This is a genomic window from Pseudomonas sp. GW821-FHT01C01, assembly GCF_059422645.1.
The window spans coordinates 227,683-270,214 of sequence record NZ_JBWKXF010000002.1 but is presented as its reverse complement, the minus strand read 5'-3'; the positions used below and the strand labels follow the sequence as shown (position 1 = coordinate 270,214).

At 59.5% G+C, this 42,532-nt stretch carries 39 protein-coding genes (1 of these 39 cut by a window edge); 24 read left to right on the top strand and 15 right to left on the bottom strand.

From position 1 onward, the window contains the following. Positions 1-169: 169 nt before the first annotated feature. The 3 genes from AC07XF_RS02655 to AC07XF_RS02645 all read right to left on the bottom strand — a co-directional run bounded on the left by AC07XF_RS02655 (position 170) and on the right by AC07XF_RS02645 (position 3,573). Entirely contained in the window at positions 170-2,089 is a 1,920-nt protein-coding gene (locus AC07XF_RS02655; protein WP_495025278.1) for a tyrosine-protein phosphatase, read from the bottom strand. A 450-nt stretch (positions 2,090-2,539) separates the two neighbouring features. Beyond that, entirely contained in the window at positions 2,540-3,028 is a 489-nt protein-coding gene (locus AC07XF_RS02650; RefSeq protein ID WP_495025277.1) for a hypothetical protein, read from the bottom strand. A 98-nt stretch (positions 3,029-3,126) separates the two neighbouring features. Further along, positions 3,127-3,573, bottom strand: coding sequence for an anti-virulence regulator CigR family protein (locus tag AC07XF_RS02645; protein ID WP_495025276.1), 447 nt, complete (start codon positions 3,571-3,573; stop codon positions 3,127-3,129). A gap of 310 nt (positions 3,574-3,883) precedes the next feature. Between AC07XF_RS02645 and AC07XF_RS02640 the strand changes: the two genes are divergently transcribed. Together AC07XF_RS02640 and AC07XF_RS02635 are read left to right on the top strand one after the other, a co-directional pair. Then, a complete protein-coding gene (locus tag AC07XF_RS02640; protein ID WP_007998498.1) occupies positions 3,884-4,120 on the top strand; it encodes a hypothetical protein in 237 nt (78 codons plus the stop codon). A gap of 190 nt (positions 4,121-4,310) precedes the next feature. Then, positions 4,311-5,054, top strand: a complete 744-nt coding sequence (locus tag AC07XF_RS02635; protein WP_495025275.1) for a hypothetical protein — start codon at positions 4,311-4,313, stop codon at positions 5,052-5,054. A 33-nt stretch (positions 5,055-5,087) separates the two neighbouring features. Here the strand turns inward: AC07XF_RS02635 and AC07XF_RS02630 are convergent, their stop codons facing one another. The 5 genes from AC07XF_RS02630 to AC07XF_RS02610 all read right to left on the bottom strand — a co-directional run bounded on the left by AC07XF_RS02630 (position 5,088) and on the right by AC07XF_RS02610 (position 11,818). Then, positions 5,088-5,891, bottom strand: a complete 804-nt coding sequence (locus tag AC07XF_RS02630) for a hypothetical protein (RefSeq protein ID WP_495025274.1) — start codon at positions 5,889-5,891, stop codon at positions 5,088-5,090. A 552-nt stretch (positions 5,892-6,443) separates the two neighbouring features. Then, positions 6,444-6,992, bottom strand: coding sequence for a cupin domain-containing protein (locus AC07XF_RS02625; protein ID WP_007982140.1), 549 nt, complete (start codon positions 6,990-6,992; stop codon positions 6,444-6,446). A 413-nt stretch (positions 6,993-7,405) separates the two neighbouring features. After that, positions 7,406-8,704, bottom strand: a complete 1,299-nt coding sequence (locus AC07XF_RS02620; protein WP_495025273.1) for an NAD(P)/FAD-dependent oxidoreductase — start codon at positions 8,702-8,704, stop codon at positions 7,406-7,408. 52 nt (positions 8,705-8,756) lie between these two features. Then, positions 8,757-10,247 (bottom strand): aldehyde dehydrogenase, encoded by a 1,491-nt coding sequence (locus AC07XF_RS02615; RefSeq protein ID WP_495025272.1) that lies wholly within the window; start codon positions 10,245-10,247, stop codon positions 8,757-8,759. Positions 10,248-10,441: 194 nt separating this feature from the next. Next, positions 10,442-11,818 (bottom strand): glutamine synthetase family protein, encoded by a 1,377-nt coding sequence (locus AC07XF_RS02610; protein WP_495025271.1) that lies wholly within the window; start codon positions 11,816-11,818, stop codon positions 10,442-10,444. 283 nt (positions 11,819-12,101) lie between these two features. Here AC07XF_RS02610 and AC07XF_RS02605 point away from each other — a divergent pair, with 283 nt between their 5' ends. The 5 genes from AC07XF_RS02605 (at position 12,102) to AC07XF_RS02585 (ending at position 17,469) form a co-directional block, all read left to right on the top strand. After that, positions 12,102-12,863 (top strand): gamma-glutamyl-gamma-aminobutyrate hydrolase family protein, encoded by a 762-nt coding sequence (locus tag AC07XF_RS02605; protein ID WP_495025270.1) that lies wholly within the window; start codon positions 12,102-12,104, stop codon positions 12,861-12,863. Positions 12,864-13,230: 367 nt separating this feature from the next. Beyond that, positions 13,231-14,373, top strand: a complete 1,143-nt coding sequence (potA, locus tag AC07XF_RS02600; protein WP_007982155.1) for a polyamine ABC transporter ATP-binding protein — start codon at positions 13,231-13,233, stop codon at positions 14,371-14,373. Further along, positions 14,370-15,284 (top strand): ABC transporter permease subunit, encoded by a 915-nt coding sequence (locus tag AC07XF_RS02595; RefSeq protein WP_495025269.1) that lies wholly within the window; start codon positions 14,370-14,372, stop codon positions 15,282-15,284. Before potA ends, AC07XF_RS02595 begins: the two co-directional genes overlap by 4 nt. Continuing rightward, positions 15,281-16,165: an ABC transporter permease subunit gene (locus AC07XF_RS02590; protein WP_495025268.1), complete on the top strand. Its 885-nt coding sequence runs from the start codon at positions 15,281-15,283 to the stop codon at positions 16,163-16,165. Before AC07XF_RS02595 ends, AC07XF_RS02590 begins: the two co-directional genes overlap by 4 nt. Before the next feature lie 206 nt (positions 16,166-16,371). Further along, complete coding sequence (locus tag AC07XF_RS02585) at positions 16,372-17,469, top strand: polyamine ABC transporter substrate-binding protein (protein ID WP_218504220.1); 1,098 nt, start codon at positions 16,372-16,374, stop codon at positions 17,467-17,469. A 233-nt stretch (positions 17,470-17,702) separates the two neighbouring features. On the opposite strand, the gene thpR is transcribed toward AC07XF_RS02585, so the two are convergent. Beyond that, complete coding sequence (thpR, locus tag AC07XF_RS02580) at positions 17,703-18,245, bottom strand: RNA 2',3'-cyclic phosphodiesterase (protein WP_495025267.1); 543 nt, start codon at positions 18,243-18,245, stop codon at positions 17,703-17,705. 122 nt (positions 18,246-18,367) lie between these two features. Here thpR and AC07XF_RS02575 point away from each other — a divergent pair, with 122 nt between their 5' ends. Then, positions 18,368-18,562 carry a hypothetical protein gene (locus AC07XF_RS02575; protein WP_007986425.1) on the top strand — a complete coding sequence of 65 codons (195 nt, stop codon included), beginning with the start codon at positions 18,368-18,370 and terminating at the stop codon, positions 18,560-18,562. A gap of 14 nt (positions 18,563-18,576) precedes the next feature. On the opposite strand, the gene AC07XF_RS02570 is transcribed toward AC07XF_RS02575, so the two are convergent. Both AC07XF_RS02570 and AC07XF_RS02565 read right to left on the bottom strand, forming a co-directional pair. Then, positions 18,577-18,930 (bottom strand): DUF1428 domain-containing protein, encoded by a 354-nt coding sequence (locus AC07XF_RS02570; protein ID WP_495025266.1) that lies wholly within the window; start codon positions 18,928-18,930, stop codon positions 18,577-18,579. A gap of 18 nt (positions 18,931-18,948) precedes the next feature. After that, entirely contained in the window at positions 18,949-20,013 is a 1,065-nt protein-coding gene (locus AC07XF_RS02565) for a hypothetical protein (RefSeq protein ID WP_495025265.1), read from the bottom strand. 388 nt (positions 20,014-20,401) lie between these two features. Here AC07XF_RS02565 and AC07XF_RS02560 point away from each other — a divergent pair, with 388 nt between their 5' ends. The 4 genes from AC07XF_RS02560 to AC07XF_RS02545 all read left to right on the top strand — a co-directional run bounded on the left by AC07XF_RS02560 (position 20,402) and on the right by AC07XF_RS02545 (position 25,719). Next, positions 20,402-20,662, top strand: a complete 261-nt coding sequence (locus AC07XF_RS02560) for a hypothetical protein (protein WP_204934924.1) — start codon at positions 20,402-20,404, stop codon at positions 20,660-20,662. A 194-nt stretch (positions 20,663-20,856) separates the two neighbouring features. Then, positions 20,857-24,297, top strand: a complete 3,441-nt coding sequence (gene tssI, locus AC07XF_RS02555) for a type VI secretion system tip protein TssI/VgrG (protein WP_495025264.1) — start codon at positions 20,857-20,859, stop codon at positions 24,295-24,297. Further along, complete coding sequence (locus tag AC07XF_RS02550) at positions 24,290-24,979, top strand: DUF2931 family protein (RefSeq protein ID WP_495025263.1); 690 nt, start codon at positions 24,290-24,292, stop codon at positions 24,977-24,979. Before tssI ends, AC07XF_RS02550 begins: the two co-directional genes overlap by 8 nt. Before the next feature lie 50 nt (positions 24,980-25,029). After that, the gene (locus AC07XF_RS02545) at positions 25,030-25,719 is read left to right on the top strand and encodes a DUF2931 family protein (protein WP_495025262.1); all 690 of its coding nucleotides are present in this window, start codon (positions 25,030-25,032) and stop codon (positions 25,717-25,719) included. A 34-nt stretch (positions 25,720-25,753) separates the two neighbouring features. Here the strand turns inward: AC07XF_RS02545 and AC07XF_RS02540 are convergent, their stop codons facing one another. Then, entirely contained in the window at positions 25,754-25,990 is a 237-nt protein-coding gene (locus AC07XF_RS02540; protein WP_007986442.1) for a hypothetical protein, read from the bottom strand. 180 nt (positions 25,991-26,170) lie between these two features. Between AC07XF_RS02540 and AC07XF_RS02535 the strand changes: the two genes are divergently transcribed. The 6 genes from AC07XF_RS02535 (at position 26,171) to yghX (ending at position 33,390) form a co-directional block, all read left to right on the top strand. Next, positions 26,171-27,934: an L-lactate permease gene (locus AC07XF_RS02535; protein WP_495025261.1), complete on the top strand. Its 1,764-nt coding sequence runs from the start codon at positions 26,171-26,173 to the stop codon at positions 27,932-27,934. A 214-nt stretch (positions 27,935-28,148) separates the two neighbouring features. Beyond that, positions 28,149-29,648 (top strand): glycolate oxidase subunit GlcD, encoded by a 1,500-nt coding sequence (gene glcD, locus AC07XF_RS02530; RefSeq protein ID WP_495025260.1) that lies wholly within the window; start codon positions 28,149-28,151, stop codon positions 29,646-29,648. Then, positions 29,648-30,712 (top strand): glycolate oxidase subunit GlcE, encoded by a 1,065-nt coding sequence (gene glcE / locus AC07XF_RS02525; RefSeq protein WP_495025259.1) that lies wholly within the window; start codon positions 29,648-29,650, stop codon positions 30,710-30,712. Before glcD ends, glcE begins: the two co-directional genes overlap by 1 nt. 3 nt (positions 30,713-30,715) lie before the next feature. Next, a complete protein-coding gene (gene glcF, locus AC07XF_RS02520; RefSeq protein WP_495025258.1) occupies positions 30,716-31,933 on the top strand; it encodes a glycolate oxidase subunit GlcF in 1,218 nt (405 codons plus the stop codon). A 19-nt stretch (positions 31,934-31,952) separates the two neighbouring features. After that, on the top strand, positions 31,953-32,354 hold the full coding sequence (locus AC07XF_RS02515) for a heme-binding protein (RefSeq protein WP_495025257.1): 402 nt from the start codon (positions 31,953-31,955) through the stop codon (positions 32,352-32,354). Between the two features lie 148 nt (positions 32,355-32,502). Next, complete coding sequence (gene yghX, locus AC07XF_RS02510) at positions 32,503-33,390, top strand: YghX family hydrolase (RefSeq protein ID WP_495025256.1); 888 nt, start codon at positions 32,503-32,505, stop codon at positions 33,388-33,390. 143 nt (positions 33,391-33,533) lie between these two features. Here the strand turns inward: yghX and AC07XF_RS02505 are convergent, their stop codons facing one another. Next, entirely contained in the window at positions 33,534-34,187 is a 654-nt protein-coding gene (locus AC07XF_RS02505) for a peroxiredoxin (RefSeq protein WP_495025255.1), read from the bottom strand. 123 nt (positions 34,188-34,310) lie between these two features. Then, a complete protein-coding gene (locus AC07XF_RS02500) occupies positions 34,311-35,255 on the bottom strand; it encodes an aldo/keto reductase (protein ID WP_495025254.1) in 945 nt (314 codons plus the stop codon). A 129-nt stretch (positions 35,256-35,384) separates the two neighbouring features. Between AC07XF_RS02500 and AC07XF_RS02495 the strand changes: the two genes are divergently transcribed. The 4 genes from AC07XF_RS02495 (at position 35,385) to AC07XF_RS02480 (ending at position 38,177) form a co-directional block, all read left to right on the top strand. After that, on the top strand, positions 35,385-36,173 hold the full coding sequence (locus AC07XF_RS02495; RefSeq protein ID WP_495025253.1) for an alpha/beta hydrolase: 789 nt from the start codon (positions 35,385-35,387) through the stop codon (positions 36,171-36,173). Positions 36,174-36,630: 457 nt separating this feature from the next. Continuing rightward, positions 36,631-37,257: a hypothetical protein gene (locus AC07XF_RS02490; protein WP_495025284.1), complete on the top strand. Its 627-nt coding sequence runs from the start codon at positions 36,631-36,633 to the stop codon at positions 37,255-37,257. Between the two features lie 19 nt (positions 37,258-37,276). Next, a complete protein-coding gene (locus AC07XF_RS02485) occupies positions 37,277-37,888 on the top strand; it encodes a helix-turn-helix transcriptional regulator (protein WP_495025252.1) in 612 nt (203 codons plus the stop codon). A 148-nt stretch (positions 37,889-38,036) separates the two neighbouring features. Then, complete coding sequence (locus AC07XF_RS02480; protein WP_495025251.1) at positions 38,037-38,177, top strand: transposase; 141 nt, start codon at positions 38,037-38,039, stop codon at positions 38,175-38,177. Positions 38,178-39,791: 1,614 nt separating this feature from the next. Here the strand turns inward: AC07XF_RS02480 and AC07XF_RS02475 are convergent. Beyond that, positions 39,792-40,712: a LysR family transcriptional regulator gene (locus AC07XF_RS02475; RefSeq protein ID WP_492583370.1), complete on the bottom strand. Its 921-nt coding sequence runs from the start codon at positions 40,710-40,712 to the stop codon at positions 39,792-39,794. 127 nt (positions 40,713-40,839) lie between these two features. Between AC07XF_RS02475 and AC07XF_RS02470 the strand changes: the two genes are divergently transcribed. Continuing rightward, the gene (locus AC07XF_RS02470) at positions 40,840-41,667 is read left to right on the top strand and encodes an HTD2 family dehydratase (protein WP_495025250.1); all 828 of its coding nucleotides are present in this window, start codon (positions 40,840-40,842) and stop codon (positions 41,665-41,667) included. A 55-nt stretch (positions 41,668-41,722) separates the two neighbouring features. Next, a protein-coding gene (locus AC07XF_RS02465) for an acyl-CoA dehydrogenase family protein (RefSeq protein WP_495025249.1) crosses the window boundary here: on the top strand, positions 41,723-42,532 show its 5' portion. The gene runs 354 nt beyond the window's last position; only the first 810 of its 1,164 coding nucleotides appear in the window; its start codon is at positions 41,723-41,725; its stop codon lies off the right edge, out of view.

The following is a 42,532-nucleotide window of genomic DNA, read 5'->3' as shown; positions in this document are numbered from 1 at the left end:
GATGAAAGCAAGCCAAACACGCATCGAAAACAGTATTGCAGAAATGGGGGTATCCATAGATGTGGGAGCGGGCTTGCTCGCGAAAGCGGAAGGTCAGCCACTCTCATCGTCGGCTGTGAGTCCGTCTTCGCGAGCAGGCTCGCTCCTACAGATTGTTTTAATCTGATGGTCAGAACAGATAACTGGCCTTCAGCCCGCCATTGAAGCCATGGCTGTCGCCGCCACCGCTGGCGCCGATTTGCGCACCCACGCTCCACGGTCCAAGGTTGGCCATGACGTTGACGCCACCGGTGAACTGGTCCCGGTTGTCGAAGGCGGCTTGCTGTTCAATGTCCAGGCCCAGTAAGTGCCCTTCGCTGTCGACTTCATGGTCGCCCAACACATGCTCGTAACCCACTTGCACGCCCGGCACCAATTGCCAGGCACCAACGCCGACAGGTGCAAATGATGCGTTGAGGTTGGCCACCGCGCTCTTGCGGGTCTGGTGGATGCCGTCGACGTCCAGGGCCAGTTCGCTGCCTTTTTCCTGGAAGCCCGACAGATTGACGTGGCTGACCCGTACCCCGAGGCTCGGTTCAAGGGTCACGCCACTCAGCGGCACACGGTAACCCAGTGCCAGGGTCGCGCCGGTGAGGTTGCCATGGCTGTCGCCCCTGGCCGTGCCCAAGCCACCACCGAGTTCACGCTTGCTCTCGTAATCGAGATAGCCGGCGCTGGCATCGGCATCCACAAACAGGCCACGCTCCAGACCGTTCGGTGCGAAGCGTGCGCCAACACTGAAGAAGGTCAGGTCGGTATCGGCCTCGCCACCCGCCCCACCGACGTTGCCACTGCTGTAGCCGAAACCGGCATGGGCACTGAGCTGTTCGGAAAAGCGCTGGGTCAGGCCAATCATCATGCCCTGGCTATGCTCGTTGCTGCTGGAGGCCTGAGACGAGCCGTCGGTGCCCAGATAACCCGCCAGGGCGGTACTCCACAGGCGATATTGCCCGGCCTTGAGGTCCGTTCCGCTGGTGAAAGGCGCGGCCGCCTGTTCGATCATCGCGCCCTGGCGCAGCAGGTAGCTGGCAGCGTCGGCGTGCACCTGACCGCCGACGGTGGACTCGACGCCGCCGAGGCTGCGCGCATCAATGGCCGATTGCAGGTAATAGTTGTAGGCGCTGTAGGTGCCCGACAGGTTGCTGTTCTGCAGTTGTTGCAACAACCGCGCGCCGGCCGCGGCGTTGCCGGCCAGGTCCGCCGCGCCAGGCAGGCTGTTGTAGAACACCATCTTGCCGCGCAGCACGTAGATGGTTTCCTGGGACAGGCCGAGGCCTTGCTTGAGGTAGTTATCCATCGTGCCGTACTGCGCGGTCACCTGGTCCAGGCCAGCTTGCAGGTAACTGGCCTCCACACCGATCAACGGCCCGTAGATGGTTGCCATGCCCGGTGGCATCACTGCCAGGGTCGCCTTGATACGCGCGGCGGTGTAGTCATTGGTCGCCAGGTAGTTGCTCATGATGGTGGCATCGTCGACCCCGGCGATGCTTTGCAGCACCGCGGCGGTCCAGCCCGTACGGTCCTTGCCGGCGGTGCAATGGAACAGCGCGGCACCGTCGACCGCGGCCAGCTCATCGAACAGTTGCTTGAACTCGCTACGCATCCCCGCGTTCCTGACGAAATCACGGTTGGTGTCCTGCATCATGGCAGTGGCTTCGGCAGCGCTGTGGAACGCGATGTTGGTGACGTTCGCGCCGGACGTGGAGCCGCCGATGATGTCGATGTTGGTGTACGTCGCGCCAGTGAGCATTTTGTCAGGCGTGGCGGCGATCTCGCTGGGCGTGCGCAGGTCGTAGACGGCCTTGATGCCCAGGCCGTTCAGGGTCGCCAGATCCGCCGCCGACGGGGTCAGCGCATTGGATCGGTAAAACACCCCGCCACGCATCGTGCCGTCATTGGTGGTGGAATACGCGGTGGTGAGACCTGCAACATCGCGGAAGTTGTCGATGCTTTTCAGGCGCGGGGTATTGAGGGGAACAGTCTCGGCAGCCTGGGCGGCAGCGATGGACAGGCTCAAAACGGACAGCGAACACACAAGTCGTTGGAACACAGTGCAGCCTCATTGAAATCGCGTTGGGCTGACTAATATCTACATTGAAATGACGCTGAACATGACAAATCGCCCGCGAAGGCAAATCACTGCGCGATGTGTCCGGGTGGCTCGTTTTCTGTCCGTGCAGTGCCCGTTGTGCGGCCAACTTTGCTGCCGCAAATGAATGATATGCCGGGTGGGAAGCGAGCTGCGCCATGTCCGGCGATCAAATTCCAGTTGCAAAAAACCCGCCTTTCAGCGTGATGCTGTTCAGTTAAGCGAGAATGATCCACTGTAGGAGCGAGCTTGCTCGCGATAGTCGTTAACGATGCCGCGTGTTTACTGACTAAACGCAGCGCTCTTGAGTCCATCGCGAGCAAGCTCGCTCCTACAGAATCCTTAACTGAACAGCATTACGCGTCTCAGCGGTTTTTTGGCTTTTCCGAACTGATTTCTACAACCGCGAACTCAATGGGTTTTTTTCGAGGTCGACAGTCCGGTTTTACTCAAGCCTTTGGTGTTGTGATCACCTGGCGTCGAGGCCGAAATAGCCCTGGCCTTGGAGATACCGCGAGTATCCTTGGAATGAGCGAGGCCTGAGGTCGTGGTGCCATGACCGTTATCATCATTGCGCTCACTACCGAAATGGTTCCCGCTGACGCCATGGTCGCGCACGGATTTGCCAGCATGGTCGCTGTCCAGCCCGTTACCGCGGCCGTTACTGCCGGAGTGGCCTGTACCGGTGTGTCCGCCACCCATACCGCCGCCGTGGCCAGCGCCGTTTCCGCCACCGTTTCCACCGCCATTGCCACCACCATTTCCACCACCGCCGTGACCACCACCGTCCTTCGCATACGCGGACCCCATGATCGACAGGCCATCAGGGAGTAACGGGGCGGCTGCAAGCATCATGGCGCATGACATTACAGCAACGAGACTCTTGTTTTTAAAAAGCATGATTGCTTCCGTAGGTGGTTGATATCGCGTGACGTATGACGCGATATCAACCCGTCAGTTCACGCTCGACGACAGACGGCCAGGCTGCCATCCACACGTTAATCAAACGCACCGTCGAGAATTTCATAGACAAGCCCGGTCGCCAGCGCAACCAGGATCAGATCCGTGCCGACTTGCTGCCATTCGTAGCCATCATAGTGGGGCAGTCTGCCGACCAGTCGGCCATCCAGTTTTTTGGCGATGCCGGGTGGAAGCGGCTTGCCTCGGGCAAGGTTCTTTTGAATACCCGGTGGCAAAGCAGGCCCTGGGCTCCAGTAGCCCGTATTCACGCCAATGATCTCGAGCACGCTGCCCCGGTTGATGCTCGGGCCATTGCTCCAGTCCCCGCCGCCGGAATTCTTGTTCTTGTTGCCATGACCGCCCTGGTTGCCATGGTTGGCCTTCCCGTTGCCCTGGCCGTTACCGGGGTCGGCCAGCGCCGTTACCGAGCCGCTGATCAGGGTCAAACAGGTGATTGCTGCAATCAACGATCGAGACTTGTACATGAGTCGTTCCTTCGTGGTGGGGAAGATTCTCTGAAATTTAGACGCTATTGACGCGCCAACGCAGACCATTGCGGCGATTCGCGGGTTTATCGAGAAGTGACGTCGCAACCTTCTTCGATGTGAATCCACGCTTGATACGTCGCAGATACTTCAATGCGTGGCGCTGTTTCCCGATTGTTACCTCAGCGCCGCACTTGTCACTTCTGCGTCGCCGAACTGGCCAATAGAGTATGGCCGTCGGTGTGGAACAGGGTCGTCGACTTGTCGGCCCGCGCTGGCACCGATCCCCCCATCACGGAAGAGGTGAATCATGAGTTTCGTCAAAGTTGAAAAAAACCAGAGCAGCGCCCCGTCGGAAGCCGACATGAAAAAAGCCATGGTCGAGTCCGGCGGCAAGCCGGGCGAGGTCACCGGGACCAATGCCGCCCGCACCCTGACCTACACCGGTGTGGTCAATCACACGGTGTACGAGAACAAGCTGATCGAGATCGCCAAGGGCAAGCGTACCAGCTGGAGCTTCGTCTGGGCCGATGCCCGGGCCGCCTGATGTCAAGGCGGGGTGGCCGATCGGCTGCCCCGCTGACTCAGCCCCTGATACAACCCCGATACCCGCTTGTAACACCAAGACACTTAGCCGCCCTGCCCCTCGACCCTAGAGTGAAGCCGTCAATGGACTACAGCGCCAGGCGCCAGCAGCCCATTGATTGTCCAACACACCACCAAGGAAGAGGGAAACCATGAGCAAATCAATCGCTGTCAGCCAACACAGCCAGCAGCTTCACGATGAAGTGCAAAAAGCCGTCAAGTCGATCATGGGTGCAACGCCAACGCAACTGAAAGCGGCAGATTACGGCCGGGTACTGAGGTCGGCCCTGGCGGCTTCGCAAAAAACCGTCACCATCGAAATCGCCGCCGGCGACCTGACGCTGCTGAAGAAGTCCGGCTACAAGCTGTGCTTTGCCAAGAAGGTGGGTGACGCCGACTACAACGTGGTCTGGCAGTCCTATGACGCTTACCTGAGCAACAACGAGTTCAGCTGGACGCCGCAGTATCAGCTGTTCGCCTCCAACGTGTTCAAGGAAAACGTACAAGTCAAAGTCTCGACCAACATCGTCAACATCGGTCTGGGGCAAACCTCGACACTCGATGAAAGCGGCCTGCTGAGCCCGGCGGTAACCGGTGGCCCGGACATTTCCCTGACTTTCGTGAACGACTACGCGCCGATTCATCCGGGGGTCAACCAGTTGTCCACCGGCATTGATGGCAATCAGGTCAGTACGCCAATCTACGTGGCCGTAAACCAGGTGGTCACCGGCAACACCGTGCTGACCCCGGTGGAAACCATCCTCGTGTGGTTCGAACAGAACGTACAGACCAGCACCATGTTCAGTACCTCACGCTCCAAGGCGATCGAAATCGACCTGACGTTCGATAACACCGCAGGTCGCCTTTACGAAGGCGGTCAGTGGAAAACCGTGTAACCGTCATGCCGGGGCAACCTTGCGGTTGCCCTTTCACTCCTCTTTGCCCGCCGTGGCGAAGTAGCCCGTCAGCGAGCGACAGATCGATTGCGCGAGGTCCTCCTGGGTGGCGATGCCATAGGGTCGATCACGATCGAACTGCGCCGACCAGCGAATCCGCCCCTGCGCCACATCCACCAGGCGCAATGACGCTCGCACCCGCGAAGGCTCGACCCGCACGCTGCCCTCCAGGCAATAGCTGTAACGCCCGCCACGCTTGAAGTCCGGTACCGGCTCGCTTTTGCGTGCCACCCGCATCAACACATGATTGGTCCCGGTCTGCGCCTGCTCGAACGACTCGAACAGTCGGCAACTCAACTCCTCGCACAAGCCCCGGGTAAAGTCATCGCCATCGCGGGTGAGGCAGGTAAACGGCTGGATCTGGACCACAGGATGGCGTGTACCGACGCCCTTGGGCCACAGCCGCTGATAGGTCAAGCGATAACACCCGGGTGGAATACTGAAGCGCACCGGATCCTGCTGGCCGTTGCCGGCGTAATGCGCTGCGAGCTTGCGCCGCAAGCGTCCCACCTGCACTCGCACCACCGGATCGTCGCCCGTGCAATACACTGCCGGGTCACGACGAAACACCGCGATGCCGATAGCGTGTTCGGTCAGCGGCGTTTTGCAAGCCTGAAGGTCGTGCTCGACCAGAAAGCGCAACAGACTGCCCATGCGCCTGGACTTGGCAAACAACGGGCTGACCAGCAACAGCGCCAGCACCCGCTCGATTTCTTCCCGATCGAGCGGCTCGGGAACCCCCGCCGCAGTCGAATCGGCCATGCTTTTGATCACCATCGCCTGCCTCCGTGCAGGTTGCCGACAGGAATGGATGTCGCACTCCGTGATTACCCTTGCAGCGTGAGCAGGAATGGGGCTCGGGCACTGCAACGACCAAGCGTAGCAGCCGTGTTGATATCGGCAGGCAATTGCGATGGTAGCAACCCGCCATCCGACGAACGTTCAATCTTGACGTCTGAAAAAAGTTTGTAGGACTTGTCCCTTTGTGGCGAGGGAGCTTGCTCCCGCCGGGCTGCGAAGCGGCCCTCATCCCTTGCAACTCATTTCCTCAGACACACCGTAGCGCCCGGTTTACGGCGGCAGAGCCGCCGAACGGGAGCAAGCTCCCTCGCCACAGAGACCATTTGAAGACAAATAACGGCTCGCCTGCGAAAAACCCGCATTTCTGCGGGTTCTTATTGACGCTTGTTCATTCTCCGGCGGCGAGCGGTCAGCCGTCGCCGAGGAATCGACGCCCCGCAGGAGCTGGCTTGCCAGCGAAGGCGTCCGAAAGTCTTATGAAAATCCACCGACGCCATCGCCAGCAAGCTGGCTCCTACAGAGTCCTGATCAGAAGTTCGCCGGCGTGTTGGCGCTGATAATCTCCGCCTCATCCGCCCCGATATTGCGAAACCGGTGCGGCAACGTCGTCGGGAAGTAATAGCCATCCCCGGCATTCAGCACACTCACCTGCCCATCCACGGTCAACTCAACCGTGCCACGGGTCACCAACCCGCACTCCTCGCCTTCGGAATGCACAATCGGCTCTTCGCCGGAACTGGCGCCCGGCGCGTATTGTTCGCGCAACAGACGCATCTGCCGACTCGGCACCGACGCGCCAATCAGCAGCAGGCGCAGGCCATGGCGGCCGAGGTCGGGCTGTTCGCTGGCGCGGAAGACGTATTGGTGTTCGCGCGGTGGCTGATCGAAGGTGAAGAAGTCGGCTAGGGACATGGGGATGCCCTCCAGCAATTTCTTCAGCGAACTGACGGAAGGACTGACTCGATTCTGTTCGATCAGGGAGATGGTGGCATTGGTGACGCCGCTACGCCGGGCCAGCTCGCGCTGGGACAGTTTGTAGCTTTCGCGTACTAATTTGAGTCGTGAGCCCGTGTCCATGACAGCCTTATGTGCCAACCTGTAGGAGCGAGCTTGCTCGCGATTCCGATCTGAACTTCAACATTGATGTTGACTGAACCAACGCTTTCGCTCCTACAAGGATAATGGAGGGGTGGAGAGCAGGCGCGGATCACGCCGTTTTCCGGTCCCGGAAACGTGAAAGGCGGCTATTAAATCACGTTTGTTGGTAATGCTCAGCAGGTTCGATAAACGGCAGAAAAAATAGCCGTTTGCCATGAAGTTGCACACCCTGTGGGAGCGGGCTTGCTCGCGAAAGCGGTGTGTCAGGCGACATCCATTTTGGCTGATATGGCCTCTTCGCGAGCAAGCCCGCTCCCACAGAGGGGCGGCGGTGTTTCAGGTATTAAAAATCCGGCGGCATCCTTTTGGGGACGCCGCCGGCGAGGTAAAGCTTAGATGCCGAAACGGTCGCGCAGCGAGTAGTACACGGCGCCGAGGGCGGTCAACGGCGCCGAGAAGGTGCGCCCGCCGATCATCGGCATGTGTGGCAGCGAGGCGAAAGCATCGAAACGCTCGGCGTCGCCACGGATCATTTCCGAGATCAGTTTGCCGGCCAGGTGCGAGCAAGTGACGCCGTGTCCGCTGTAGCCCTGCATGTAATAGGCATTTTTCTCGATACGACCGAATTGCGGCATGCGCGACATGGTCAACAGGAAGTTGCCGGTCCAGCGGTAGTCGATCTTCACGTCCTTCAGTTGCGGGAAGGTCTTGAGGATTTTCGGGCGGATCAGTTGTTCGATGTCGTCAGGTTCACGCGCGCCGTAGACCACGCCGCCGCCGTACAGCAGGCGGTTGTCAACGGTGAGGCGGTAGTAGTCGAGCAGGTAGTTGCAGTCTTCGACGCAGTAGTTGTTGGTGATCAGGTTGCGGGCCTGTTTTTCCGACAACGGTTCGGTAACGACGATCTGCGAACCGCACGGCATGCTCTTGCTGGTCACGCGGTTGTCGAGCCCCTGCGGCAGGTAGGCGTTGCCGGCGATAAGCAGGTACTTGGCCTTCACCACGCCTTTGGCAGTGCGCACGGTGATCGGCTCGCCGTAGCTGATTTCCACTGCCGCCGATTGCTCGTAGATCTTGCCGCCCAGGCCGATGATCGCCGAAGCCTCACCGAGGGCCAGGTTCAGCGGGTGAATGTGGCCGCCCTGCATGTCCAGCAAGCCGCCGACGTAGGCATCGGAACCGACTTCACGCTTGATGTCGGCCGCATCGAGCATTTTCAGGTTCTTGTTGCCGTAGCGCTCCCAGCTCTTTTTCTGCTCGGCCAGGCCTTTGAGTTGTTTCTTGTTCATCGCCGCGAAGATGCCGCCGGGACGGTAATCGCACTGGATGTCGTAGTGCTGTATGCGCTGACGGATGATGTCGGCGCCTTCGAAAATCATGCTGCCGAGGACTTCGGCGGTCTTGTCGCCATAGCGCTCTTCGATGACATCGACGTCACGGCTGTAGGAGTTGACCAGTTGGCCGCCGTTGCGACCGCTGGCGCCGAAGCCGACTTTGGCCGCTTCGAGCACGGTCACGCTGTAGCCCGCCTCGGCGAGGAACAGCGCCGAGGACAGGCCGGTGTAGCCGGCGCCGATCACGCAGACGTCGCAGTCCACCGCGCCTTCCAGCACCGGAAAATCGCCGGTGAAGTTGCGGGTGGCAGCGTAGTAGCTGTTTACATGCTGTTGATTACTAGAGCTGTGTTTCATAAATTTCTCCGATGGCCGCCGCAGGTTGCCGGCGACCGCCGCTTTATTGTTGTTAGAGCTTGATCCAGGTCGCTTTGAGCTCGGTGTACTTGTCGAACGCGTGCAGCGATTTGTCCCGACCGTTACCCGACTGCTTGAACCCGCCGAACGGTGCGGTCATGTCGCCACCGTCGTACTGGTTGACCCAGACGCTGCCGGCACGCAAGCCACGGGCGAAGGTGTGGGCCTTGCTCAGGTTGCTGGTCCACACGCCTGCGGCCAGGCCGAAGATGCTGTCGTTGGCAATCGCCAGGGCTTCTTCAGCCGTGTCGAAGGTGATGACCGACAGCACCGGACCGAAGATTTCTTCCCGGGCGATGGTCATGGCGTTGGTCACGCCGTCGAAAATAGCCGGTTCCACGTACAGGCCACCGGTGTCTTCGAGGGTGCGAGTGCCGCCTGCGATCAGTTCAGCGCCCTGCTCTTTGCCGATACCGATGTAGCGCAACACATTGTCCAGTTGACGCTGGTCGACAACCGCGCCGACTGTCGTCGCAGGATCGAGCGCATGGCCCGACTTCCAGGCCTGCAGGGCTTCCACCAACAATGGAATGAACTGCTCGCGGATCGAACGCTCCACCAGCAGACGCGAACCGGCGGTGCAGACTTCGCCCTGGTTGAAGGCGATGCCACTGGCCGCAGCCTGTGCTGCCGCGCGCAAATCCGGCGCGTCGGCGAACACCACGTTCGGGCTCTTGCCCCCCGCTTCAGCCCAGACGCGTTTCATGTTGCTTTGCCCGGCGTAAATCATCAGCTGCTTGGCAATCACCGTGGAGCCGGTAAAGGCCAGCACGTCGACGTCCATGTGCAGCGCCAGCGCCTTGCCGACGGTGTGACCGTAGCCCGGCAGGACGTTGAACACGCCTTTCGGGATGCCGGCGTCCAGTGCCAGCTGCGCGATGCGGATCGCGGTCAGCGGGGACTTTTCCGAAGGCTTGAGGATGAACGAGTTGCCCATCGCCAGGGCCGGGGCGAATTTCCAGCTGGCCATGATCAGCGGGAAATTCCACGGCACGATGGCCCCGACCACGCCGGCCGCTTCGCGCGTCACCAGGCCCAGTTGATCGTGGGGCGTGGCGGCGACTTCGTCGTAGATCTTGTCGATGGCTTCGGCGGTCCAGCGGATCGCGTTGGCGGTCGCTGGAATGTCGATGCTCATGGAGTCGCTGATCGGCTTGCCCATGTCGAGGGTTTCGAGCAGAGCCAGCTCTTCCTGGTTCGCCAGAATCAAGTCGGCGAAACGGATCAGGACGCGCTTGCGCTCGGCCGGGGCCAGGTTGGCCCAGACGCCGGATTCGAAGGTGCGGCGCGCGACGGCGACCGCCGCATTGGCGTCGGCTTCATCGGTACTGGCGACGTTGGCCAGGAAACGACCATCCACCGGGCTGATGCATTCGAACGTGGCGCCACTGGCGGCCGCGCAGTATTGGCCGTCAATGAATGCGCGACCTTCGATTGTTAGGGACTGGAAGCGTTGCTCCCAGTCGCTGCGAGAAATTGTCATGGTTGTGACTCGACGCAGGGGAATGAGTAGTCGTCGGACTGAATTGAAATGCAATCTCATGTGGGAGCGGGCTTGCTCGCGAAGGCGGAGTGTCAGGCGACATCAGTGTTGACTGATCCACCGCTTTCGCGAGCAAGCCCGCTCCCACATTTAATTGGCGGTGTACTCAAGGAGTGCGCACACCGCTTTGGCCATCAGACGGTGTGCAGGTACCAGTTGTACTCAAGGTCGGAGATGGAGTTCTCGAACTCGGCCAGCTCGCTTTCCTTGCACGCCACGAACACGTCGATGTACATCGGGTCGATGTATTTGGCCATGACTTCGCTGTCGTCCAGCTCGCGCAGTGCATCGCGCAGGTTGTTCGGCAGGCTCTGCTCGTTTTGCTCGTAGCTGTTGCCTTCCACCGGGGCGCCCGGCTCGATCTGGTTGGTCAGGCCGTGGTGAATACCGGCCAGTACCGAAGCCATCAACAGGTACGGGTTGGCGTCGGCGCCAGCCACGCGGTGTTCGATGCGCACGGCGTCCGGCGAACCGGTCGGTACACGTACGGCCACGGTGCGGTTGTCGATGCCCCAGCTCGGCGAGTTCGGCACATAGAACTGTGCACCGAAACGACGGTACGAGTTGACGTTCGGGCAGAGGAACGCCATCTGCGCCGGCAGGGTCTCGAGCACACCGCCGATCGCGTGTCGCAGCGCGGCGTTCTGCTCGGGATCCTCGCTGGCAAAGATGTTGTTGCCTTCCTTGTCGAGAATCGAAATGTGCACGTGCAGACCGTTACCCGCCTGGCCCGGATACGGCTTGGCCATGAAGGTGGTGTCCATCTCGTGGTCGTAGGCGATGTTCTTCACCAGACGCTTGAGCAGAACGGCGTAGTCGCACGCCTTGATCGGGTCAGCCACGTGATGCAGGTTGACTTCGAATTGCGCCGGGGCGCTTTCCTTGACGATGGCGTCAGCCGGGATGCCCTGCTCTTTAGCGCCTTCGAGGATGTCTTGCAGGCAGTCGACGTATTCGTCGAGGTCGTCGATCAGGTACACCTGGGTCGACATCGGGCGCTTGCCGGATACCGGCGAACGTGGCGATTGCGGACGACCGTTCACGTTGTCCTGGTCGATCAGGTAGAACTCCAGTTCGAACGCGGCGCAGATAGTCAGGCCCATGTCGTCGAACTTGCGCACAACATTAGCCAGCACTTCACGCGGGTCGGCGAAAAATGGCTCGCCTTCCAGTTCGTGCATGGTCATCAGCAGTTGCGCAGTCGGGCGCTTCTGCCAGGGTTCGATGCTCAGGGTGCCCGGGATTGGGTAGCAGATCCGGTCGGAGTCGCCAATGTCCAGACCCAGGCCGGTGCTTTCCACCGTAGAACCATTGATGTCCAGAGCAAACAGAGACGCCGGCAGGTTGATGCCTTTCTCGTAAACCTTATGAAGACTGGTGCGCTCGATGCGCTTGCCGCGCACCACACCGTTCATATCCGCAATCAGAAGGTCGACGTACAAAACCTCAGGATATTTCTTAAGGAATGCGTTTGCTTCGTTGAGTTGAACGGTACGCAGAGGGACCGACATGATGCACCTATTTTTTACTGTTAATTATTATGTTCACCGCCCTTTCACGAGCCCAGTCAATCCGAAAGGCAAAGTGAAGTCAATAGCGAACACCTGGCCTTTCAACGTTTATTTTCGGGCCTCTCAGAAGGACGAGAGTGCCATATACGCCCTCAAACACGCGTAAATCCTGAAGATCGGACGTGTGGCGTTTAGAATTTTTTACATGAGAGTTGTTAATTAAAATCAACAAGGCTAAGCTCCAGAAAAGCTCGTTCAAGTGTGAAACTTCGAGGTGATAAAAATGGCACTCAAGCCATTGATCGGCGTTACTGCGTGCGTCAAACAGATTGGCCTGCACCCCTACCACATCAGCGGCGACAAGTACTTGCGTGCTGTCAGCGTTGCGGCGCTGGGGCTGCCTGTCGTTATTCCTTCCCTGGCTGAACTGACCGAAATCGATGACCTGCTGCCGCAGCTCGACGGTCTGTTGCTGACCGGCTCGCCTTCGAACGTGGAACCCTTCCACTATCAAGGCCCCGACAGCGCTCCCGGCACGGAACACGATCCCCAGCGGGATCGCACCACCCTTCCCCTGATCCGTGCCGCCATCGCAGCTGGCGTTCCGGTGCTCGGCATCTGCCGCGGTTTTCAGGAGATGAACGTGGCGTTCGGTGGCAGCCTGCATCAGAAAGTCCATGAACTGCCTGGCTTCCTTGATCATCGTGAAGCCAACCACCCGGACCTGGCCGTGCAATATGCGCCGGCCCATGCGGTGAATGCGCAGCCTGGCGGTGTGTTCGAAGCGCTGGACCTGCCTGCGGTGTTCCAGGTCAATTCGATTCACAGCCAGGGCATCGACCGCCTCGCACCCGGCCTGCGCGCCGAAGCCGTCGCGCCCGATGGCCTGATCGAGGCGATCTCCGTCGAGCACAGCCCGGCATTTGCCCTCGGCGTGCAATGGCACCCGGAATGGCAGGTCCTGAACAACCCTCCTTATTTGAGTATTTTCCAGGCGTTCGGCGAAGCCTGCCGACAACGGGCGGCGCTGCGTCACTCGAGCTGACGACCTGAATCCGGATTCGATCAATTAACGGCCCACCGCGAGCGGGCAGGCGCTTTTGCGTGCGCCGCTCGCGAAAACAACACACTGCGATAACAACAAGTACTACCAGGCAGCCAGGATGGCGGCGCCGAATTAACCCGAGCGGAGTGTCCGTCAGGCATGCGCAATACCCTGTAGGAGCTGGCTTGCCAGCGAAAAGGCCGGATCAGTCGACATCATTGTTGCCTGTCAGGCCGCCTTCGCTGGCAAGCCAGCTCCTACAGGACGACCGCATTCCGATTGACCAGCACCGCACTGCTCGGGTTTGCAATCCACTATTAAGCCGGGCCGTGTTGGCCTGGCGACTGAAACCTGTTGGGAGTTTCACATGGCAAACGCCTCCAGCATTTACAGGAAGGCTATTGAAGGTCACCAGGCACCGAAGAAGGTCTTGGTGAAAGTCGATCGCGTCACCAAGAAATTCGACGAAACCACCGCAGTGGACGATGTGTCCCTGGAAATCCACCAGGGTGAAATCTTCGCCCTGCTCGGTGGTTCCGGCTCCGGCAAATCGACCCTGCTGCGCATGCTCGCCGGTTTCGAGCGCCCGACCGAAGGCCGGATTCTGCTCGACGGTGTCGACATCACCGACATGCCGCCGTACGAACGACCGATCAACATGATGTTCCAGTCCTACGCGCTGTTCCCGCACATGACCGTGGCGCAGAACATCGCCTTCGGCCTCAAGCAGGACCGTTTGCCAGCGGCCGAAATCGAAGCCCGCGTGCAGGAAATGCTGCGCCTGGTGCACATGACCCAATACGCCAAGCGCAAACCGCATCAACTGTCCGGCGGCCAGCGTCAGCGTGTGGCCCTGGCCCGCTCCCTGGCCAAGCGTCCGAAGCTGCTGCTGCTCGATGAACCGATGGGCGCACTGGATAAAAAGCTGCGCTCGCAAATGCAGCTGGAGCTGGTGGAAATCATCGAGCGCGTTGGCGTGACTTGCGTGATGGTGACCCACGATCAGGAAGAGGCCATGACCATGGCCCAGCGCATCGCGATCATGCACCTGGGCTGGATCGCCCAGATCGGCAGCCCGGTCGACATCTATGAAGCCCCGGTCAGTCGCATGGTCTGCGAATTCATCGGCAACGTGAACGCCTTCGACGGCACCGTGGTTGAAGACCTGGAAGGTCACGCGATCATCCACAGCCCGGACCTGGAGCAGAAAATCTACGTCGGTCACGGCGTCAGCACCTCGGTTCAGGACAAGTCGATCACTTACGCGATCCGCCCGGAAAAACTGCTGGTCAGCACCGTCAAGCCGGACAACCGCTACAACTGGTCCAGCGGCAAGGTGCATGACATCGCCTACCTCGGCGGCCACTCGGTGTTCTACGTCGAGCTGCCTGGCGGCAAGATCGTCCAGTCGTTCATGGCCAACGCCGAACGCCGTGGTGCGCGTCCGACCTGGGACGATCAGGTCTACGTGTGGTGGGAAGACGACAGCGGCGTGGTACTGCGCGCATGAAAACCTTCAATCAGCAATTCCTGAGGTTGGTCCCCAGCGGGCGCAAGTTCGTCATCGGGATTCCATTCATCTGGCTGTTCCTGTTCTTCATGTTGCCGTTCTTCCTGGTGATGAAGATCAGCTTCTCGGAATCAGCCCTGGCCATTCCGCCCTACTCGGAGATCTACACCTACGCCGAGCAGAAATTCCAGCTGTTGCTCAACATCGGCAACTACACATTGCTGGGCCAGGACGAGCTGTACCTCTCGGCTTATCTCGGTTCGTTGAAGGTCGCGCTGTTCAGCACCCTGATGTGCCTGGTGATCGGTTTTCCGATGGCCTACGCCATCACCAAGGCCAGCAAGGAAGCGCAGAACGTGCTGATGCTGCTGATCATGATGCCGACCTGGACCGCGATCCTGATCCGCGTTTATGCGTGGATGGGCATCCTCAGCAACAACGGTCTGCTCAACGCGTTCCTGATGTGGACCGGGCTGACGTCGCACCCGATCGAGATCCTCAACACCAACACCGCTGTTTATATCGGCGTGGTGTATGCGTATCTGCCGTTCATGGTGCTGCCGCTGTACGCCAACCTGGTCAAGCATGACCAGAGCCTGCTGGAAGCGGCGTCGGACCTGGGTTCGAGCACCTTCAACAGCTTCTGGAAAATCACCGTGCCTTTGGCCAAGAACGGCATCATCGCCGGCTGCATGCTGGTGTTCATTCCGGTGGTCGGTGAGTTCGTGATTCCGGAACTGCTGGGCGGCCCGGAAACCCTGATGATCGGCCGTGTGTTGTGGCAAGAGTTCTTCAACAACCGCGACTGGCCGGTGGCGTCTGCGCTGGCGGTGGTGATGCTGTTGATCCTGATTGTGCCGATTCTGCTGTTCAACCGCAGCCAGGCCAAAGAGATGGAGGCACGGGGATGAAACGCTTCGGATTTTCAAAGTTCATGCTGATTTTCGGCCTGTCGTTTATCTACCTGCCGATGCTGATTCTGGTGATCTACTCGTTCAACGCCTCGAAGCTGGTGACGGTGTGGGGTGGCTGGTCGTTCAAGTGGTACGCCGGCCTGCTCGACAACTCGCAACTGATGGGTTCGGTGGTGCGCTCGCTGGAGATCGCCTGCTACACCGCCGTCGCGGCGGTGGCACTAGGGACGTTAGCCGCGTTCGTGCTGACCCGCGTTACGCGCTTCAAGGGTCGCACCCTGTTCGGTGGCCTGGTCACCGCGCCGCTGGTGATGCCTGAAGTGATCACCGGTCTGTCGCTGTTGCTGCTGTTCGTGGCCATGGCGCAGTTGATCGGCTGGCCACAGGAGCGCGGCATCGTCACCATCTGGATCGCTCACACCACGTTTTGTGCCGCTTACGTGGCGGTGGTAGTCTCCGCCCGCCTTCGCGAACTGGACCTGTCCATCGAAGAAGCGGCCATGGACCTGGGTGCGAAGCCATTCAAGGTGTTTTTCCTGATCACCATCCCGATGATCGCGCCGTCACTGGCGGCCGGCGGCATGATGTCGTTCGCCCTGTCGCTGGATGACCTGGTGCTGGCGAGCTTCGTGTCCGGCCCGGGGTCCACGACTCTGCCGATGGAAGTGTTCTCGGCGGTACGTCTGGGCGTGAAACCCGAGATCAACGCCGTGGCCAGCCTGATTCTGCTGGCGGTGTCGATCGTGACCTTCATGGTCTGGTACTTCAGCCGCCGTGCCGAAGCCACCCGCAAACGCGCGATCCAGGAAGCCATGGACCAGACCGCCAGCGAATCCTGGCAGCAACCTAAAAAGCAAATGGTAGAAGCGACGGCCTAAGGGCCTGCTGCACACACGCTTTGTAGCAGCTGGCGAAGCCTGCGTTCGGCTGCGAAGCAGTCGTGAATTCAGACACTGCGGTTCTGATTTCGCGGGTTTTACGACTGCTTCGCAGCCGAACGCAGGCTTCGCCAGCTGCTACAAGGGGTGTGCCAAGACTGCGATTGTTTTGTGTATTTGAATAAAAAAGAAATGGAGTTGTACCGATGAAAATGTTTGGCAGGACTCTGCTGACACTGTCCTTATTGGGCGCGATCGCCACTGGCGCCCAGGCCAATGACAAGGTTCTGCGCGTCTACAACTGGTCGGATTACATTGGCCCGGACACCGTCAAGAAGTTCGAAGACGAGACCGGCATCCAGGTGACCTACGATGTGTTCGACAGCAACGAAACCCTCGAGGCGCGCCTGCTGGCGGGCAAATCCGGCTACGACATCGTCGTGCCGTCCAACAGCTTCCTGGCCAAGCAGATCAAGGCCGGCGTCTACCAGACGCTGGACAAATCGAAGCTGCCGAACTGGAACAACCTCAATCCGGTGCTGCTGAAAAATGCCTCCGCGAGCGATCCCGATAACGCCCACGCCATCCCCTACATGTGGGGCTCGATCGGCATCGGTTTCAACCCGGCCAAGGTCAAGGAAGTGCTCGGCGCCAACGCCCCGACCAACTCCTGGGACCTGCTGTTCAAACCGGAAAACGCCGAGAAGCTCAAGGCCTGCGGCATCAGCTTCCTCGACTCGCCGACCGAAATGATCCCGACTGCCCTGCACTACCTGGGCTACCCGGTGAACGATCAGGACAAACAGCACATCGCCGAAGCCGAGGCGCTGTTCATGAAGATTCGCCCGAACGTGGCGTACTTCCATTCGTCGAAATACATCTCGGACCTGGCCAACGGCAACATCTGCGTGGCCGTCGGTTACTCCGGCGACGTGCTGCAGGCCAAGGCCCGCGCCCAAGAAGCCGGGGACAAGGTGAAGATCGACTACAGCATCCCGAAAGAAGGCGCCGCCAGTTTCTACGACATGCTCGCGATCCCGCGTGATGCCGCCAACGTCGAGAACGCTTACCTGTTCATGAACTTCCTGATGCGTCCTGACGTGATCGCCGACATCACCAACAACATCGGCTACAGCAACGCCAATGCGGCGGCCACGCCACTGGTCGATGAAGCGATCCGCAACGATCCGGGTTCCTACCCGTCGGAAGCGGTGATGGCCACGCTCTATGCCGTTCCCGATCAGCCGATCGCCATCCAGCGGATCATGACCCGAGGCTGGACCAAGGTGAAACTCGGCCAGTAATTCACGCCACCAACCCTTGTGGGAGCGGGCTTGCTCGCGAAAAGGCCATCACATTCAACATTGATGTTGGCTGGTATACCGCTTTCGCGAGCAAGCCCGCTCCCACAGTTGATCGGTGGTGTTCAACACTTTCCGTTCACGCAGCGCCTTACCACCGCTGCCTCTCCTGCAGTAGAACGGCCTCACCTGGCTCCCTCGGCTCAGGTGAATTTTGGCGCCCTCGGGCGCCTTTTTTATTGGGGATCAATCAACGGCCATTCGGCCAGCGCCCGATAACGGCCCTTGTGGGATTCGAACAGGGTGAAGCGCTCGGCACGCAGGAAGAACTCCGGTGCGGTCGAGGACTCCGGTACCGGTGCCCGGTAATCCCGCGCCAGGGTCAGGTGCGGACGGTATTCCCTTGGTGCTTCCTCCGGACCAAACGGCAACATCGCCTGCTCCAGGGCATACACCAAACGCAGCAATGCCGGGGGCGCCTGCATCGGCGCGAGCACCAGCACCCCTGCCCTGCGCCACACGTCCAGCCGATCCAGCACCACCGTCAAACGCTCACCCGGTGTGCGAATGGATGCCGCAGCGGTGCAGATGTCGGCGATCTGCGCCACACCAACCGCCCCCAAAAACTTCAGCGTCAGGTGAAAGTTTTCTGCCGGCACCGGCCGTCCGTTGCGCAATTGCAGCGCACTGCGCCACTGGGCGATGTCCCGGCGTTGGGCCGGGGCGCAATTCAGCGCAAAGAACAGGCGCTTGAACGGCTCGCGGGATTCGTCATTCATACCGGACATCTCTTGGGAAGACTGCCTGAGTGTACTCAACACCCGCTTGCCGGCCAGCGCATTTCTGGCGCTGTCCGGCATGCGCGTTATAGTTCTAGCATCCCGAAAAACCGGAGGGGGCCATGCGACAGATCATCAGCAAAGAGCCATGGTGGGCCACGCCGCCCGAGCCAGGCCAGGATGAGCTCAAGCTGGAATGGGGCTGGCTGGTGCATTACAACGAAGGCGAGCCGCGCTTCGAGTTCATCCGCGAGCGACCGACGGACGAGGAAATCCGGCAGCGCAAGAGTTGCAGGATCACCCCGACGCCGGAGTGATCCCGCGTCCGGCGTCAGGCCTGGAGGAGTATTTCGAACCCGCCGTAGACCATGCGCTGACCGTCGAAGGGCATCGGATTGACGTCCGGCTTCATGCGCGAGTCCTGCATCATCTTGCCCATTCCGGCATTGCGGGTGGCCTTGTCCGGCCAGACGATCCAGCCAAAGGCAACGGTTTCGCCTTCCTTGAGTTTTACCGCCATCGGGAACGACGTGACCTTACCTTCCGGCACATCTTCACCCCAGCATTCGACCACGCTCAAGGCACCGTTTCCCTTGAAGATCGAGGCGGCAATTTCGGCGTGTTTCAAGTATTGCTCGCGGTTGGCGGTGGGTACGGCAGCGATAAAGCCACCGACGTAAGACATGAGCGTTTCTCCTTGGGGTCATGGGGTGTTCTTCTGGGTAGTCGGTTGCGCTGGCGTCCAATCGACAGTTCCGGCGCTCAAACCGACCGACGGTGCAGTGCGATCCGCCAGGTTGCCTTCGATCTGCGCCGCCATGTAAAGCGTGCCAGCCATGACGCCGCTGGTCGGGCTTTGCACCAGTTTGATCCAGGCCTTGTCGAAGGTATTGCCCAGACTGCTGCGGATCAGTGCTTCGCTGTCGGGCCGGTCATTGGCCTGGATCAGTGCACGAACGCCCGCCACCCCTAGCGTGATCAAGCCACCGGCCAGTTTCCCGGCCGCTGCAGCCACGGCGCTGGCGGCCCCGCGCGGGGCCATCTCGGCTTCCATCCGCCGGCTGGCGCGCTTGGCCACCGGCGCCATCGCGGTGTCGGTCGAGCCCACACCCTTGTCGCCGCCGGCCTTATGGACCTTTTCGACCAGCGCGACGAAGGCCGGCAATGTGTTCAGCGGTTCGGTGTGCACGATCTGGTACAGCGAGGCGTCCCGCGCCGGCGGTGGCCCGAGGGCGATGGCCGGGACTTTCTGGATGCGCCCGTTGAGCTGGGCCATCGGCACGCCGTGACGGGTGGAGATTTTCTGCAGATCTTCCTTGAGGATGTCGACGTAGAACTTCGCTGACAGGCCGAGAATCGCATCGGGATCGATTTCCGCTGCCACCGGGGCCAGGACCTTCTCCTGATAGGCTTCGAGCAGGTACTCCGCCAGGCGTTTTTCCGCGGTGTCCTGCTCACCCTTGGCGCTGATGGTGTACCAGCTGACCTTCATCGACAGCCATTCCTGGGTCCAGTAGTTGCTGAACCACGGAATGAATTTCTCTTCGGTCAACTCATAGACCCGTGTGCGCCAGTAATCCATGGCGCCGCGGGCGTAGATTTTGGTCTGCTCGGTGGCCGCCTGCGACGCGGCGACGATCTCTCGGTCCACTTGCTGCCAGGTGCTGGCAGGAATGATGACCGGTGCCACTTGGACCGGCGCGCGCACAGGCGTGGCACACCCCGCCAACACCACCAGCACGGCAATGATCAGCGAACGCAGATTCAAGATGGCGGCTTCCTGCAGTTGGCACCGGGCGAAATGCCCAGCACTCGAAAACCATGATTCAAGTATAGGCCGCGGCGCCCCTGAGGCCGCCTTCGCGGGCAAGCCCGCTCCCACAGAAAAGCGGTTGGCCACGGAACTGCGGGAGCGGGCTTGCCCGCGAAGGGGCCAGAGCAGACAGCACAAAAACCACCATCACTTGCATCAATAATCACCATCGCCGCGATTGCCTTCCGCTTGATAGCCGTCAGCGTAGGATCAATCCCAAGCCAACACGAAACCCTGAATCGGAGGGGAACATCATGCTGATCCATTTGCTGACCTGCCTGGCCCTGACGGCGTTCACGTTGGGTGTGTTTGCCTGGTATGTCTTGAGCGAGGAGCAAACATCATGATCCACACCGTCACCCTCGCCGTGCGTTTTCCGGTGTTCGGCAACAATTTCTACGCGCAGAAATTCGAGTCACGTAAAGAGTTGACTCTAATGTTCGACAAAAATTTCGAGGCGTTGCTGATCCCGGCAGCCGATCATCACTTCAGCAACGAGGTGGTCGGGCTCAATGATCAATTTCGCTTTTTGAACGACGTGCTGGTCGAGCATCTGCTGGATGTCGAACTGGCAAAAGGCTCGGCCCGTTCGTTCGGTTTTTGAGCCTTCGCCAGCGTCATGAGGTTTTGTAACTGCATTTTAGGAAGCGTCTGACATCAATTCATTGGCGGTCTTGTTAGCGTTGCACTGAACCCGGCTCCGGGGCGTTTGTTGTGATCGGGTCACGGATGACCTGTTTACAAGTCTTGCACCAACGTCCTGGAGCCTGTGCCACGTCTCAAGACAAGGAACACCGGATGTTCGACGCAAACGCCAATGCTCGATTCAACCTCACCATCGATCACTTCGAACAAACGCTTCAGGTCCTCTCGTTCACCGGCGATGAATGCATCAGCCAACCCTATGCCTTTGACCTGGATCTCGTCAGCGACCGCCCCATCCCTGACCTGGAAAGCCTGTTGCACCGGCAGGCTTATCTCTCGTTCAGCGACAACGGCCAAGGCATCCACGGGCAGATCCAGCGTATTGAACAGAGTGCCCATGGCTGGCGCCTGAGCCGCTATCGCGTGACGCTGCGGCCCCAATTGTCTTATCTGGCGCACCGCATCAACCAGCGTATTTTCCAGCAACTGAGCGTCCCGCAGATCATCACGCAGTTACTCAAAGAGCACGGCATTCTCGGCGACCGTTGCCAGTTCCAGCTCGGTCGCGACTATCCCAAGCGCGAGTATTGCGTGCAATACAAGGAATCCGACCTGCGGTTCATCCAGCGCCTGTGCCATGAAGAAGGCCTGCATTACCACTTTCGCCACAGCCGCGACCGCCATGTGCTGGCGTTCGGTGATGACCAGACCTTTTTCCCTCGACTCGAACAACCCACCCCCTACCACCCCGCCAGCGGCATGGTCGCCCAAGGACCGGTAATCAACCGCTTCGCCCTGTGTTTCGAGGCCCGGACCAGTCGCACCACACGGCGTGACTACGACTTTGAAAAATCCGGCATCCGACTGGAGTCCGAGCATCGGCCGCAGGCCGAAAAGGCTCAACCGGACCTGGAGGATTACCAGTTCCCCAGCGATTTCAAACAGGGTGAACGAGGCAAGATTCTGGCGCGACACGCGCTGGAACAACATCGGGTCGACTACTGCCAGGTCGAGGGCGACAGCGATCAGCCATCCCTGGTCTGCGGGCACTTTTTGACGATGTCCGAGCATCCGTGCCCGGAGTGGAACGATCTGTGGCTGTTGAACCGCATTCACCACCGGGGGTGGCAACCCCAGGTCCTTGAAGAGCATGCCGACCATGACGCCATTGAGCCCCCGACCGGCTTCACCCAGGGTTATCGCAACACCTTCTGGGTGACCCCCTGGGATGTGTGTTACCGCTCGAAAGAGGTGTATGAAAAACCCGTGCTGGGCAGCCAGACCGCGGTGGTCACCGGCCCCAAAGGCGAAGAGATCTACTGCGACCGCCATGGCCGGGTCAAGGTCCAGTTCCATTGGGACCGCGAAGGTCGCCACGATGACAAAAGCAGCTGCTGGCTGCGCGTTGCCTCGAGCAATGCCGGCGACCGCCATGGCAGCGTGACCCTGCCCCGGGTGGGCATGGAAGTCAGGGTCAGCTTCCTCCACGGCGACCCCGATCAACCGGTCATCAGCGGTTGCTTCGCCAACAGCGCCCACCCCACCCCCTACGAACTGCCCGAGCACAAGACCCGCAGCGTGTTTCGCTCACGCAGTTCGCCGGGCGGGCGCGGCTTCAACGAACTGCACCTGGAAGACCGTGCCGGCCAGGAGTTGATCTACCTGCGCGCCCAGCGCGACATGGAACACAAGGTCGAACACGATAGCCGCCTCGAAGTGGGCAACGAACGCCGGGAAACCATCAAGGGCCGCAGCATCTCGGTGCTGGGCGCGGAAGAACATCGCACCGTCAGCGGCGACCGCAAGGTCCGGCTGGATGCCGGCGATTACCTCCACGTTGGTGAAAGCAGCCATACCCGTGTCGAGCAGACACTGGTACTCGACGCCCAGAACATTCACATCAAGGCCGGTGCGAACATTACGCTCGAGGCCGGCGCCAGCCTGACCTTGAAGGACGGCAATCATCACTTCGTGATCGGACCGGGTGGCCTCTTCAGCAGCACTGAGGTCGTGGTCGGTGGTGCGCCGGTGACGGGCGCAGCGGTTCGTACGCTGATGCCGGGACTGCTGCCGGGGTTGTTGGCACCCACGGTTCCACCTGTGGACGAGTGCCCCGCTCCCCTGACGTCACAGGATGAGCTGGAGGAAGAGGAAGAAGAAGTCGAGATCGAGGGCATTACCCTGCGGATCGGCGTGTTTTTTGACGGCACCGGGAACAACCGCGCCAACAGCGAAAAAGTCGCGGGGTGTTATGCCAGGGATGTGGGGCTGGAGGATCAGGCTGAGGATATTCGCCAGTTCTGCGCGTATCACGGGTATGACGGCAAGGGTGGTGCGCCGGATAATAGTTATGGGAATGACAGTAGTAATGTGGCGCGGTTGTATGACCTTTATAAGGATGACAGCGACAGGCAGCTTGAGGCTGAAGAGACATTCGCGTCCCTCCGGATTTACCTGGAAGGTATTGGCACCAGCAGTGGTGAAAAGGACTCCCTATACTCGCAAGCGACTGGGGTTGGGGCTTTCGGCGTGCTGGCTCGGGTTGAGCAAAGCCCGCCGGTCATTCTCGGAAAAATTCGGCTGTTAAGTGAAGTAAACCCCGAACTGAAAATTGAGCGGATTGAGTTCGATATTTTTGGTTTCAGTCGAGGAGCTGCCGCCGCTAGACACTTTGCCAATGAATTGATGAAAGGAGAGCAGAGCCCACTGGCGATGCTACTGCCGTCTGACTCAACCTTGTTTGTTGAGAAGTTTGACTGGCGCGTCAAAGACGATCTTGCCATCAACTTTATCGGTCTTTATGACACAGTCGCCGCCGTGGCGGACTATTCCACTGGTGATTTTAGCGTCCATGATGCCATCAATCCTGGCGTCAACTTGTACCTGGCGCCGACCCTAGCCAAAAAAATCGTCCACCTGGTGGCCAACGATGAATGTCGCCACAACTTTTCCCTCAACAGCGCTGGCAAGGCAGACATCAAGTTGCCGGGGGTGCATTCGGACCTTGGCGGCGGCTATCTGCCACGAGCCACAGAAAAAGTGCTACTGAGTAAACCCCGGCGTAGCGAGGTGGGCCTTCATGTGCAAGCGACGCAAACCGCCAGTTACTTCACGACGCAGACTCAACTGGAACGAATTCATGGACTGACCTGGTACAGCCTGCCGCTACGGATACGCACCTGGGAGCGAGAATATGCGACCCGGGGAAAAGATAAATACGAGTGGAAACACGTGTATACCTCCGTCAGTTGTGAGCGCGAGGTGCGCAACGAACTGGCTTTGATTTACCTGCGCATCATGCGGGAACTGGCCGCCAGAAATGGCGCACCACTGCGCCCGATCAAGGAGAACGACCCCAGACTGTCATTACCTGAAGAGCTGCAAACCATTGCAAAAAAACTGATGGCTTATGCCCTCGGTGAAACACTCACAATAGCCTTTAGCACGGATGAATACGTTTTGCTCCATCAGCGTTATATCCATCAGTCTGCTAACTGGAATGCCGCCACAGGTTTCAACACCAGCGATCTAAACATCGTCTTTATCAATCGACCTACCGACAACGATAAGAGGGTGGTGCATCCGAATGTTTAAACGATCAATGATGCCTAGAACTGCAGTGGCAGGCTTACTTGTACTGCTGATGGCTGGCTGCGCGCTGTCTGAGCGCCGTTCTTTTCCCTATGACGCCTGGTCCCTTAATTTTTTTGGTCGTCCGTATATGGAAGCCTGGATAGAAACGGCTGACGTGGTCGATATCAATGACTATGTGTTTCGAGGGGCCGGAAGCGGCGGCGTTACTACAGGCTATCCAACGGCGTTCAGCAAAGGCGTACCGAAAGAGTTCAAAGGTAAACCAAAAGGATGGCCAGAAAATCCTGGGGGAAGTGGCAGGTACGTTACCGGTGCTGATCTTCCCCGGCTCATTTACGTCCGCTGGCAGTCATTGGCCGAACCGCAGACTTACGAGGTCTACATCGAGATTCCCGAATCGGCTCGCACAATCATGCGGAGGGGGGAACAGGCGTTCTGTCGCGCAGACGGTAAATGGATAACGGATTACCGAAACCTACTGGTCGTGGGCTTGGCTCCGGGAGGTATCGCCAAAGTATGGGTCAGAGGCCCTTGCCTGTCGGCCATTGAAGTCACCCGCGTGCAAGGCACGATCAATCCCGAAGGCCCTTATAGAGGTCAGACGGGAGGTGAGTACTACTTTCTGTCGGATGAGTCCAAAGCCTACATCGACAAATTCGGCATTCCCTACGGGTCCTGGTAACCATGAGGAAACGCAATCCACCGACAACCATGAACGAGTAGTGCATCCCAATGTTTAAACAAACAACACTCCTTCGAGCCACAGCGATCGGTTTATTCGCGCTGGTGTTAACGGGTTGTGCACTTGCTGAACGTCGCTCACTACCCTACGACGCCTGGACCCTGTCGTTTTTTGCCCCCCACTACATGGAAGTCTGGATTGAAACGGCCGATGCCGTTGATATCAATGACTACCTGTACCGTCATGCCGGTAGCGGCATACCCGCCATGGGATACCCCCGCGCATTCAGCAAAGGCATACCGACCGAATTCAAAGGCAACCCTAAAGGATGGCGCAAGGATGTCGGGGGCAAAGGCAAGCGCGTCCTAGGAGCCGACCTTCCTCGTCTGGTCTACGTTCGCTGGCAATCTATGGCCGAACCACAAACCTACGAGGCTTACATCGAAATTCCCGAGTCGGCTCGCGCCATCATGCTTAAAGGTGAACGAGCCTATTGCGGCGCGGACGGTAAATGGATAACGGATTACCGAAACCTACTGGTCGTGGGCTTGGCTCCGGGCGGTATCGCAAAAGTATGGGTCAGAGGGCCTTGCCTCTCGGCCATTGAAGTCACCCGCGTGCAAGGCACGATCAATCCCGAAGGCCCCTATGGCGGCCATTCAGGCGGCAAGCATCGACCGCTGACAGAAGAGTCCAAAGCCTACATCGACAAATTCGGCATTCCCTACGGTTCCTGGTAACTCGCAACATGGCCGGGGCTTTTCACAACACAGCTCACAACGATCGCTGACTGTTGCCAATCCCCTTCGCAATATCGATCCCCCAATCCATTGCCGCTTCCATGTCCATCATGTGCGGCCGTGGATCGTGGTTTTCATTGATGACGCTGCCGTCCGGACGATAGACACCGATGAACATGCCCAACGAACCGTCTTTCAATATCTCGGCTTTGACTTTGATATTGCATCCGTTCGATAGCGTTTCCTTGTGCTCCAGATGGCGCTCGGTCATGACTGCATTCCTCCCCTGACTGGATTCAAACCCTACTGGCCATGCTAGCTCAGCCCCCTGAAACGCGCCGGCCGGTTGGACCGAAGGCCTGGCCTGACAGCGGCGCAATGCCACCTATACTGAAGGCCACCTCCCCCACAAGGGGTCTGCACGTCCAACAATAAAAAGCAGAGGTGGAACATGGTCTGGCAGCAAGTCTACGATCCGTTCGGTAACCCGGTGCTTTCAACCCTCATGGCCGCCGTACCGGTGGTGGTGATGCTGGCATCCCTGGCGTTCTTTCATGTCAAGGCGCATCTGGCGGCATTGCTTGCCCTGAGCTCGGCCTTGTTGATCGCGATCTTCGCCTTCGGCATGCCGGCGAACATGGCCGGTTCGGCGGCGTTGTTCGGGGCGGCCAACGGCCTGCTGCCGATTGGCTGGATTGTGTTGAACATCATCTTCCTGCACCGCCTGACCACCGAGAACGGCTCGTTCAAAGTGTTGCAAGACTCCCTGGCGCGCATCACCGATGACCGGCGCCTGCAATTGCTGCTGATTGCCTTCTGCTTCGGTGCGTTTTTCGAAGGCGCGGCCGGCTTCGGCACGCCGGTGGCGGTGACCGGGGCGATTCTGATCGGGCTGGGTTTTTCGCCGCTGGCCGCTTCGGGGCTGGCGTTGATCGCCAACACTGCTCCCGTGGCGTTCGGTGCCCTCGGCACGCCGATCATCACCCTGGCCAAGGTGACCGGGCTGGATGAAATGGAGCTGTCGATGATGGTCGGCCGGCAGTTGCCATTCTTCTCGGTGCTGGTGCCGTTCTGGCTGATCTGGGCTTTTGCCGGATGGCGCAAGATGCTGGAAATCTGGCCGGCGATCCTGGTGGCCGGGGTCAGTTTTGCCGTGCCGCAGTTCCTGGTGTCCAACTATCACGGGCCGATGCTGGTGGATGTGATCGCCGCGCTGATTTCCATGGCCTGCCTGACCGGTTTCCTCAGGGTGTGGAAGCCGGCCACCGTACACACTTCCGCTGCCTTGTCCGGCCGGGTCGACAACTCGAAGATCGACGCCGAGCACGACGAAAAGCCTGTACCGACTGCAACCTTCGCCAATGAGGCGAAACCGGCAGTGATGCGGGCGTGGATGCCATGGATCATCCTCACCGTTTTCGTGTTCATCTGGGGCACCCAGGGCTTCAAAAACACTTTCGACACCCGCCCTGCCATCGACCCGCAAACCAGTGCAGCCAAACTCGATCCCCAGGGCAAACCACTGCGCGAGGCGAACCCGCTGTTCGCGCCGGTCGTGACCTTTACCACGCTGCATTTACAAGTCGAGAAAGTCCCGCCCGTGGTGCCGGCGCCGAAAACCGAAGAAGCGGTGTACAAGTTCACCTGGTTCACCGCCACCGGCAGCGGCATTCTGCTGGCGGCGATTGTCGGCGGCTTGCTGATGGGTTATTCGATCCCGCAACTGATTCGCCAATACCTGCGAACCCTGTGGGTGGTGCGCTACTCGCTGATCACCATTGCGGCGATGCTCGCCTTGGGCTTCCTCACGCGCTACTCGGGCCTGGACGCCACCATGGGCCTGGCCTTCGCCGCGACGGGCATCTTCTACCCGATGTTCGGCACCCTGCTCGGCTGGCTCGGTGTGGCGTTGACCGGTTCGGACACGGCGTCCAACGTGCTGTTCGGCGGCTTGCAACGGGTAACGTCCGAGCAGTTGGGCATCAGTCCTGTATTGATGGCCGCCGCCAACAGTTCCGGCGGGGTCATGGGCAAAATGGTCGACGCCCAGTCAATCGTGGTCGCCTCCACCGCCACCCGCTGGTACGGCCATGAAGGGGAAATTCTGCGTTACGTGTTCTTCCACTCGATTGTGCTGGCGATTCTGGTCGGCGGCCTGGTGACGTTGCAGGCCTATGTCGCGCCGTTCAGCCACATGGTGGTGGGCGGGCATTAAATCGAACTGTGGGAGCGGGCTTGCTCGCGAAGGCGGTGTGTCAGACGGCAATGTCTTCGACTGACACTCCCTCTTCGCGAGCAAGCCCGCTCCCACATTGGTGAGTGGTTTTTATTGAATGAATGGTCCGTCGTGCAGACAAACATCCCATGGACAGCCGGCCGTCTCAGGCCAATGATTTAAGTCAGTGGCATCCAGCGAGAATCGCGAACCGATGAACATTCTCTACGATGAACGCGTTGACGGCGCCTTGCCCGACGTCGACAGACACGCGCTGTTGCAGGCCCTGAAATCCCGGTTGCCGGACCTTGAAATCCTGCATCAGCAAGAGGAACTAAGGCCCTACGAATGCGATGGACTGTCGGCCTATCGCACCACCCCGATGCTGGTGGTGTTGCCCCGGCACCTTGACGAAGTACAAGGCGTGCTGCGCCTCTGTCATGAGCTGCGCGTTCCCGTTGTAGCCCGAGGCGCGGGCACCGGGTTGTCCGGCGGTGCGCTGCCCCTGGAGAAAGGCGTGCTGCTGGTGATGGCGCGCTTCAACCACATCCTGAGTATCGACCCCGCCGCCCGTACTGCACGGGTTCAGCCCGGTGTGCGCAATCTGGCGATTTCCCAGGCCGCCGCACCGTTCGGCCTGTACTACGCGCCGGATCCGTCCTCGCAAATCGCCTGTTCCATCGGTGGCAACGTGGCGGAAAATGCCGGTGGCGTACACTGCCTGAAGTACGGCCTGACCGTGCACAACGTGCTCAAGGTCGACATCCTCACCGTCGACGGCGAGCATTTGAGCCTGGGCTCCAACGCCCTCGACTCTCCCGGTTTCGACCTGCTGGCGCTGTTCACCGGCTCCGAAGGCCTGCTCGGGGTGATTACCGAGGTCACGGTCAAGCTGCTGCCCAAGCCCCAGACCGCCAAAGTGCTGCTGGCGGCGTTCGATTCCGTGGAAAAAGCCGGGCGTGCCGTCGGCGACATCATTGCCGCCGGCATCATCCCCGGAGGCCTGGAGATGATGGACAACCTGGCCATCCGCGCCGCCGAGGACTTCATCCACGCCGGTTATCCGGTGGATGCGCAAGCCATTCTGCTGTGCGAACTCGATGGCGTCGAAGCCGATGTCGTTGATGACTGCGACCGGGTGCGCCAGGTCCTGCAACAGGCCGGCGCGATTGAATTGCGTCAGGCAAAGGACGAAGCCGAGCGCGTGCTTTTCTGGGCCGGGCGCAAGAATGCCTTCCCGGCGGTGGGCCGCCTCTCGCCGGACTATTACTGCATGGACGGCACCATCCCCCGTCGCGAGCTGCCCGGCGTGCTGCACGCCATCGCCGAGCTTTCGAACGAATACGGCCTGCGGGTGGCCAACGTGTTCCATGCCGGCGACGGCAACATGCATCCGCTGATTCTGTTCGATGCCAATCAACCCGGTGAACTCGATCGCGCCGAAGCCTTGGGCGGCAAGATTCTGGAGTTGTGCGTGAAAGTCGGCGGCAGCATCACCGGTGAACACGGCGTGGGCCGCGAGAAGATCAACCAGATGTGCGCGCAGTTCAACAGCGATGAGCTGACCCTGTTCCATGCCATCAAAGCCGCCTTCGACCCGAGCGGCCTGCTCAACCCCGGCAAGAACATTCCGACCCTGCACCGCTGCGCCGAGTTCGGTGCCATGCACATACATGGCGGTCAATTGCCCTTCCCCGAGCTGGAGCGTTTCTGATGGGCAGCCCTAAAGATTTCGATGACAGCCAGTCACTGCTGGAACAAGTCAATCAGGCGCTGGAAAACGCCACGCCGTTGCGCATCCAGGGTTCCAACAGCAAAGCCTTTCTCGGCCGCACCACGGCCGGGGAAATTCTCGATACCCGCTCGCACCGTGGCATCGTCAGTTACGACCCGACCGAACTGGTGATCACCGCCCGTTGCGGCACGCTGTTGTCGGAGCTGACGCAAGTGCTGGACGCCGCGCAACAGATGCTGCCATGCGAGCCGCCGGCCTTTGGCGACGGCGCCACTGTCGGCGGCATGATCGCCTGCGGGTTGTCCGGGCCTCGGCGCCCGTGGGCCGGGTCGGTGCGGGATTTCGTTCTCGGCACGCGGGTTATCACTGGCCAGGGCAAGCTGTTGCGCTTCGGTGGCGAGGTGATGAAAAACGTTGCCGGCTACGACCTGTCGCGGCTGATGACCGGCAGTTATGGTTGCCTTGGGCTGATCACCGAAGTCTCCCTCAAAGTGCTGCCCAAACCCCGGCAAGCCTTGAGCATCAGCCAGGAAATGGACCCTGAACGCGCCTTGCAGCGCCTGGCGGAGTGGGGCCAGCAGCCGCTGCCGATCAGCGCGGCCTGTCACGACGGCACACGCCTGCACCTGCGCCTTGAGGGCGGTGAAGGTTCAGTGGCGGCGGCCCATGAGCGCCTCGGTGGCGAACGGCTGGACGCTTCATACTGGGAAGATCTCAACGAACAACGCTTGAGTTTCTTCGATGAGGACCAGCCGCTTTGGCGCCTGTCACTGCCGCACAACACGCCGCCCCTGTCGCTGCCGGGTCGCCAATTGATTGACTGGAGTGGCGCCCAGCGCTGGTTGAAATCCGATGCCGACACGGCGTTCATCCGCAAGGTCGTCGATGAGGTCGGCGGCCATGCCACCTGCTTCAGCCACGGCTTGACTGACACCCCGTTCCAGCCACTGTCCCCGGCCCTGATGCGTTATCACCGCAGCCTGAAACAACAACTCGATCCACGGGGCATTTTCAACCCCGGACGGCTGTACGCGGAGCTTTGAACCATGCAGACGACCTTGAGCGAAAGCGCCAGCCAACTGCCTCGTGCCGCAGAAGCCGAAAGCATCCTGCGCACCTGCGTGCACTGCGGGTTTTGCAATGCCACATGCCCGACCTATCAACTGCTCGGCGATGAACTGGACGGACCACGGGGTCGCATCTACCTGATCAAGCAAGTGCTGGAAGGCAACGAAGTCACGCAAAAGACCCAACAGCACCTCGACCGCTGCCTGTCGTGTCGCAACTGCGAAACCACCTGCCCGTCGGGCGTCGATTACCACAACCTGCTGGACATCGGTCGGGCGGTGGTCGATGCGGCGGTGCCGCGCCCACTCGGTCAGCGCCTGTTGCGCGAAGGGTTGCGTCAGACCGTGCCGCATCCCGATGTGTTCAAGGGTTTGATCAATAGCGGTCAGGTGTTCCGCGCGCTGTTGCCCGGCAGCCTGCAAAGCAAGTTGCCGCGCAGCGTCTACCCGGCCAAGCCTCGGCCCACGACCTTGCGCGAGCGTCAGGTGCTGATGCTCGAAGGCTGCGTACAGCCCAGCCTGTCACCCAACACCAATGCTGCAGCGGCGCGGGTGCTGGACCGGTTGGGGATCAGCGTCATCGCGACCCGCGAAGCCGGTTGCTGCGGCGCCGTGGACTACCACCTGGACGCCCAGGCCGCCGGCCTCGATCGTGCGCGGCGCAACATCGACGCGTGGTGGCCGGGCATCGAAAAAGGCGCCGAAGCGATTGTGCAGACTGCCAGCGGTTGCGGCGCCTTCATCAAGGACTACGGGCATTTGCTGGGCAACGACCCGGCCTATGCCGACAAGGCCAAAAAGGTCAGTGCGCTGGCCCGGGATCTGGTGGAGGTGTTGCGCGACGAACCACTGGAAAAGCTCGGCATCCATGCCTCGCAGCGCCTGGCCTTCCATTGCCCTTGCACCTTGCAACACGGACAGAAACTCGGCGGTGCCGTGGACGCGCTGCTGACCAGGTTCGGTTTCACCCTGACGTCCGTACCCGACGGGCACCTGTGCTGCGGCTCGGCGGGCACCTATTCGCTGACCCAGCCCGAACTGTCGCGACAACTGCGCGACAACAAGCTCAACGCCCTGGAAAGCGGCCATCCCGAGGTCATAGTCACGGCCAACATCGGCTGCCAGGCGCACCTCGACGGCGCGGGCCGAACCCCGGTACGGCACTGGATCGAACTGGTCGAAGCCGCCCTGCCTTAACTGAACGCTGGAGATGCCCATGAACCGCAAAGCCGTCCTGAGCCAGACCGAAGTCGGCCAGATCCTCACCGCCGCCCGCGCCGAAGCACAGGCCAATCAATGGGCCGTGACCATCGTGGTGGTCGATGACGGCGGCCACCCGCTGGCCCTCGAACGCCTCGACGGCTGCGCGCCCGGCAGTGCCTACATCGCCACCGAAAAGGCGCGCACCTCAGCCCTCGGGCGGCGCGAATCGAAAAGCTATGAGGACATGGTCAACGGTGGACGCTACGCTTTTCTGTCAGCTCCGTTGCTGACTTCGCTGGAAGGCGGCGTACCGATTATTTTCGATGGCCAGGTGATAGGCGCTGTCGGCGTGTCGGGCGTCAAGCCTGAGCAGGATGCGCAGGTGGCGAAGGCTGGGGCGCAGTGCGTGAAATGAAATTTTGGCATCACCTTTCCCCCTGTGGGAGCGGGCTTGCTCGCGAATGCGGCGGCACATCCGACATCCATGTGTCTGACACACCGCATTCGCGAGCAAGCCCGCTCCCACAGGGTCCGTGTTAGACCAGCAGAGAGGAGTTGCAGCAATGACCCGTCTAACTGCCAAAGACTTTGCCCCGGAACTGCTGGAGCTGTACGACTACTACGCCCACGGCAAGATTGATCGCCGGGAGTTTCTCGACCGTGCAGCGTTGTTTACCTTCGCAGGATTGACGGCTGGAGCCCTGCTCGCGGCGCTAAGCCCCAACTACGCGCTGGCCGAGCAGGTCGAGTTCACCGATCCGGACATTGTTGCCGAGTACATCACCTACCCTTCGCCCAAGGGCCATGGCCAGGTTCGCGGTTATCTGGTGCGCCCGGCCAAGGCCACCGGCAAGGTGCCGGCGGTGGTGGTCGTGCACGAGAACCGCGGGCTCAACCCGTACATCGAAGTCGTGGCCCGGCGTTTGGCCAAGGCCGGTTTCATTGCCCTCGCCCCGGATGGCCTGACTTCGGTCGGCGGTTATCCCGGCAATGACGACAAGGGCCGCGAGCTTCAGGCCACGGTCGACCCGGAAAAGCTCATGAACGACTTTTTCGCCGCCGTCGAGTGGATGATGAAACACCCTGCCGCCAGTGGAAAAGTCGGCATCACCGGGTTCTGCTACGGCGGTGGCGTGACCAATGCAGCCGCGGTGGCCTATCCGGAACTGGGTGCCGCCGTGTCGTTTTATGGCCGTCAGCCAGCGGCTGAGGAAGTGCCCCGGATCAAGGCACCGGTGATGCTGCACTACGGCGAACTGGATACGCGGATCAACGAAGGCTGGCCGGCCTATGAGAAAGCCCTGAAGGCCGGGGGCAAGACGTATGAGGCCTACATTTATCCGGGCTGCAATCATGGATTCCACAACGACTCCACACCACGCTACGACGAGGCGGCGGCCAAGCTGGCGTGGGAGCGGACGTTGGGGTGGTTTCGCAAGTATCTGGCTTGAATTGAAGTCCGAGGCCAGCAGGGTTGGCCTCTTCGCGAGCAAGCCCGCTCCCACAGGGATCTCAAGTGGACACAAAATCTGTGTACGACAAAGATCCAATGTGGGAGCGGGCTTGCTCGCGAAAGCGGTATTACTGCTGCTAACTACTTCGGCTGAGCCACGGTGCGCAGATACGGCTTCAAGGTCTTGAAGCCGTCCGGGTATTTCTTCTTCGCGTCTTCGTCAGACACCGAGGTCGGGATGATCACATCCTCACCCGGCCGCCAGTTCACTGGTGTGGCGACGGTGTGCCTGGCATTCAGTTGCAGGGAATCGAGCAGACGCAGCACTTCGTCAAAGTTGCGCCCGGCGCTCATCGGGTAGATCAGCATGGCCTTGACCTTCTTGTCCGGACCGACAATGAACACCGAACGCACCGTGGCGTTGTCCACCGCTGTGCGCGCGCCGCCACTGGCATTGGGGTGGATCATGTCGTAGAGCTTGGCCACCACCAGGTTTTCGTCGCCGATCAGCGGATAGTTGACCGCCGCGCCCTGGGTCTCGGCGATGTCACCAACCCAACGGTTGTGGTCACTGACCGGGTCGACGCTGAGCCCGATGACCTTGGTGTTGCGCTTGTCGAATTCCGGCTTGAGTTTGGCCAGGTAGCCCAGTTCGGTGGTGCATACCGGGGTGAAATCCTTTGGATGGGAAAACAGGATGGCCCATCCATCGCCGATCCATTGGTGAAAATTGAGGGTGCCTTCGGTGGTGTCGGCGGTGAAATCCGGTGCTTCGTCGCCAATGCGGATTGCCATGTTCGATCTCCTTGCAGTGATGGACAGGGACGCCGCCAGAACAGCGAATGCACTGTCTGCGGCATGGACGCGAATCAGTATAGGAGAGGTTCGACGACTCGCCGGAACGGGTTGAACACGTCGCTAGCCCACCAGCGCAATCAGTTGTTGACGCTGGGCATCGGTCAGCATCGGGCCGAACCCGGCCCGGGCATTTTCCGCCATGTAGCGCGGGTTGCCGGTGCCCGGAATCACGCAGGTCACCGCCGAATGCGACAGCAGGAACTTCAGCGCCAGTTGCGGCCAGCTCTTGACCCCGACTTGCGCCGCCCAGCCTGGCAGCGGTTTATCCTTCAGCCTGGCCAGCAAGCCACCACCGCCGAACGGCCGGTTGCAGATCACCGCCACCCCACGCTCGCGGCACAACGGCAGCAGGCGTTTCTCGACGCCGCGATCATCCAGCGCGTAGTTGATCTGTAAAAAATCCAGCGGCTCGGCCTTGAGTACCGCTTCCACTTCTTCATAGGCCGAGGCGGTGTAATGGGTGATGCCGATGTAGCGAATGCGCCCTTTTTCCTTCCAGTGACGCAAGGTCGGCAGGTGCGTCTGCCAGTCCAGCAGGTTGTGGATCTGCATCAGGTCGATATGGTCGGTCTGCAACAGAGCGAAGGATTGTTCCATCTGCGCGATGCCTTCTTCCCGACCCCGGGTCCACACCTTGGTGGCCAGGAACGCCGGCGAGCGCGGTTCATGGATCGACAGCAATTCACCAGTGGTCTGTTCGGCGCGACCGTACATCGGCGAGCTGTCGATGAGCTTGCCACCCTTGTCGAACAACGCATCCAGCACCGCGGGCAAGTCTTTGCAGGCCGGTTGCGAAGGCTCTACATCGAATCCGCGATAAGTGCCCAACCCTACGATCGGCAAGGACTCGTTGCTGGAAGGAATGGCGCGGGTCTGCATGGTCTTGCCTCCTGTTTCCGTCGACGGCGCCGGTTGCGCACCTGCCGGACCGAACGTGAAGACCGCCGAAACACTGGCAGCCAGCGTGAGTATTTCTCTACGGGTGTAGCCCTCAGGATGGCTCATAAAACGCTTCTCACCAGTCACTCGGGTTCAGCTCGTCGCGCCGACAATCCGGATAACCCGCGCCAAAGGTCGATTGACTACACTCTGAAAGCCTTCCGGCAATAGCCGCGTTCAAACCCCGAGCAGTCAATGCCGCCCCCTAACGTTAGTCGAATGTCGCGCACCCTGGTGTTACTCATCGTCATCGTCGCTGCGTTGTACCTGGCGCTGTGCGTCGCGCTGTTCGTGTTTCAACGGGCACTTATTTACTACCCGCAACCTCGCGCGGTCGGGACATCCGAGACGCTGCTCACACTGCCTGTCGCCGACGCACAGGTGCTGGTCACTATCCGTCCTCACGAGGGGCCCAACGCGCTGATTTATTTTGGCGGCAATGCCGAAGACGTCTCGCGCAACCTGCCCGAGTTCTCCCGGGCCTTTCCCGACTACGCCCTGTATTTGCTGCATTATCGGGGCTATGGCGGGAGTTCCGGCACGCCTTCCGAAGAGGCCATTGCCCGCGATGCCATAACGTTATTCGACACGGTTTATGCCGCCCATCCGCATGTGGCGGTGGTCGGTCGCAGCCTCGGCTCGGGCGTTGCCGTGCGCCTTGCCAGTCAGCGCCCGTTGGCACGGCTGGTATTGATCACACCCTACAACAGCCTCGAAGGGCTCGCCGCCCGACAGTTCCGCTGGTTCCCGGTGCGCTGGTTGTTGAAGGATAAATTCCAGTCCTGGCAGTACGCCGCACACATCACGGTGCCGACGATATTGATAGTGGCCGAGCATGACGAGGTGATTCCGCACTCAAGTACCGAGCGACTTTTCAGTCATTTCGCCAAGGGCGTGGCGTCGATGCAGGTGATACCGGGGACGGGGCATAACTCGATCAGCGAAAGCCCTGAATACCTCAAGGTGCTGGGGGATGGGTTGTAGCCAGCAAACCAGAACATTCCAGAGACCTGTGGCGAGGGAGCTTGCTCCCGCTGGGTCGCGTAGCGGCCCCAAAAAAGGGCCTGCTGCGCAGTCCAGCGGGAGCAAGCTCCCTCGCCACAGAAAAGCACTTTCCCCCTGAGAGCCCGCTCAGCTGCGCCGCTGCCGGTGGCCGTTCATCCGAGAATTCGCCTCCATTCAATAAAAACATATTTTTATGCCTATATTGATATTGTCGAACATTCCCACTCTCAGAGGGTGCCGTCATGAACGTTGAGATTCATTAGAAATTGAATTCAGTTCATTAAAAGCTGAATTACGACAGACCAGTTTCATACGACCGACGAATTCGTCGTCCATGGCTTGGGATGCGCTGCTTCATCGCTGATCAGCTCATTGAACCAATCAAGTCATACGTCGATGCTTTGTTTTTATATGTCCAATTCACGGAGGTGCCATGATGAACTCTAAAATCGCTACCTGCCTGTTCCTTGCCTTGCTTGCCCTTCCAGCCTGGAGCCACGCCGCTCCGTCGCCCACCGCTGCAGACAGCCCGGCGCTGACCACGCGCCTAGCGCTGCGCGACTTGTGGGTGGAGCATATTTTCTGGATCAGAACCTACGCGCAGGCCAACCAGTCCGCTGATCAGAAGCAGGCCAAAGTCGCGGCCGATCAGGTGGTCGATAATGCCACCAAAATCGCCAACAGCATCGCCCCGCTCTATGGTCAGCCGGCGGCTGATCAACTGCTCAAATTGCTGGCTGGTCACTGGGGCGCGGTGAAGCACTACAGCGATGCCACGGTGGCCAAGGACGCCAAGGGCAAGCAGACCGCCGTCGCCGATTTGACCAGCAATGCCAAGGCCATTGCGGTGTTCCTGGCCAAGGCCAACCCCAATCTGCCTGAAGCGACGCTGGTGAACTTGCTTTCCGCCCACGGCGGCCATCACATTGCCCAGATCGATGAGTTCGCCGCCCATGACTATGCTGGCGAAGCCAACACCTGGTCGATGATGCGCGTGCACATCCTGGCGCTGGCCGACGCCTTGACCGGTGCGCTAGTCAAGCAATTCCCCGACAAGTTCTGAAACCGAGCGAGGGCATACCATGTTGGAAGGATTGGGCCGAACACAGCAGGACTTGCTCAATGCGTTGCTGCACCATGGCGGGGGCATGAGCATTGACGAGTTGGCCGAGCATCTGGCGGTCACGCGCACAGCGATTCGCCAACACTTGGCGGCGCTGGAGCGTGACGACCTGGTGCTGCGCGGCGAGACCCGGCCGACCGGAAGACGGCCGGAGCAGCTGTATCGGCTCACCGACCACGCCAAAGAGCAGTTCCCTCGCCAATATCAGTTGCTGGCCAGTGCGCTGATCGATGAAGTGGCCGACATCATCGGACCCGAGGCGCTGGCCACGCTGATGCGCAGCCTAGGCCGAAAGCTGGCCCATGACCGCGAGCAACAGGTCGTCGACGAAACCAGGATCGTTCAGCACATGAACGAAGCAGGTTACGAGGCCGAGGTGTTCTTTCGCTCTGCGGGCGACGCGCAAATCGTGGCCCACAACTGTATATTCCACCGCCTGGCCGCAGCCCATCCGGTGGTCTGCGAACTAGACCTGGCCTTGATCTCCACCCTGGGCGGCGGCGAAATCGAGCACAGTGAATGCATGGTTCGCGGCGGGCAGATGTGCCGCTTTGCTCTGAGAAGGATCTGATTCTCTAGAAAATTTTTCTACCAAGTCGTTGAATGTGCTTAAGTGCAGCCTTATCACTTGGCTTGAGCACTTCATAAGCTAGATGAGCTTTTCGACTTCGAATATACCCGAAAGGAAACAACCGCGCTGAGATCGGCTCCTCGCCGAGATGGATCAGGTTGTGCGCTGGAGTGGCACGCTGGAGTTGACCGAGCCTTATTACCCAAAAGTTGGCGCTGGTCGTAAGCCGTATTCGCGGCTGACCGTATTGCGCATTTATCTGATGAAAAGCTGGCTCTCGCTCTACTGACCGGGTTCGTCTCGTCGCGAACTATCACTCGTAACGAGCTTGTGGCGATTGATCGCGTGCCAGTGTAATTGATCAACTACTGCCGCATTAGTGGCTCCAGTCTGAGTCATGCGAGATGATCGCTTGGTCCATGTGATAGAGGAACGCTATTGCATGCGACTGGGCTGCCTAGAGGACCGCTATGGGCATAGACTAGTAATGCTTTGAGTCGCCCCGTCCGATTATCCAAAATTATAATTGGTCTGTAGGTCGCATTATGAAACCTTTAGGGGGGACTTATGACTTATTTTTTTGCACTTGGCCGCAGCTATTGAGAATGTAAAAACATTCCGATCACGGTAAACGTTCCGCAAACACGCCTTGCATAACCGTCTGCAAACTACTGTCATTGCTCAATTCCGACTGGAGAAATCGTGCCGTGAAAGGCAGGTTCTCAACAAGACTGTTAAGCGCACGCGACTATCACCGATAGAGTTGGACCTGCGTTATCTGCATGACCGCAGCGGCCCATGGCGCCAAGTTAGCTTGACGCCTTCGCCCGCACGGGGACAGTAACGGTCCCGGCCACTAGGCAGGCGCCGACAGTGGAACAACAAAAACAATCACTGTGAGGGATACCGATATGTCAGGACATCTTTAGCCCTGAAAGCCGTGCGTGTCGACGTAGTTTTTCAACATCTTCTGAAATTTTTTCAGCTGCGTTGAAACGATGTTGGCCAGGTTTCGGTTCCTCGATGGTTTCTGCTTCGGCGTTTCCCGTCCTTCTGTCGATCCTATACCCCCGGAAAGCAGCTTAGTTACTCGTCCTCGTCAGAATTACCCAGAGCCATAAACATAGAGCAGTTGTAAACGTCTACGTTTGGGATTATGTGAAGACTAAAACTATCTCGCCGAGAAACTGGATCAATACTCTTGCCCCCTGCCACCGGGATCAGGCTCAAGCGTCGCTTCGGCTGCGAATCTGCTGAGTTCGGCATTGCGGGCAGAGCATTCGATAGAGCTGAAGGTTTCCCTAGGCACCACTATAAACTTTTGGTTTACACAGACTATCGCAATTTCCGACTGCACAGCCTTCAGTGGTCATTAGAAAATAAAATGCGGTGGTTGCAACGAGGGATTCGGAATCGCAACAGGCTCCTACTTGGGCTGCCAGCACCTTGGCAGCTCGCTATCCGGCTTGCTGAATGGCCATGATGTGCCGTTGACCTAATTAAACGGGGCTCAAATTTGGCGGTTTGCTGCGCTGGCTTCAAGGGATTGGACGTTAACGCAGAGAAAGAACCGGAATGGGTCATTTCGAATTGTGAGTCTAATGTTTGGGCTGCGGTCGCGCGCTTTCTAGCTCTCCGGCCACGCCATACTCTTGGCAATATCGCTTACGCCCGCGATTTTTCACCAGGCGTTAAAATCCCTTGCTGATATTGACTGACCCATTTGTTGCCTCTGAAATATCCTGCAAGACCACCATTTTTGAGTATTCGGGTGGGTCAATGAACTCCGGCAGCCTGGGGCGACCGGGTCAAGACATTTTGCGAGCATGGCAGAGTTCCCCTTCAACAACGCGGTGCTGCACTGAACAACCTCACGGGGGATAGGTTCTACTCGCAAACTCATTCACGAAGGACTTGACGGCGTCGCCCCCCCCTCAGTAACCGTCGGCATCAATGTCGCAATTAACGCCCGAACAGCCCCCGGCAACGCCTCCAGCTCCCTGACCAAAATACTTCGTTCGCGAATCGCCCAAGGCTCATCAATTTCAACGATCTCGAGTTCCATGGTACGACTGTGCCGAAGTGCGGCAGACTCGGGAATAATCCCGATCCCCACCCCGGCCTCAACCATCCGACAAATCGCCTCGAAACTCGACACCTGGATCCGTAAAGACAAGTTTTGCCCGAGTCGCTCCACGTGGTCACGTAGAAAGCTCAGCAGTGTGGTGCCTTCATGCAAGCCAATGTGCTGAAACGCCAACGTCTGCTTCAACTTCACCGGCTCCGGCCCAGCCAGCGCATGCCCCGCAGGCACCACCAACACCAGTCGATCGGTACTGAAATGCATCACCTGCAGCCCGGCAGCCTCCACTGGCCCGGCGATAATCCCCATATCAGTGCTGCCGTCCAATACTCCTCGCACGATATCTCGCGACATACGCTCCTGGAGGTCAACCGTGACCGCAGGCCGCTTAGCCAGAAAACCTGCCAGTACTTCCGGAAGAAATTCGGTCACTGCCGTAGTGTTGGCGAAAATTCGTATATGTCCGGCTGAGTCGGCATCGTTGGTGGTGAACTCAGATTTCAGATAATCCACCTGCCGCATGATCAGTCGCGCATGTTTGAGTAAGCGTTCTCCGGCGGGAGTCAACTCGACGCCCCTGCTGTCCCGGTACAGCAAACGTGTATCAAGTTGGTTCTCTAGCGCTTTGATACGGGCGCTGGCCGCCGCCGGCGACAGGAAAGCCCGGCGCGCACCTTGGGTCAGGCTTGGTGATTCGCCAATGTGTATAAACAAGCGCAGGTCGGCCAGATCGAAGTGCATGATCGTTTCCAGGAAAACACTGAGTGTTCAGCATACATGAACGCCGGTATACGGAAATGCAAATTCTCAGAATGCCGAACACCTTGCATGATCCCTCACAGAACAACAACTGGCGAGGGTATCCCGCATGGGTGCTGCAGATTTTTCAACTTGGCTGGGACGCACTGAAGAGGCTCAGGATCATTTGAGCCGAAACCTGATCAAGCGCATCGCCGCTACTTTTGGTGAAGACACTCCAGCTACTGGCGCGGCACTTCCGCCGCTTTGGCAGTGGTGTTTCTTTCAAGAGCCAGTCGAGGAGTCTCGACTTGGCTCGGACGGTCACCCAGCACGCGGTGGATTCCTGCCTCCGGCTGGCAACCGAAACCGCATGTGGGCTGGGGGCCGCATCGAATTTATCGAACCACTGCGAGTTGGCGGTGAGGCCCATCGTTTATCAACCATCACCCATATCGAAGAAAAGATCGGCCGTACAGGCGCGTTGTTGTTCGTTACCGTGCGCCACGAGTACTCCCAAGACGGTCGTTTAGCGATCCGCGAAGAGCAGGACATCGTTTACCGAGAGCCGAATCCACCTAAGAGGAATAGCGGCCATGCGCTTGATGAGGGTGACTGGTGTGAAGGTATCGAGCCCACTCCAACGCTGCTTTTTCGCTACTCCGCCGTGACCTTCAACGGCCACCGTATTCACTACGACTACCCCTACGTCACCGAAACTGAAGGTTACGGCGGACTGGTAGTCCACGGGCCGATGATCGCCACCCTTAACCTACGCGCATTTTCACGCGCCAATCCCGATGCGCGTCTTCGTCACCTCTCCTATCGCGGTGTCCGTCCTCTGATCGCACCTGAGCCTTTCACCGTAGGCGGGCGAATCATCGAACCCGGAAAAGCGCAGCTGTGGGCGGGCAACGATGCCGGAATCGCTCAAAGCGCTGAAGTCCTGTTCGACTGACACCGTTACCGTGTTTTAACAATGTGCCCCTGCCTGCCCTAGTGAGAACCTAATAATGAACCCGAACGATAACGAAGAACTGCATGTCATCCGCGAAGGCGTGCGCGCCTTGTGCGCCGAATTCGATGCCGCTTACTGGCGCAAAATCGACGAAGAAAAAGGTTTCCCGGAAACGTTCGTCAAAGCTTTGACCGACGCTGGCTGGTTGGCTGCGATGATCCCGACAGAATATGGCGGCTCGGGTCTGGGACTGGCCGAAGCCTCCGTGATTCTCGAAGAAGTGAATCGCTGCGGTGGTAACTCCGGCACTGTTCACGGGCAGATGTACAACATGTTCACTCTGCTGCGTAACGGTAGCGAGGCGCAGAAAAGCTACTATCTGCCAAAGCTGGCGAGTGGTGAACTACGCCTGCAATCGATGGGCGTTACCGAGCCCACTACTGGCACCGATACCACCAAGATCAAGACCACCGCGATCAAGCGCGGTGACAAGTATGTGATTAACGGACAGAAGGTCTGGATCTCGCGCATTCAGCATTCCGATCTGATGATCCTGCTTGCGCGTACCACGCCATTGGCAGAGGTGAAGAAGAAGTCCGAGGGCATGTCGATCTTCCTGGTCGATCTGCGCGAGGCCATCGGTAACGGCCTCACCGTGCAACCGATCGCCAACATGGTCAACCATGAGACCAACGAGTTGTTCTTCGACAACCTGGAGATCCCTGCCAGCAGTTTGATTGGCGAAGAAGGCAAGGGCTTCAGGTACATCCTCGACGGCCTGAACGCCGAGCGCACCTTGATCGCTGCAGAGTGTATTGGCGACGGTCGTTGGTTCATCGAAAAGGCCAGCGCCTACGCTCGCGAC

What these genes read in the sequence shown, in the direction of transcription:
- AC07XF_RS02590 (WP_495025268.1), top strand. Translation starts at nt 15,281, where the DNA reads ATGAAACGCTTCGGATTTTCAAAGTTCATGCTGATTTTCGGCCTGTCG.
- AC07XF_RS02585 (WP_218504220.1), top strand. Translation starts at nt 16,372, where the DNA reads ATGAAAATGTTTGGCAGGACTCTGCTGACACTGTCCTTATTGGGCGCG.
- AC07XF_RS02515 (WP_495025257.1), top strand. Translation starts at nt 31,953, where the DNA reads ATGAACCGCAAAGCCGTCCTGAGCCAGACCGAAGTCGGCCAGATCCTC.
- AC07XF_RS02605 (WP_495025270.1), top strand. Translation starts at nt 12,102, where the DNA reads ATGGCACTCAAGCCATTGATCGGCGTTACTGCGTGCGTCAAACAGATT.
- AC07XF_RS02635 (WP_495025275.1), top strand. Translation starts at nt 4,311, where the DNA reads ATGAGCAAATCAATCGCTGTCAGCCAACACAGCCAGCAGCTTCACGAT.
- AC07XF_RS02495 (WP_495025253.1), top strand. Translation starts at nt 35,385, where the DNA reads ATGCCGCCCCCTAACGTTAGTCGAATGTCGCGCACCCTGGTGTTACTC.
- AC07XF_RS02480 (WP_495025251.1), top strand. Translation starts at nt 38,037, where the DNA reads ATGGATCAGGTTGTGCGCTGGAGTGGCACGCTGGAGTTGACCGAGCCT.
- AC07XF_RS02505 (WP_495025255.1), bottom strand. Translation starts at nt 34,187, where the DNA reads ATGGCAATCCGCATTGGCGACGAAGCACCGGATTTCACCGCCGACACC.
- potA (WP_007982155.1), top strand. Translation starts at nt 13,231, where the DNA reads ATGGCAAACGCCTCCAGCATTTACAGGAAGGCTATTGAAGGTCACCAG.
- AC07XF_RS02620 (WP_495025273.1), bottom strand. Translation starts at nt 8,704, where the DNA reads ATGAAACACAGCTCTAGTAATCAACAGCATGTAAACAGCTACTACGCT.
- AC07XF_RS02610 (WP_495025271.1), bottom strand. Translation starts at nt 11,818, where the DNA reads ATGTCGGTCCCTCTGCGTACCGTTCAACTCAACGAAGCAAACGCATTC.
- glcD (WP_495025260.1), top strand. Translation starts at nt 28,149, where the DNA reads ATGAACATTCTCTACGATGAACGCGTTGACGGCGCCTTGCCCGACGTC.
- AC07XF_RS02650 (WP_495025277.1), bottom strand. Translation starts at nt 3,028, where the DNA reads ATGCTTTTTAAAAACAAGAGTCTCGTTGCTGTAATGTCATGCGCCATG.
- tssI (WP_495025264.1), top strand. Translation starts at nt 20,857, where the DNA reads ATGTTCGACGCAAACGCCAATGCTCGATTCAACCTCACCATCGATCAC.
- AC07XF_RS02615 (WP_495025272.1), bottom strand. Translation starts at nt 10,247, where the DNA reads ATGACAATTTCTCGCAGCGACTGGGAGCAACGCTTCCAGTCCCTAACA.
- thpR (WP_495025267.1), bottom strand. Translation starts at nt 18,245, where the DNA reads ATGAATGACGAATCCCGCGAGCCGTTCAAGCGCCTGTTCTTTGCGCTG.
- AC07XF_RS02470 (WP_495025250.1), top strand. Translation starts at nt 40,840, where the DNA reads ATGGGTGCTGCAGATTTTTCAACTTGGCTGGGACGCACTGAAGAGGCT.
- AC07XF_RS02540 (WP_007986442.1), bottom strand. Translation starts at nt 25,990, where the DNA reads ATGACCGAGCGCCATCTGGAGCACAAGGAAACGCTATCGAACGGATGC.
- AC07XF_RS02475 (WP_492583370.1), bottom strand. Translation starts at nt 40,712, where the DNA reads ATGCACTTCGATCTGGCCGACCTGCGCTTGTTTATACACATTGGCGAA.
- AC07XF_RS02490 (WP_495025284.1), top strand. Translation starts at nt 36,631, where the DNA reads ATGAACTCTAAAATCGCTACCTGCCTGTTCCTTGCCTTGCTTGCCCTT.
- AC07XF_RS02485 (WP_495025252.1), top strand. Translation starts at nt 37,277, where the DNA reads ATGTTGGAAGGATTGGGCCGAACACAGCAGGACTTGCTCAATGCGTTG.
- AC07XF_RS02535 (WP_495025261.1), top strand. Translation starts at nt 26,171, where the DNA reads ATGGTCTGGCAGCAAGTCTACGATCCGTTCGGTAACCCGGTGCTTTCA.
- AC07XF_RS02550 (WP_495025263.1), top strand. Translation starts at nt 24,290, where the DNA reads ATGTTTAAACGATCAATGATGCCTAGAACTGCAGTGGCAGGCTTACTT.
- AC07XF_RS02575 (WP_007986425.1), top strand. Translation starts at nt 18,368, where the DNA reads ATGCGACAGATCATCAGCAAAGAGCCATGGTGGGCCACGCCGCCCGAG.
- AC07XF_RS02640 (WP_007998498.1), top strand. Translation starts at nt 3,884, where the DNA reads ATGAGTTTCGTCAAAGTTGAAAAAAACCAGAGCAGCGCCCCGTCGGAA.
- AC07XF_RS02560 (WP_204934924.1), top strand. Translation starts at nt 20,402, where the DNA reads ATGATCCACACCGTCACCCTCGCCGTGCGTTTTCCGGTGTTCGGCAAC.
- yghX (WP_495025256.1), top strand. Translation starts at nt 32,503, where the DNA reads ATGACCCGTCTAACTGCCAAAGACTTTGCCCCGGAACTGCTGGAGCTG.
- glcF (WP_495025258.1), top strand. Translation starts at nt 30,716, where the DNA reads ATGCAGACGACCTTGAGCGAAAGCGCCAGCCAACTGCCTCGTGCCGCA.
- AC07XF_RS02625 (WP_007982140.1), bottom strand. Translation starts at nt 6,992, where the DNA reads ATGGACACGGGCTCACGACTCAAATTAGTACGCGAAAGCTACAAACTG.
- AC07XF_RS02570 (WP_495025266.1), bottom strand. Translation starts at nt 18,930, where the DNA reads ATGTCTTACGTCGGTGGCTTTATCGCTGCCGTACCCACCGCCAACCGC.
- glcE (WP_495025259.1), top strand. Translation starts at nt 29,648, where the DNA reads ATGGGCAGCCCTAAAGATTTCGATGACAGCCAGTCACTGCTGGAACAA.
- AC07XF_RS02545 (WP_495025262.1), top strand. Translation starts at nt 25,030, where the DNA reads ATGTTTAAACAAACAACACTCCTTCGAGCCACAGCGATCGGTTTATTC.
- AC07XF_RS02595 (WP_495025269.1), top strand. Translation starts at nt 14,370, where the DNA reads ATGAAAACCTTCAATCAGCAATTCCTGAGGTTGGTCCCCAGCGGGCGC.
- AC07XF_RS02645 (WP_495025276.1), bottom strand. Translation starts at nt 3,573, where the DNA reads ATGTACAAGTCTCGATCGTTGATTGCAGCAATCACCTGTTTGACCCTG.
- AC07XF_RS02630 (WP_495025274.1), bottom strand. Translation starts at nt 5,891, where the DNA reads ATGGTGATCAAAAGCATGGCCGATTCGACTGCGGCGGGGGTTCCCGAG.
- AC07XF_RS02500 (WP_495025254.1), bottom strand. Translation starts at nt 35,255, where the DNA reads ATGAGCCATCCTGAGGGCTACACCCGTAGAGAAATACTCACGCTGGCT.